Below are 50573 nucleotides of genomic sequence, written 5' to 3'. Positions count from 1 at the left end.
ACCTCCCACTCCCCCGTCCGCCGTCTTACAGAGGCGTCCTCGCATCTCAACTAAAAAAGCCCCGCAAACGGTCATTCCCCCATTTCCGAAGCTTTCTCCTGCAAATCTCTTTTACATCCCGGGGGACTTTCAGGCCCCGCCGGGATGCATCTGCATACAAAATTAGTTATTCACAATGTCTTTTACCTGATCGGTTGTTAATTCGGCAACATCGGATACCTTGATTTCGCCGGACTGGATCTTTCCAAGGATTTCTTCTACCTTGGCAACATTTTCTTCACCGATGCTCTTTGTCAGGTTGTCGTTGAATACGATACCTACGGCATCATCTTTCAGACCGTATGTTACAGTTGTTCCAAACGGAACTTTGGAAGGATCTGCCACATAGTCGGAACAGATTTTGAATAATGCATTGTCAAGAAGCTTTAAGCTGGATGTAATTACGGATGCCTGTAAGTTGGAGCCTTCCAGTGTTCTGTACTGGTCGCTGTCTACGCCGATGGCCATAACGCCGTCTTTCTCTGCCGCTGCTTCGATAACGCCGTTGCCTGCGCCGCCTGCTACCTGGAATACGATGTCTGCGCCTTCGGAAATCTGTGCATTGGCAAGATCTTTTGCTTTTGCAGTATCCATAAAGTCACCAACGTAAGCTGTTAAAATCTTTGTCTCTGGATCTACGTATTTAGCTCCCTCTGCATAGCCTACGAGGAAGTTGTTAACGGTTGTGCTCTCTGTGCCGCCTACAAAACCGATGGTCTTGTCCGTGTTGGCTGCATTCTCGCCTGTTGTGTAGTATGCTGCTACGGCTCCTGCAAGGAAACCGGACTGGTTGGAATCGAATAATACGGTTAATACGTTGCCTAAGTCACCGGAAGTATAATCTACATCCTGGTCAAAGAGGATGAATTTTGTATCCGGGTACTCCAGCGGGATTGTCTCAAAGTTTTCCTTGTTCTGGAAACCGGTTCCCACGATAATGTCTGCGCCGCTGTCTGCCGCATCGTAGAAAGCTGCCTGCCATTTTGTCGTGTCGTCACCCATCTCAACAACGTTAACTTCAAATTTGTCGCCCATCTCTTCCTGGACTCTCATAGCTCCTTCATAGGCGGACTGCTGGAAAGAAAGGTCATTTTTACGGCCGATGCAGAGTGTCATTTTTAACTTTTCTCCGCTTCCCGCTGCGTCTGCTGCTTTTGTTTCACCGTCTGCTGCCGGCTCTGCTTCACTTCCTGCAGGCGCTTTCGTCTCTTCCGCCGTTTTGCCGCCTCCGCAGGCAGTCATGGACATTGCCATTGCCGCAGTCAGGATGATCGCTGCTGCTTTTTTAATTGATTTTCTCATAATGTTCCTCCTTAGAACGTGTGAATAAGTATTTTATATCAAAGGGCGCTTTTCCCAAAGATAGCATAAAGATAACATATAAAAATAATTTTACAAAGAATCCTCGGTCTTTCTCTTTACCTTGTAATAGAAACTGAATATTACATAGAAAATGATGATGGACGCGTAAGGAATAATCGTAATAAGGTACGGATCCACATTGTTGTTCTGCAGATAGATGGAAATACCGCTGCCGAAGCCGTAAAGGATGGAACTGACCATTCCCATCAGCGCATTGCCGGCCGCCATTGCATTGGTTGCCAGCGCGATGTAGCCGCGGCCCGCAACCATACCGGAGGTAAAACGGTTTACATATCCCATGGACAGGTACATTCCTCCAAGGGAAGCTAAGAAACCGCTGATAAACATGGCCTGGTAGCGCACCTTTTTTACATTGATGCCGACGGAGCGGGCTGCCTCTTCCGATTCTCCCACGGCCCTGATATGGATGCCGAAGGACGTCTTTTTAAGCATAATGAACATCAAGATTGTAACAATAAATGCGATATAAGTCAAACTGTTATGTCCGGACAGAACGTCGCCCAGTCCCGGGATATCTTTGATCACCGGAATCTGCAGCGCCGGAAAAGCCGATGATGCCAGAGAGTTGCTGGCATTCTTATCTCCCGTAATGGAATACAGACAGAATACGGAACCGCCGCTGGCCGCCAGGTTAAGCGCCACACCGGTGATAACCTGATTGGCTTTCAGATGCTGTACAAAATAAGCAAGCAGCATGGTAAAGGCAATTCCCGCCGCAAGGCCCGCAATCGCTCCCACCAGAAGACTTCCCGTAAAGCCGCTGCCTAAAACTCCGCAGAGAGCCGCGATTGTCATCGCTCCCTCCAGTCCCAGATTAAGTACGCCCGAACGGCTGGCAATCAGGGCCGCCATCGTGGCAAAGAGAACCGGTGTCGTGGCGCGGAGAACGGTAAACCAAAAATCAAGATTTGTTATAAAGTCCATTTTTCCCCTCCTTAGATCGCGCCTTCTGCATCCACCGTCTGGTTTTGCAGCGCTTCTCTTTCTTCTTTATTCTTCTTCATCTTATACAGGAACCGCTCGGAGGCGATCAGCATGATCATGATACCCTGGATGATGGAAACGATCTCAGAGTCCACGTCGCCGCCCCTGGACATTACCAGGGCTCCGATACGGATATAAGAGATGAAAAAGGCGGAAACAGGTATCATGAGCGGTTTTGTCCCGGCCAGCAGGTTGATTAAAATACCGTCCCACACATAGGTCTGGGCCGTAATCCACTGGAATTTCTTGTACATTCCGATCATCTCGACGCCGCCGCCGAGACCGGCCAGCATACCGCCGATGAGCTGGGAACCGATCACGACTCCGCCGATTTTAATACCCGCGTATTTTGCAAAGTTCTCATTGGAACCGGTGATTTTAAGTTCACGGCCGAACTTTGACTTGTCCATCAGAATCCACATGATGATTACCGCGATAATCATGATAATCAGACCATAGTGGGTGTTTGTCCCTTTCATCATCTTGCCCAGGGTCGCCGTCGGCTGGAACCCGATGGAGAATGAGCCGTTGGAGGTGTCCAGGAAAAACTTTCTGATCAGCCAGTAGCCGAAGTTAAAAAAGATGTAGTTCATCATCAGCGAAATCACAAGCTCGTTGGCGCCGGTCTTTTTCTTGATGAGAACCGGGATGATGCCAATCACGCCGCCCACCGCCGTGGCAGCGATGAGAATTACAATCTGATGCACGATATTCGGCATCGGACAGGCAATGGCGATTGACGCCGCCATGACGCCTGCAAAATAGAAGGAGCTGTCGGCCACCATGGAAAACAGGCCACTCTTATGCATGACATTGATGGCAAGTCCGCAGAATACAAGCGGAATCATCGTCTCAATTACGTTAAAGAAGTTTCTCTTTGTTGAAAATGGCCCGAGCAGGAATTTGTAAAGAGCCGTCCACGGATCGTCCGCCACCGCAAAGATAATCACTGCCGCTATCAGAAGGGCGATCAGGATGGATGCCGTTACGCGGATCACTCCATACCATTCAAACTTTTTCTTCTTGTTCATCTTACGCCTCCTTAAGCTTCTCTTCGGAATCGGATTTAAGACCCAGCATGTAAAGGCCAAGCTCTTCTTCCGTCGTATTCGGGACATCGTCTAAGACACCCGCGATCTTTCCCTGATGGAATACAATCACGCGATCGCTTAGTGCCTTTAACTCCGCCAGGTCGGCGCTTACGAGAATCAGGGATTTATTCTCATCCCTCATCTCCAGAATCTTTTTGTGGATAAACTCCATGGCGCCCACGTCCACGCCGCGGGTCGGCTGGTTCAGGATGATGACATCCGCACCCGCCGTAAATTCTCTCGCCACAATGGCCTTCTGGATATTGCCGCCGGAAAGGCTCTTGATGCTGATATCGAGGCTGGACGTCTTAACTTTAAAGTCCGCAACACAGCTTTCGCAGTAGCTTTCTATGGCCTTCTGATCCAGAATCGAATTTTTGGAAAGTTTATCAAGGCTGGCCGCAATCAGGTTGTCGCGCACGCTCATCTCCGGCGCGCTGCCGTTCAAGTTGCGGTCCTCGGGCACATGGGCAATGCCCAGCTTCCGGTTCTCCCGGATCGTCTTTTTGCAGAGATCTTCGCCCCGGTACAGGATGGAGCCGCTCTCCGCCTTCATGTTGCCGGTCAGGATCTCCATTGCTTCCTTCTGTCCGTTGCCCTCGATGCCGGCAATGCCGAGCACCTCGCCCTGTCTTAAGGAGAAACAGAGGTCATCCAGCTTCTTCGTGCCGAATTTGTCGGTATAGCTTAAGTTCTCCACCGTCAGAATCTTCTCTCCAAAATCCTGAGGCGTCTTTTCGTATTCCAGTTTGACGTCACGTCCCACCATCAGGCGCGAGATCTCCTCCGCCGTCACATCTTCCACCCGGTAAGTGCCTATCGAGCGGCCGTCCTTTAACACGGTCAGCCGGTCGCAGAGGTATTTCACCTCATGGAGCTTGTGGGAAATAAAGATAATCGTGTATCCCTCTTTCTTGAGGTTTAAAAGCTGTTCAAAAAGCTCTTCCGTCTCCTGCGGGGCAAGTACGGCCGTAGGCTCATCCAGTATAATAATCTTTGCGCCGCGGTACATGGTTTTTAAAATCTCCAGCTTTTGCTTCATTCCGATGGAAATGTCACGCACCCTCTTTGTGGCTTCCACATGAAGGTTATACTTTTTTGAGATTTCCTCGGTCACCTGCACCGCTCTTTTCTGATCCAGGAAAAGTCCCTTCTTTTGCTCAATTCCCAGTACCAGATTCTCCGCAACGGTCAGTGACGGCACCAGCATCATATGCTGGTGGACCATACCGATCCCGTGTTCGATCGCATCCTTACTGGAATGAAAATGCACTTCCTGTCCATGAAGGAATACTTTACCGCTTGTGATCTCTTCGATACCAAACAGCATCTTCATCAGAGTAGACTTTCCGGCTCCATTCTCTCCCACCAGTGCATGGATTTCTCCCTTGTCCACACTGAAGTTGATATTGTAATTAGCCAGAACGCCGCCCGGATAAATTTTAGTCAGGTCTTCCACCCGTAAAATTTCCTCTGCCATAGTCATTCCCCTTATTATTCTTCTGTTCGTGTATTTCCGTTACTGCATACGGAGTATAAAGTAACCTGTTTATGCCAGTTCCAGAGCCACTTCCATCATATTGGTAAATGTGGTCTGGCGTTCCTCGGCCGTCGTTGCCTCCCCGGTCACTGCGGAATCGGAGATTGTCAGGATGCAAAGTGCATTAACTCCCGCATACGCTGCGTTGCTGTAGAGAGCCGCCGCCTCCATCTCCACCGCCAGGACTCCCATCTTATCCCATGTCGTCCCTGCGGGAGGAAGATCCGGATTGTAGAACATATCGGAACTTAAGACATTCCCCACATGGTAGTTAAGTCCTTTCGCCTCTGCCGCCTTTACTCCCTTTGCAAGGAGTTCATAGCTGCAGATGCAGGCGTAATCGCCCGGCAGGCGGAACTGTTTTACATAGTTGGATGTGGTGCAGGCTCCCATTCCGAATACCATATCGCGCACTTTTACTTCGGGGCGGAGCGCTCCGGCCGTTCCGACGCGGATCAGGTTCTTGCATCCGTAAAAATGAATCAGCTCATAGGAGTAGATTCCGATGGAAGGGCAGCCCATGCCGGTTCCCATGACGGACACGCGTTTTCCTTTATAGTATCCGGTATAGCCAAACATATTTCTCGTAGCGTTAAACTGTTTTACATCGGTCAGGAAATTATCTGCAATATATTTCGCCCTAAGCGGATCACCCGGTAAAAGTATTGTTTCCGCAATCTCTCCTGCCTGTGCTCCGATGTGTGGTGTTGGTGTGTTGTGTTCTGACATAGTCATTCCTCCTGATTATTATTTTAGACTGTTTATATGCTTATAAGCGCATTTTTGAAAATGCGCCTCCAAACTGCTTTTTCATCTTCTGTTATTTCATCTACATTTCTTTGTATAACCAATTTTTCAGATAAAACTCTTTGCGTTCCTTAAAATCTTCATTTTTCACCTGCAGACCGGGGCAGGTGAGGATGTCACAGACGGTCTTCATCACAATCTCCGCCGTGTGTAAATAGGCATTCTCTTCATCCACAATCGTAAAATCGCTGCTGTGGATCCGCCCTCTTATCCCTGAAAAGCCAAACTGGACCGCCGGGAGCAGATATCCCAGATCCCCGATATCGCCGGAAGCTCCGGAAACCACATTTTTAATAATTTTCTCTTCGGGGCAGATTTCCCGCATATGGCGGTAAATAATCTCATTCAGCTCTTTGGACTGTTTGAGCGGCATATATCCCGTCCTGTTTTCAATCCGGCACGACAGGCCGAGGGCTGCCGCAGAGTGCACGGCGCAGAGGTCGAATTTCTCCCCCGCTTCCAGAAGATCCGCGAGCGTGTTGGCCCTGACATAGGTTTCCAGGACCGCCTTCTCCGGGATAATATTGACGCTGCCTCCGCACTCCGTAATGACGGGATGTATCTGAAGGCCCACGTCCGCCGGGAACTGATCCTTCATATAGGCAACGGCATCCATACAGAGACTCGCTCCGTGAAGCGCATTGCGCCCCATATGCGCGGCCGCGCCCGAGTGGGATGCCTGTCCGGTAAAGACTGCCTTTTTTACCATGAAACCGGCCAGAGTGGAGTTAACGTCAAAAAGCGTTTCCGTCTCCCCATTGACATGCATGGTCAGGACACAGTCGACATCGTCGAACACTCCCTGTTCTATCATGTTCTGTTTTCCGGAAAAATAATTGATTTTTCCTTCTTCTTTTAATTTTTGCCTGTAATCGAACTCTATAAACTCTTCAGCCGGGGCGGCAATAAAACTGATACGCCCTCCCGTCTCCTCCGCTATGTTTAAATCCTTCAGCATCTTGAGGACGCCGGCCATAACGGCGGTCTGGATACTGTGGCCGCAGGAATGACAGGGATAACTCTTCTCTCCGTCGTTCACCACCAGAGCATCCATATCGGCCACCAGGGCGATGTGGTATCCGTCCCCCGAGCCAACCGTTGCCAAAATCCCCGTCAGACAGAGATCCGACCGGCAGGGAATCCCGTGTCCACGCAAAAAAGAAGTGAGAATCTGATTCGATTCCACTTCTTTAAAACCGGGCTCCGGGCAGCTAAAAAGCTCCCGTCCCAGCTTTATCAGTCCGTCTTTATTCTGCTGAATTTCCCTGTTGATTTCTATATAAAGGTCTTGTCTTTCCATCCTGTCACTTTCCGGCAGAAGCCAACGCGTAATTTTGCTATTTTATTTAATAAATTTATCATGATTGGAGAAAAAAGTCAAATGCTGTAGTTGAAAAGTGAGAACGCCGACGCAGGGTGGAGTAATGAATTATCGCTATCCGGCGCCCGGTTCCTGCAGCTAAACTGATACCTCCCATAAAGATCGAAATAGCTGCACGCCCTCTCTTCCCCGGCATGCAGCTATCCACTATTTATTCATTTTTCCACTTTTCAATCTTCAAAGCGCTGACAAAGATCTCCTGCAAAAATCCACGGGACTGTCTAAAAATCACATTTACATCTGCCTGAAAACCGGTAAAAACTTTGCTGCCGAAGAATCTGCCGGAGAACCTTATAGAGCACCCATGCTTAGAAAACCTGCTTCAGCACATAGGATTTCTCCTGCATCATCTCACGGAGCGTGCCGGCTATCCCTTCTCTCCCGATCCCGCTCTTTTTATATCCGCCGAACGGCATCTCCGAGGACCGGAAATCACTGGCCCCGTTGATGACCACGCCTCCGCACTGCATCCGGCCGGCTGCCGACATGGCTGTTTTGATATCTTTTGAGAAGACAGCTCCCATCAGGCCATAGCAGGACTGATTTGCGATCGCAATCGCCTCGTCCATCGTCTGAAACGGGATAATCGGAAATACGGGACCGAATATCTCCAGATCCCTGGCAATATCCATCTCCCTCGTGACGCCGGTCAGAACAGTCGGAGGGAAATATACCTCGTCATAGACTTTCCCGCCCAGGACGCAGGATGCCCCCTGGCTTACCGTGTAAGCCACCTGTTCTTCCACCTGTCTGGCCGCGCTTCGGCTGATCATGCAGCCCTCGTCCAGCTCCGGGTCCATCGGATCGCCGATCTTTACTTTCTTTAGGGCTTCCACCAGTTTCCGGGTGAATTCCTGCTCCACTAGGTGATGGACGATGAAACGCTTGCTGGCGCAGCAGGTCTGGCCGCAGTTTCCCATACGCCCGAAAACGGCTTCTGACACGGCCAGATTGAGATCCGCATCCTCGTTGACGATAAAAGCGTCGTTGCCCCCAAGCTCGAGAAAGACTCTCGTCAGGTTTTTAGCTGCTCTCCGATACGTCTCCACCCCCGCCTGGTTACTGCCGGTCAATGAAACCGCCGCAATCCTCGGATCTGAAACGAGTTTTTCTCCGATCAGTCCCCCCCGCCCAGTTACCACCTGAGCTGCCTTCGGCGGCACGCCCGCCTCATGAAGCAGTTCCACCAGCCTGATGATGGTGAGCGGACAGTCCGTCGGCGGCTTTATGATAACCGAGTTACCGGCGGCCAGAGCAGGCGCGGCCTTCTCCGCATACAAGTCCACCGGAAAATTGAAGGGCACCAGGCAGACCACAACTCCCAGCGGTTCCCAGCGCGTAAATACCAGGTCCCTGGAATCACTGGTCATCTGGTTACCCCCCGGCAGCGTTTCTCCATAAAGATGGGCCGCTTTCTCCGCATATCCGGTAAACAGGGCGTGGACTGCATCCAATTCCATCTCTGTATTCTTTATATTTTTTCCGTTCTCCCTGCACAAGAGCTCCTGAAGCTCTTTCCGGTGCTCCTCCACGAGCGCCGCATAGCGGTAGAGAATCCGGTTCCGTTCTAAAATCGTCTTGGAGGACCATTCTGAAAATCCTTCCGTCGCCGACTGTAATGCCAAATCGAGTTCCGCTTCCGTCGCTGCGGGAACCGTGTCAATCACTTCATTCGTCGCCGGATTCAGAATCTCGATCCGGCTGCTGCCTGCCGCCTTTTTTCCGCCAATTAACATTTCCATTGATAAAAACCCCTTCCGTTTATTGGCCAAAAGGGCAATTTTCTACTCCTCTGCAAACACAATATTCACTTTGGCAGATAACTCCTTAAATATCTCTTCCGGAAGGCCGCGATCTGTGATCAGGCCGTCAAAGCGCTCCCAGGCGGCGTATTCAACCAGCGCATTGTTCATAAATTTGCTGCTGTCTGAGACAATATAACTTCTCCCGGCGCTCTCCATCATCTTCCACTTGGCGTGCGCCTCCGGAAAGTTCTCCACACAGGGACCGCGGGACGTGCTGAGGGCGCTGGCGCCGATAAACGCGATATCCGCCTGGATTCCCGCCAGGCACAGATCCACCCACTGCCCTACGGCGGCCAGGTTGGACGGGTAAACCTCCCCTCCCAGCGCCAGTACATTTACTTTATTTTCTGCCAGACGAATCGCCGCTGTCAGGCTGTTTGTCACTACCGTTATGTTTTTCTTTGCGAGCAGTTCCTCCGCAAGCCAGTATGTTGTGCTGCCGGAGTCCAGGATCACTGTGCTGTTGTCTGATACCAGGTTCACAGCGGCCCGGGCGATTGCCCTCTTGGAGCTTATGTTTCGTTCCATTCTGCGATTGAGAAACACATTGCTTCCCGTAAAATAATTATCTACTACGACCGCGCCTCCGTGGGTCTTGCGCGCGACTCCGCGCTGTTCCAGCGCGATCAGATCTTTTCTTGCAGTTTCGGATGACACATGAAATTCATTTACTATCGTACTGATCTTGATATGACCGTCGGCCACCAGCATCTGAGTAATCTGTGCCTGCCGTTTTTCTGCTAATATTCGAGCCAAAAGTTTCATCACCCTTCGTCACAACATCATTTTTAATTGCATATTATTGTTGTTTATTTTATCATGAAGCCGTAGCGAGAGTCAATGATTCTGGGAAATTCTGGATCCACCTATGCTCTTTTGTCTCCTCCGCAGGTCCGGATCCATTCCCTCACCTCTTTTTTGATTCCCTCTTTTACCGTCCCTATCAGGTCGATGATAAAAGCATTTTCCCCGAACCGCTCCAGCTCTGCTTTCATTCCGTTCATATAGGCGCTGGCAATGCACGTTCCCACGTTTACCTTGCAGATCCCCTCCGCGATACAGCGGCGCACATCTTCTCCGGCGATTCCCGTCCCTCCGTGGAGAACCAGCGGAATGCTGATCGCCCGGTGGATCTCCTGCAGCCGCTCAAAGCTCAGATGAGGTTCCCCCTCATAATAGCCATGGGCTGTCCCGATGCCGACCGCCAGGGTATCCACCCCCGTCTCTTCCACCAGACGGACACAGTCCGCCACCCGGGCAAGATAATCGTCTCCCTCATATCCGCCCTCATATCCGACGCCCTTAATCCGCCCTATCTCCGCCTCTACGATACTACCTCTGGCATGGGCATATTCGGCCACCTCTTTCACTGCGGCAATGTTTTTTTCCAGCGGCAAAGCCGAGGCGTCCAGCATGACCGAGGGGAAGCCGTAGTCTACCGCTGCTTTACAAACCTGGACGTCCTGGCAGTGATCCAGGTGCAGAATGACCGGAACGTCCGAGCGCTCCGCCATCTCTCTCCCGAGCGCCGCATAGATCTCCAGTGGAAGCTGCGTAAAATTCTCAGGGTGGATTGCCACCATCACGGGTGCCCTAAGCTCCTGCGCCGCCGCCGTGACCGCGCTCATATCCCAGACATCCGCACAGTTAAACGCGTTCAGCGCGTAGCAGCCCTCCTTCGCTCTGCGAAACAATTCTTTTACTCCGCACTGATTCATAATTTTTCTCCCCTTTCCCGCGCATTCGGCGTCATCACCACTTTGATCGCTGACGGATCATGGACTGCAGCGGCGTATGCCTCGTCCCACTTTTCTAATGCAAATTTATGAGTTACCACACCTTCCGTCGCGATTAGTCCTCTGTCTATCCCGGCAATAACCGCCTCGAAACAGCCCGGCCCCAGATGGGAGCCCAGAACATCGATCTCCTTCCCATCCCCGATGATATTCCAGTCGGCCATGATGTCCTTTGCAAATATACCGAACTGGACGTAGCGGCCCAGGCTTCGGACAGCCTTCAACCCCTGCCTGACGCTGGCCTCGCTTCCCGCGGCCTCCAGATAGACATCGCAGCCGTAGCCGTCCGTCCGTTTCAGGATCTCCTCTGCGACATCGCACTGGGACGGATCCAGGACCAGATCCGCGCCGAATTTTTCAGCCAGGGCGCGCCGGTTTTCTCTCAAATCCAGGCCGATGATAAGCTTTGGGATAGCCAGGCGGGCCATCGTCACCATACCGAGCCCAATCGCTCCCAATCCACTCACGACTACGACGTCCTCGTGGCGGATTCTCGCCCGCTCCACGGCGTGCATACTGCATGCGTACGGCTCGATCAGAGCCGCCTGCTCCACTGTAAAATGCTTTGGGATATGGTGATTGATTCCCCGGCGGTGAATCCGCATATACTGGGCAAATCCCCCTTCCGCCTCCCTCTGGAATCCGTACATTTTTAGATTCTGGCACATCCAATACTGGCCATTCTTACAAAACCGGCACTCCTTGCAGGGGATGATCTGCTCCGAAATCATCAGTTCCCCCAGTTCATAATCCGTTACGTTCTCTCCCTTTTTGACGATTTCACCGTAGAACTCATGTCCCGCCGTGACAGGCGTCTCGATAAACCGCTCCTCGGGCGGCGCGTTCCACTCGTGGCCGCCTGCAAAATTTTTCAGATCCGAACCGCAGATGCCGCAGCCCAGGATCCGGATGACCATTTCATCTTCCCGGCAGGAGGGAACCGGCCGTTCCTCCAGCCGCATATCCATCGGCCCATACAGGCGCAGCGCTTTCATCCTATCTTCCATATGACTTTCTCCCATTTCCATACGCCTTTTTACTTCAGGCACTTTCCTATTCCTACGCGCACCTTCCTTTTTTCCTCGCGCCTCCTTATTCTCTCCCTGGATAAACAATCCCTTTCATATAGCCGTCAAAAGAGGAGGCGGCCATCGTCTTCGCCAGCCCTTTAAGCCCGCAGGAATAGGTAAAGAGCTGCTCCAGTTTTTCCTTCCGGTCACACAGAATCCGGAATGCCTTGTGGAAGGCATGGGGGGTGTTTACCGTCATCCCAATCAGCGTGGCATGTTTTGCGCAGAGATCCGCAAAGGGATCAAAGGTTACGGGGGACGGTTTCATAGCGTTTCCACACTCCACCAGCGTCCCCAGGCGCTTCATGAGGTGAATCCCGTCGCAGAAGGCCTGCCCGGTCCCCACACACTGGAAGACCACATCCGCCCCTCTGCCTCCTGTCAGTTCTCCGATTTTCTCCTTCCGCTCTTCCAGGCTCTGGGTCTTGTAATTCAGCAGTAAATCAGCCTCAGCCATTTGGCCGCACATCTCAAGCCGCTTCTTCCGGCCGCCGGCCACCACGATCCTGCCAGTCCCCAGCATCCGTAGATAAAAAGCAGTCAGAGCCCCGATCGGCCCGTCCCCGATGACCAGAGCCGTCCTGGTCTCATCCAGGCAGTTTTCCATGGTGCCGGGGCAGCGCATGGCCAGTTCCACCGTCCTGACCGCCACCGCCAGAGGATCCAAAAGAACTGCTCTCTCGGCCGGCATGGACTCCGGTACTTTCCACAGATACGTCCCCGGATAGATATACATATATTCCGAGAAACCGCCGGTCAGGGCCGTCTCCCCTTCCGGGCGCTCATAATCGCCTGCCCCCTGATAGGGTAACCAGTCGCCGTAGCCGAAGGGCTTCTCGCAGACGGAATAGGCGCCGTTTCCGTAGTCCAGGCAGTTAGCGCAATGTCCGCAGGTGACCGTCGGATAGAGGACAATCCGGTCTCCCGTTTTTAGCGGTCCTCCATAAATGTACATGGCGTCATTTGCCCGTCCTCCCATCTCCACTATCGTCCCGGTCACTTCGTGGCCCAGCACGACGGGAAACGGCGGCGTCTCCGTGCTGATGTGGAGATCCGAGCCGCAGATTCCGGCTGCCTCCACCCGGATCAGGATTCCGTCTTGCTCTACCCGGGGCATTGGAACTTCCTGGATGTCAAACTGCCGGTTTCCACGAAAAGCCGATGTCTTAAGCATGTTTTTTCACCAGCCCTTTCTGAACATTATTCACCGCCACCGCAAAGAGCAGGACGATTCCTTTAACCAGCCACTGTGTATATTCGGTCAAATCCAGCATAACCATACCGTTGGACAGAATTCCCATAATCAGAACGCCGGCCACCACATTGACGATACGGCCTTCGCCGCCCATCAGGCTGACTCCGCTTAAGACGGAAGCCGTGATTGCATCCATCTCAAAACCGACCCCCACCGACGGCTGGCCCGAATTGACGCGGGAAGCCATGATAATGCCGGCAACCGCCGCCAAGGTGCTGCATGCGATATAGCAGATCATCTGCACTCTTGTGGTGTTAATGCCGGATAAACGCGCGGCCTCCTGGTTCCCTCCGACCGCATAAATGTGACGTCCAAAATACGTTTTTTCCAGAAGCACAAAACCGAGGATAAATACGGCCACCATAATGCAGAGCGGCACCGGGATTTTACCGATATACCCCTGTCCGAATACCCGGAAACTGTCGGGCAGGCCGTAGATCGGAATCCCTCCCGTCAGAAGGTAGGCAGCGCCTTTGGCAATGGTCTGCATGGCCATCGTTCCGATCATAGCCGGGATTTTAAAATATGTACACATAAAGCCGTTGACGGCGCCGCAGCACGCGCCCACCATCAGTGTGATGATCACGGCCAGCCAGATCGGCAGCTGCCCCTGCACCACTAATTTGGTACAGACCACCCCGGTAAACGCACACATCGTTCCCACCGAAATATCGATTCCACCGACCAGGAGAAGGATGGTCATTCCCACGGCCGCTATACCGGTCATGGAAACCTGCCGCCCCACGCTCAGAAGATTGGACGAGCTGAAGAAATTATCCGCCGTCAGCGCAAAAAACAGGATCTCCGCAGCCAGGATGATAAACACGCTGATCGTTGACAATTGTATTTTTTTACCTTTCAAGATTCCACCCCCAAACTATTTTCCCTGCTTCCGCCGGAAGCAAGTTCCAATATTGCACTCTGCGTCACCTCTGAACCGCTCAGGAAGCCGCTCAACCGCCCTTCGTGCATCACCATAATTCGATCGCTCATCCCAATCAGCTCCGGAAGCTCGGAGGATATCATGATAATCGCCTTTCCTTCCCTGCGCAGATTTGCCATCAGCTGGTAAATCTCCTGCTTCGCCCCCACGTCTATGCCGCGGGTCGGTTCGTCAAATATCATGATATTGCAGTTAGCCGCCAGCCATTTGGAGAGCACCACCTTCTGCTGGTTTCCGCCGGAGAGATGGTCGGTCAACTGTGCGTCGGACGGGGTCTTAATCTCCAGAGCATGAATGTATTGATCAATCAGTTTCTGCTCCTTCCCCCTCTGCACCATCATAAACCGGCTTAAAGATTTTACCCTGGTGAGCGAGATATTGTTCCGTACACTCAGGTGCAGGTGAATTCCCTGCCCCTTTCTATCCTCCGGAATCAGGCAGATACCCGCCCGGATCGCATCGGACGGCGTCCGGATCGGGACCGGCCGGCCATGCACTGAAATCTCTCCTGAAGTCCGGACATCCGCTCCGAAAACCGCCCTGGCAATCTCGGTGCGCCCGGCTCCCACCAACCCGGCAAAGCCGAGTATTTCTCCTGCGCGGACTTCAAATGACACATCTTTTAATTTGCCGGTCGTCAGATGGGAAACCTGGAGCGCCGTCTCCCCTGTACAGCTATCCCCTTTTTCAGGGTAGCTCTCTCCCAGCTCCCGGCCCACCATCAGGCTGACTAATTCCCTGCGGGTGGTCTCGGCCGTATTCAGGGTGCGGATCACGCGGCCGTCGCACATAACTGTTACTTTCTCCGCCAGCTCAAAGAGCTCCTCGATTCTGTGCGAAATATAGATAATCGTGATTCCCTGGCGTTTCAGATCCCGGATGATCTCGAACAGGACGCCGACCTCCTGCCCTGTCAGAGGAGCCGTCGGCTCGTCCATGATCAGGATTTTTGCATTTTCATAGATGGCTTTCCCGATCTCCACCAGCTGCTGATAGGCGATGCTGAGTTCCCCCACCGGCCGCACCGGATCCAGGGAAACCTTCAGTCGGTCGAAAACTTCTTTCGTCCGCCGGATCATCTCGCTGCGCTTCAGCATGATCCCATTTCGGATTTCTTTCCCCAGAAACAGATTTTCATATACGCTCAATGCCGGAACCAGATTGAATTCCTGATAGATAATGCCGATCCCGGCCTTCTTTGCTTCCGATGGGGTGAACCCCTGATACTGCCGTCCGTCTATGTAGATCTCTCCGCTGTCCGCTCCATAGGCGCCCGACAGGATTTTACACAGAGTTGATTTCCCCGCCCCGTTCTCTCCCAGAAGAGCGTGAACCTCACCCGGATAAAACTCGATGCTGGCGTCGTTTAGTGCTTTCACCCCCGGAAATGTTTTGGTCAGATTTCTGACCGTCAAACTTGGAACCGCCACATTTTCACCTCCCTATGACGAGGTATGGACGACAGACCGCCTTCCATACCTCTCTTCCTTGCAGGTTAATTGGTCAGGTAAGTATCCACGTTGGAGCCGTCGATGGCCACACAATCGAGATAATAGATACTCTCCAGCTTTTCCCCGTTCGCCGCTTTGACCGCATAATCCATGCAGAGGCGTCCGATATCCTCATTGGGCAGCTCCAGACCAGCGGACGCCCGATATATCGTCCCTTCTTTGATCTTGGAGAGCGCTTCCGACGCGCCGTCACAGCCGCCGACAAAGAAGTGGTCGGTGTTTACTCCGGAGGCCATAACCGCCTCGTATGCTCCCAGCGCCCCGCTGTCATTTACGCCCAGAATCACCTGTACATCCGGGTGGGCCTGAAGAATGTTCTCCGCCGCGCGCATGCCGGTGTCAGTCAGGTTCGCAGCCGCCGTGGCCGCCAGTTCTGCATCCGGCGCATACTCCTCAATTCCGGCCCTGATTCCGTTCTCACGCTCGATCACCTGCGGAAGTGTCGGCTGGTTTAAAATGGCATATTCCGCCTTGCCGCCCAGCTCCTCTGAGATCCATTTGCCTGCCGCCGTGCCCAACGCATAGCCGAAATTATACTCTTCAAATGTCACGCAGCTGGTGGCCTCCTCGATGAATGTCGTCTCCGTGATCACGCGGATTCCGGCTGCCTCCGCCTCCGCAATAGCGCCTCTGCTGGACTCTGCGTCCAGAGCGCTAACGATGATGGCGTCGCAGCCTGAGCTGACGAAATTCTCAATTGCAGATACCTGTTTCTGGGTGTCTGACTGTGGATCGTTGATGACGAGATCGATCCCGTTCTCATCCGCGTACTTCTGCGCTCCGTTGGAAAACTCGGCAAAATAAGAGTTCGACAGGTCCATGACCGACAGGCCGATTTTCATCTTTTTCCCGCTGTCCGCCGAGGCGCTTTCGGCGGAACCCGCCTCATTTGCAGGGGCAGACGTGTCCGCGGGAGCCACAGCATCCGCAGCCGGAGTCTCCGGTGTTTTCGCTGCGGAACCGCTTTCTTTTGCGGAACAGCCGCTCAGGGATGTACAGACCAGACAAACAGCGAGCGCCAGGTTGAGCATTTTCTTCATATCTTTTCCTCCTTTTTGTGGCGGCATATCTGCCGCTTTTGGTTTTCCGGTATCACCCGGTGTTTTTATGATAAATTTTTCCACGGTTCACACCTATCCGCTTTCTCGAACGGCTGTGAATCGCAGCTAAATTTTCTTATGTGAAACGTGAAGCTGGCCGATTCCCGAACGGACATACCACGGATGGTTTTCTTTATACCGGTCGTATTTATCCTGGTAATAGGAAAAATGGTCCGGCTCACTGCGGATTCTCTTTTTCACCTTGACCATGACGTCCGCCGCCTCTTCCATCGTCCGGCAGCCACCGGCGGCTTTCATAGCGAGAATGGCCGCTCCCAGCGTCCCGGCTTCATTGGAGCTAAGTGTCACGATATCGCGGCCCATGAGATCCGCTTTCATCCGGAGGTATCGCTCGTTTTTAGCCAGCCCTCCCACCGCATGGATTTCCCCCAGGGTAACTCCGGCCGCCTCCAGACATTCCAGATTGAGCTGTAACTCGAACGCGATCCCTTCCAGCAGAGCCGCAAAGAGTTCCCCGCGGCCGGTCTTAAGATCCGCCCCCAATAGGATGCTTTTGGCCTCCGGGTCATTAAACGGCGTCCCGGCTCCAGAAAAATAGGGAATCCAGATCACGTTATTCTGTTCTCTCGGGACCATATCAAACATTAAGTCATAGACATCTTTTCTCTCCTGCACGGCCGCCAGAACCAGGTCCTGGCAGAAACAGTCCCGAAACCATTTCACGGCCCTTCCCGCCGTCATCGTGCAGCCATAGATGGAATATTTCCCCGGAATCACATGGGGTTCCACCGAAAGATTGTATTTCGCCAGCAGTCTCAGATCAGGCGGACGCCCCGCTACCGCACCCACGGCCTCCACGCTCCCCATCCCGTCCAGGACATCCCCGTCTCTGATTACCCCGGCCCCCAGGGATACGCACTGTTGGTCATGGCCTCCTGCGACCAGGAGAACTCCCCTCGGAAGGCCAAGCCGGCCGGCTGTCCCGTCCTGGATTGTCCCTACCACGGTTCCCGGTTCCACCGCCGGGGGAAGGAGAATTTCCGGCAGCCTCGCCGCTTTTAAAATCTCCCGATCCCACTTTTTCTCCCAGATATCGAACATCTCGGTGGTGGATGCCAGCGTATAGTCGATATGCGGTTTTGCCCCCAGCAGGAAGAGAAGCAGGGAATTCATCGGGAGAAAAAACGATGCCTGCCGATATATCTCGGGCTTATGCTTTTTCAGCCACATGATACGGCAGACGGAGGAGACCCGGGACGGATCATATCCCGTTTTCTCAAAAAAGCGCTCCCGATCCACGCGGCCGGCCAGCTCTTTTTCCACATCCTCTCCCCTGGAATCGGAGTAAATGATGGCGTCGGCCAAAATCTCTCCCGTCCGGCTCAACGGAACTACGGATTCCCCCAGCGATGAAACGCTGATTGCCTCAATCTTTTCTCCGCCGCACCGGACCGCGGTCTCCCGCAGCACCTCCATCGCATCTTTCATCACCTGCCGGCTGTCCAGTTCCTGGCCTCCGTCTGACGTCGCTTTGGGAGTGTACTCCCGGTAGGCGCCCGCCAGTATCTCCCCGTCCGCCCCGACGGCAGAAGCTTTACAGCCGGAAGTGCCGATATCCACACCTATTACTGCCATCTGCTTCCTCCCGATCACTTAAACTTTGTTATCCAAGTTCTATACTTGTTATTTTCTGTTATTTGAATTATATCGCAAGTAATCGCAAGTTTCAATTGTCAAATATCTACAGAATCTTATTTGGATTTTTGGTTTATTTTCACAATTCATTTTTTATTTGCAAAGGATTGCAATCGAATTAATATTTAGAATGAAAAGAAATTTTAAATATGAGGAAGCGTTTTTTAGCGTTGCTCTAATGCCCCCGCTCCGCGCCAATGGTAACAGACTAAGCCCAGCTCATCCCGTCTCTCATCCATAGCAAACCAGGCCTGAACCTGCGCCTCCGTATCCTCTGCCGTCATCTTCATTACAATAAGCGCTGAAGGCAGCCGGTTCCAGCTGCCAGATGATCCGGAGGTTACTTCCATCGGAGTAGATGAGGTCGCACTTATCCAATTACATCACCATTCCTGACTCTGGCTTGCGGCGGCTGAATTGTTCTGTTTTTTCAAGTGGGCGGTGGTATTGTCGCGGGCACTACGTTTTTTTGAGTGCCGGGGGAAGGCCGGGTTAGGAAGGATGTTAGGCATTTTTTATGGGGCTTGGATGAAATTTTTTCGTTTTTTCTATGATGACGGATGTTGTTTACACAAACGGTTGGAATGATGGTAAAATATTGTTAAGACAGAGATATTTTGATGGTTGATGATGGGCCGGGCTGTCCGACAGAAGAAGACAATAAGAGTCGGGCAGGCGGACGTTGTTGTTTATATAATATAGTTACAGCGGACAACGAAGGAGGACATTGTATGAATGGTTGGAATGACGGCATCACTAATGCGATTGCATATATTGAAGAGAATTTGACTGGAGATATCAGTATTAGTGAAATTGCAGATAAGGCGCATGTGTCCAGTTTTTATTTTCAGAAAATCTTCCATGTATTATGCGGCTTTACGGTCGGCGAGTATATAAGGAACCGGCGGCTGACGCTTGCTGCGCAGGAGCTTTGCTCTACCGATATCAAGGTGATTGATGCCGCACTGAAATATGGCTATGATTCGCCGGACAGCTTTGCCAGGGCATTTACGAAGTTTCATGGAATCAGTCCTTCCGCAGCAAGAGAAAAAGGAAGTAAGCTGAATTCTTTTGCACCGCTGAAAATTAAACTCACATTGGAGGGCGGTACTATGTTGGAGTACAGGATTGCCGAAAAGGCACAGTTTACAGTAATGGGAATGTTGCGCAGATTTAATATGGAGACTTCTTATAAAGAGATTCCCAGGTTTTGGACGGAACATAAGGAAAGCGGCGGATGCAAAACCGTATGCGGAATGTTCGGGGTATGTCTGGACGATGAAGGGAAGGACTTTGAGTACATGATTGCCGATAATTACATTCCATGGAATGAGGTTCCGGAGGGTTATGTAACGAAAGTCATTCCGGCATGTACATGGGCTATCTTCCCCTGCCACGGCGCCTTGCCGAATGCGCTGCAGGATGTGAATACAAGGATATGGAGCGAATGGCTGCCGTCCTGCAAGGCGTATAAGATTGCGGGTAACTATAATATCGAGATGTATACACCGCCATGTGAAAATCCGGATGACAACTATAGTGAGATATGGATTCCTGTAGAGAAGGTATAATTCACGGTTTGTTGACGGTTTCTATGTGCAGCATTTCATTGTAACGGCATGGTGTCAGGCAATTGCGGAACAAGAAACAACGCTTTTAAAGAATGATCATTTGTGAAATGGGGGTGATGGCAATCCGGCATAAAAAAATTGCAGTTTTTTTCATATTAGTTTGCAGCCTTTTAGCCATTGCCGCAGGCATATACTATCACAGGCACGCCCCCGACAGAATGGCTAAGAATATTTTATTGAGCATTACCACTGATTCAAAAATTGAATCGCTTTTCACCGACAGCCCGGATTTGGAACCGGAAACGTTTCTTGAACACTGTGAGCAGAGATACCGGCCCGATTTAACGGAGGAGGCCTTTGATATGGCCGTTCGGGATGGAACCTTCCTTACCTTTTTCAGATCGAACCCGAAAGGAGGCCGCCTGAAAAGCAGCGGTATCGAGGTGGAACGGCTGCAGACGTTGCCTGATGATATCAGTTTCTTCGGTGTTGTCAAAGCCGATTATGTCTCCGCGGACGGAAGCGCCTATACTCAGACATGGAATGCCAAAATCCGTATCGTACGGGTAAAGGGTACCTGGAAAATAAAATACCTGACTCTGACCTTTGTCAGATAGCGATTTCATTCCAGATTGAGTGGTGCTATTTTGAATTCATCATAAAAACGGCTGCGTGCTTTGTAAGCATGCAGCCGTCGGACTGTTGACCTGAACTGCCGATTTCCAGGGGCTTTAGCCCTTGGAAATCGGCAGTTCAGCCTTAAATTAGTATTAAAGTCTGACCTTGCTCCCTTTTCCGTCTCTCTTTCCTATCTTCAGCCGGTTTAAATGTACCTGCTTTTCTTTGTACATCACGGTCGGCTCGCCGTCTGCGCCCAGGAGGTAGACTTCTTCCAGTTCTTCCCCGCGTCCCAGTTTAATGCCGCGCACGCCCTTGGAGTTCTTTTTCAGGGTTGAAATTTCTTCCAGGTCAAAGCGCAGGAATACACCGTTTGTGGTCTGCAGGACAGCTTCCGTTTTGCCGTCGGTAAGCTGGATACTGATTACCATATCGCCCTCCTGCAGCTTTGTGGCCGCCACCATTCGGTTGTTTGTCTCGAATTCTTCGCCCGGAACGAGTTTTACCATCGCTCCTTTCGTTGCAAAGAGCAGGCGTCTGCCAAGCAGCGCCGACGCATTGATGATAAAAATAGGCCGTTCCTTTGTTCCATCGAATTTGCACAGGTTGTCGATTGGAGTTCCCTTGTCTCTCATCTTTCCGTACGGAATGTCGGACGCCTTTACCTGGTGCAGAAGGCCTGTGTCCGTAAAAAGACAGATCTTATCGGTATTCAGGCATGGGATGACGTATGGATTCTCCCCGTCTACCGTCTCCTGGTTTCTGTCGTAAGTGGCTTTGTCTATCAGCTTGCTGTAGCCGAACCGGTCCATGATAAAGACGACTTCCCGGATTTCCACGGCCGTCTCATCATAGACCGCCTCCTTGCCGTCCTCGAGCAGGGTTCTTCTCGGCGTTGCAAACTCTGCCTTGATTCCTTCCAGGTCTTTCTTGATCACATCATCCATTGTGATTTTGCTGGAAAGGATTTTTTCATATTCCCGGATCTTTTTAAGTGTCTCTTTGTATTCCTTCTCAAGAGCCATAATCTCAAGACCGATCAGTTTATACAGTCTCATCTCCAGGATTGCGGATGCCTGTTTCTCGGTAAAATGAAGCTGTTTTGCGTCCTCCTCAAATCCCGGCACGCGGAATTTAATGTTGGAAATATCGCCGTTCATCAGGCAGGCCTTGGCGTCCTTCAGGTTCTTTGAGCCTCTGAGGATTGCGATAATCAGATCGATCACATCGCAGGCCTTGATCAGGCCTTCCTTAATTTCCTTCTTTTCCAGCTCTTTTTCCAGGAGTACATTGTATTTTCTTGTGTTATTCTCATACTGGAAATCCAGGTAGTTTTTGAGGATTCCCTTTAAACTCAGTGTCTCAGGCCGGCCTCCGGCGATGGCCAGCATATTGACTCCGAAAGTGTCCTCCAGCTTTGTTTTCTTGTAAAGGATATTCTTGATTTTTTCTATGTCTGCGTCTTTTTTAAGCTCTAAGACGATACGGATGCCCTCTTTATTGGACTGGTTGGAAATGTCGACCACGTCGGTGAGCTTCTTGGACTCCACCAGATCGGCAATGTCTACCAGGCATTTGTTGATTCCGGCGCCGATCATCGTATACGGTATCTCGGTGATAATCAGCTTGTCCTTGTCCACGCGCCTCTTGCCCAGCTCCACATCCAGCTTTGCGCGGAGCTTAATGCGTCCGCTTCCCGTCTCATAGATATCCAGGAGCTCGCTCTTATTGGCGATGATGCCTCCCGTCGGAAAATCGGGGCCGTGAAGGATATTTAAAAGCTCTCCCGTCGTGCTGTCCGGATTGTCGATATAAGCCATGACCGTATCGACCACCTCCCCGAGATTATGGGGCGGAATGCTGGTGCTCATACCTACGGCAATTCCCTCCGCGCCGTTGATCAGGAGGTTGGGAACACGTACGGGAAGAACTTCCGGTTCCTTCTCCGTCTCGTCGTAGTTGGGCACAAAGTCTACCGTCTTATCCAGGTCCTTTAAATATACTTCTTCTGCAAATTTCTCCAGTCTCGCCTCCGTATACCGCATGGCGGCGGCTCCGTCTCCCTCGATGGAACCGAAGTTGCCGTGGCCGTTGACAAGCGGCATTCCCTTCTTAAAGACCTGGGACATGACAACCAGTGTTTCATAGATGGAGCTGTCCCCGTGGGGATGGTATTTACCCATCGTGTCGCCGACGATACGGGCCGATTTTCTGTGAGGCTTGTCATGCCCCAGACGCAGCTCGCTCATATCATAAAGCACGCGGCGCTGTACCGGTTTCAGACCGTCCCTGGCATCCGGGATGGCCCTGGCCGTAATGACACTCATGGAGTAGTTCATATAACTGCGCTGCATCTCTTCCGAGTATTCCGTTGTGATTATCTTCTCAGCCATTCTTTATTCTATCTCCTGCAATTTTCTGTTTTCACCGGGTATTATCACGGCCATGTAAAGCCTGATCCGCCGCACGCCCGGCCGAAGCGCCCCGTTTATGCGTCGATTTCCGCCTCATCGGCATGCTCATAAATAAACCGGCGTCTTGGAGGTACCTCGCTTCCCATCAGCATCTCCGTAATCTCGGACGCCATTCTGGCATCTTCTATCTCAACGCGCTTTAAGATTCTAGTCTCCGGATTTAACGTCGTTTCCCAGAGCTGCTCCGCGTCCATCTCACCGAGACCTTTGTAACGCTGCAGGGTAAAATCACCCCCGTGCTTCTTTCTGTAACGTTCCAGCGCCTTCTCATCGTAGAGGTATTCCTCCTCCCCCTTCTTCGGGATTACTTTAAACAGAGGCGGCATGGCAATATAGACATGGCCGTCGTTGATGAGATCCGGCATAAAGCGGTAAAGGAAGGTAAGAAGCAGCGTATCGATATGGCTGCCGTCCACGTCGGCATCCGTCATCAGGATAATCTTGTTATAACGGAGCTTGCTGATATCGAAATCATTGCCGTAGCCTTCCGAAAATCCGCAGCCGAAGGTGTTGATCATCGTCTTGATCTCGGCATTGGCCAGAACCTTGTCCATTGTGGCCTTCTCCACATTCAGGATCTTTCCGCGGATGGGAAGGATTGCCTGGTACTGACGGTTTCTGCCCATTTTGGCCGAGCCGCCGGCCGAATCTCCCTCGACAATGAAGATTTCACATTTCTCTGCGTCGCGGCTCTCGCAGTTTGCCAGCTTACCGTTGCTGTCAAAGGAAAATTTGGATTTTGTCAGCATGTTGGTCTTGGCCTTTTCCTCCGCTTTCCTGATCTTGGCGGACTTCTCCGCACAGGCGATGATTGCCTTCAGCACCTCCAGATTGCGGTCGAAATATAACTGCAGCTCTTCCCCCGTCACATTGAATACGGCTTTCGTACAGTCGGCGCTGGCCAGCTTTGTCTTTGTCTGTCCCTCAAAAATCGGGTCCGGATGCTTGACCGCAATGACGGCCGTCATGCCGTTTCTTGTGTCTGCGCCCGTAAAATTGGAATCCTTGTCCTTCAGAATCCCCAGTTCCCTGGCGTAACTGTTGATCATCGTGGTAAAACGTGTTTTGAATCCCACCAGATGGGTTCCGCCCTCCTGAGTGAAAATATTGTTGCAGAATCCCAGCACATTTTCCTCAAATGTATCCACAAACTGGAATGCCACCTCCACCTCAATGTTCTCCGATGTCCCTTTAAAATAAAACGGTTCGTGGACCGGTGACTTGGTGCTGTTTAGCTCCTTAACGTAAGCCAGGATGCCTTCCGGCTCACTGTAGGTGATTTTCTCCGCTTCCCCTGCTCTTTTATTCTCATAGTGAATGGATAACTTGGGATTCAGGTATGCGGTCTCGTGAAGACGGCTCTTCAGCCAGTCCGCCTTGAAACGCGTCTTTTCAAAGATTTCTCCGTCGGGCTTAAAGTTAATCCTGGTTCCCGTCTCCCGCGTCTTGCCGATAACGGGAAGCAGGCCGTCCTCCAGTTTTATAACGGGGATTCCTCTCTCATAGGCATCATGATGGATACAGCCGTTCTTGTACACTCTCACATCCATATGCTCGGAAAGGGCGTTCACCACGGAAGAACCGACTCCGTGAAGACCGCCGCTTGTTTTATACGCATTATTATCGAATTTTCCGCCCGCATGGAGGGTGGAGAGTACGATTCTTTCCGCTGAAACTCCCTTTTTGTGCATCTCCACCGGGATTCCCCTGCCGTTGTCGCGCACGGTACAGGAGCCGTCCGCCTCCAGAGTGACCCAGATATCGTTACACTCCCCGGCCAGGTGCTCGTCCACCGAGTTGTCCACGATCTCGTATATTAAATGATTCAGGCCCTTTGTTCCGACACCTCCAATATACATACCGGGGCGTTTGCGGACCGCCTCCAGGCCTTCCAGGACGGTAATACTGTCCGCATCATACTGTGTTTTTGCCATGATATTCCTCCAGATCTGGTATTAATCTGTCTTATTATTACATAAAAAAATGGGTTTTGCAAGTTTCTTAATTGAGAAATAAGGAGGCGGGGCTACCATTCGGTTACTGTTCACAGGTAATGTCCCGCGAGGCGTTTTCGCGCGTATTTTGCCGTTTCTGTGCATCGCAACGCTTTATCCACGCCCCGCCCTCACGCCGGTAAATCCCCGGACGATACCCGGAAGTCGGGACGTGGTGTATGAAAAAATGGTTCTTATTGTTTTCCGGCTGTTTTTCCCTCAAAGTATATTCTGTTCTGTTTCACTGCTTCCGAATCGGGTTTGTAGTAGGCGGCCAGATCGTTGTATCTTGCGGCTTCCACGTATTTCCCCTGGCGGTCCAGGCAGACAGCCAGTTGGATGGCGGGCACGAACTCGCGGTACTCCGGTTCCACGAAGGCTCCCGGGAGTGGTTCATAGGATGTCTGCATGGCCTGACGGTACCAGTACTCCGACTGCTTGTAACGTCCTGCATCCAGGAAGTGTTTTCCAATGTCACAGCAAATCTGGGGTCTGGGGACATCGAGGGAAAAAGTATGGAAAAGTTTTTTAAGAGCCTCCTCCCCCCTTCCCAGGCCGTAGAGGCACAGGGCACAGAACCGGCAGGCGTCCACCAGATTTTCAAGCCAGGCCTCTCCTTCCCTGTTTTCCAGAAACTGCTCGAATACTCCGACCGCGTCCTCATTTCTCCCATGGTAATACAACTCCCGTCCATAGTAGAACTGATGGCGCGGTTCCAGTTTCTCCCCTTCCGCTATCATTCTTTCATAGATTTTCAGGTTTCTTTCACTGTACTCTTTCTTTATGGAATGGTGTTCTATCATTGCATCGGAATAAATAACTTTTCCCCTGACCGTAACCGCCTCATGCACGCGGCCGCTCCAGAGATATCCGTCCTCTCTCCTGAGAAGACGTTCCCGGTCAAATAAAAACGCCGGTTTTCCCCTGTCGTCAAAAGCAGTTACATACTTCATCATGACAGCGGAATCTGCCGGCGTCAGTTGTTTCTTCAGTTCGTTTATTTTCTTTTGTTCGCTCTCCTGAATCACATCATCCGCATCCAGCCACATGCAGTAATCCATGGATGCCTTTGAAAACGCAAAATTCCTTGCGGATGCGAAGTCGTCCTTCCATTCGTAATCATAAATCTGATCGGTGTATTTTGATGCAATTTCCTTTGTACCGTCGCTTGATCCCGTATCTACGATGATAATCTCGTCTGCTATCTCCTTTGCACAATCGAGGCAGCGTCCCAGCACCTTCTCCTCGTTCTTTACTATCATACAGAGACTGACTGTTGCCATGACAGTCCTCCGGTTCTTTCTTTACTCTACTTTATGATGCGGGAGCGGATCTGATGTTACCGTTCATACAGGACGTGTTTCCCCGCATGATTTCACCTGTTTTTTACGGAAATCCCGGGGCATGTTTTATCCGAGCGCCACATCCAGAATCATCATAATCACAAAGCCTGCCGCGAATCCGATGGTTCCCATGTTGGAGTGTTCTCCCTCGGCCGATTCCGGTATCAGTTCCTCCACTACAACGTAAATCATGGCTCCTGCTGCAAACGCCAGCAGATAAGGAAGCACCGGCACAATGAAACGGTACATGGCGATTGTCAGGACCGCTCCCACCGGTTCTACAATACCCGACAGCATTCCAAGGAAAAATGCCTTTCCGCGGCTGCTGCCGCCCTCGGATTTAAGGGGCAGTGAAATGATCGCCCCCTCCGGGAAGTTCTGTATCGCAATACCGATGGACAGCGCCATGGCGCCCGCCATCGTGATACCGCTGTTCTCGGCCAGCAGTCCGGCAAATACCACGCCGACCGCCATTCCCTCCGGTATATTGTGAAGCGTCACGGCCAGCACCAGCATCGTCGTCTTTTTCAGACTGCTTTTTGTGCCCTCCGGTTCGTCACTGTTCAAATGGAGATGGGGAATCAGTTTATCCATCAGAAGCAAAAATGCGATTCCGAACAGGAAGCCGACCGCCGACGGAATAAATGCCAGTTTTCCCATCCCTTCAGACATATCCATGGCCGGTATTAAAAGCGACCACACCGAGGCGGCAACCATAACACCGGAGGCAAATCCCAGCAGTGTTTTCTGTATAACGGGTTTTATCTGATCTTTTAAAAAGAACACGCAGGCTGCCCCTGCCGTGGTACCGATAAAGGGGATCAGTATTCCAGTAAGTATATTCATCTGTTTATCCTCCTATAATTTATGTTACCGTTCTCCCACAGTGAAAAATAGAACAGTAACTAATTTATAACTATGCAGGACTCCCATAGTTATCTCTTGCAATCCAAAACATTTCTGTATTTAAAAGCATTATAGCAGATAATGATAATGTTTACTAGTATTATTTTTCTCAACAGAGAACAAAGGATCCCGCTCGCTGGATTCTTGCGCTGCCGCGCGGTTGCTTCAGCGACTATTTACCTCTGCGCGGCATGTGCATCCTCGCGGAGCGTTTTTGATTCATCGGACGTAATTTCCTATGAATTAAAAAAATGTCCCGCGGAGTATCTCTCCAGCGGGGCATTTTCCATACTTTTTATGAAATTCCAAAGGTTCCGGTCCTCTTTTATTCGGTATCGAGTCCGTCGTCCTCCTCATCCTGTTCGAAACTGATAAATTCCCTGGAGGAAACTTTCTTTCTCTGTCTCTCCTCCTCCACAAGACTTGATAACTGCTCCTTGACATCGGAACTGTTCTTCACATTGACCAGTTCAAAGTTCCCGAGGCTTGAATCACTGGAAACAATACGGATGGTTCCCAGGCCGAACATCCGCTGCAGCAGGCTTCTCTCAAGTCCCAAATCCTTGATGCGGTAGAGGCGCACCTCATCCTCCCTCAGATTAAAAATTCCTCTTTTTATAAAAAGTCTGTCCTCGGACATGCTGTACACGGTAAATGTCCAGGGTAAACCGCACCAGAGTCTCTTTCTGTCCGACCATAATATTTCTTTTTCCATTTTTCTCACCTTTCATGCTGTTTCCTGCCGCCGATTGCCCGTATCCGGCTTTGGAGGCCGCAGTTCTCTCTTCTCTATTCTATTGGTTGTAACTTTCCGTATGATTTACTTCTTCGTTATGCTCCACCGCTTTTAATTTTCTCATAAGGGCATAAATCTCTTCTTTTTCTTCGCTTCTTATAAAAGTTGCCGTTATAAGAAACAGGGACGGACCGGAAACGGCCTCACAGACCGCCTGAAATAGCGGCTGTCCGTCCTCCTCTTCCTCATTCCAGCCGATGCGGACCCGTCCGCCGGGGATATCAAACTCTTCCCTGTCACGTTCGAGGCTGCGCTCGGAAAATTCCGCATTTCCCTCTCTCCTTTTAAAGCCGCTGACGCGCCATACGGGCTCATCCGTCCCCGGATTCCACCACATGCTGCAGCCTTTCCTATCTTCATACTCCTCCCACTCATACAGGCAGTTCCCGGGCAGAGTAATACGCAGATCACCGAAGGCATGTGTCACCGTCCCTTTGCGGTATCCGATTGGGAAGTCCGTCTCCATCTCCTCTGCATCCTCCCCGATGGCAGGTTTTCTGCCGGCCAGTCCGCAGATTTCACGGTAGGAAGACAGGGGCAGGGGGAGGCTGCGATCCAGTTCGGCCGCTCTTTCAAGACAGTCGAGAATCCTTTCATTACATTCCCTGTCCTCTTCACTTCTTTCGGATGGGACGAAATAGCAGTCTTCCCACAGGAAATGAATGGCGCAGTTACGGTAATACAGGGCGTCTTTTTCCTCGGTGTCCCATATAAAAAAGCGTTCCGCCAGCCAGCCGATGCCATGCTCCTCCACCTGTTCCGTCATTTTCTTTACATCAAAACGGCCCATCGGCGTGATAACGCTGCCCTTTATCTCTTCCGGCTGATACTGATCCAAATCCCAGCAGAGGCAGAAATTGCTGTACTCACCGCCGCGCTCCGCGCAGTGTCTTTTCAGCGCATTGAGCCAGGGATAAAAATGTTCACTCTTCATGCGCTCGAAATCACGGTGTCCATAGTATTCCGTATCATCCGACACCTCCAGGTTTTTAAGCGCCTTTTTCTCCAGTTCATCCAGAAAGCGGACCGCCGCCGCATGGAATCCGGCCCCCGACGGTGTGGAATAACATTCTCCCGAGATAAGCCACCGGCCCATCATGCCGCTTTCTTTCTTCCATTCCATCGTCAGTTCTCCCATGGGACAGAATGAAACTCTCAGCCAGCCGTCATTCACGGTCAGCCCATATCCGCTGTTCGCGGCCAGTTCCTTTATCTCATTGATAAGGAATTCTTTTTTTCCCGCTCTGGCAGTGAAGGTCAGTCCGATACTCATCTTCCGTCCTCCTTCCTGCTCAGGCCCACTCCGCTCACATCCCTTCGGAATGAGTGGAATGCCGCTTCCATCTTACGTCTGCTGAATACGGCCGCCGCCGCATCCAAAACCTGCCGTAAATCCCAGGCCACAAAATCCAGGTATCCATATTCCGTACCCGTAGCCCCGCCGGTGAATGTCACGGCATCCCCCGCTTTGTCCGTAATCTCTTTCTCAATGCTGTCACGCAGATCCAGGGCTTTGCTCCGCTCGTTCCTCTCTAATGGATAGAAGAAAAATCCCGGAACCGCTCCGTCCTGATGGAAATCTTCCATAATTCTGTCGTCACCGCTTAAATAACCGCTTACCACTTCGGGGCAGGTAGTGACCCCGGCAAAGCTGTCTTCCCTCAGGAACCATTCCTCTTTCTCACTTGGCTCCATCGTGTAACACGTATACCAGCCGCACAGTTCCTCGGCCGTGACGGCATCCCGGCCTTCTATGTATTCCTTCAGATGATCCAGCCGGATCGAATCGCCCTCTTTGGGTTCCCCGATTAGATCCAGGTAGCCGATATAACGGATCGCGGGTATTTCTCCGATTGCCTGATCCACTAGAATCGCCATCATCGAATAGGCCTGGTTCTCATTTTCCTTTAAAAGAGGAATCAGCTTTTCACAGAATATGGAAAGTCCTATCTGCTTGTCGTCCAGTTCTTCGATCCATACCAGGGCATCTTCCGTGCCGATTCCCTGCCCGTACATTCTAAGTTCAAATCCTTTTGACGGCTGTCTTCCAATTCCGATATTCCAGTTCTCAAATAATTCTTCCGGCGCATGTTCTTTAAAATAGACGAATTTTATAAGGCGTGCCCTTTCTCCGTCCGGTGTCAGGAACAGATCGCATTTCTCCCCGTTAAATCCCATCTCAAAGCAGATATTCTCAAAAGCCGGGGAAAGGAGATCGGCGCATAAACCGGCCACCTTTTCTCCATGTTCCCTGCGCTTTATCATCCCGCGAAGCTCGGCTTCCCCTTCAAGAAACGAATCCCAGCCCTCCTTTACTCTCTGCCGGAAGGGTTTCATCGATACGGGAATAACAAGGTTCCGTTCACATTCCTCAATAAAATTTATCGTGTCTTCATCTCCCGGGAGCGCTTCCAACGCTTTTTCAAAGTAGTATTTCGCCTTCTTGTCCCGGTTTAGATAGTAGCATGCATAACCCATACGGAAATTCCATCTGTGATCCGCGCCGAGTTCTTCCCCAACCGATTCCAGCAGACGGACCGCTTTCTTAAAAAGTCCGCTGTCTCCCTCACCGGCCAGGTTATTGCAGGCACAGGCCAGCTCACTGATCAGGACCGGGGTCTGCTCTTTCTCGGGAAGAGCCTCTATAAAGTCTATGATTTTCTGATATTCTTCACTTTCATTCCATTCATTAAGCTGGCGTAAAAAAGTCTGATCCATGTTATGCGGCCTCCGTATCCGCTGGGTTTCGTTAGTGCGGCAATATGAGTTCATTATACTGAATCAGAGGGGATTTTTCAAGAGGGGCGCGATTTGACGGCCGGCGGAAAAGGGAAGGTGTTGGTGCGCCCGCTGTGTAAGGGAAAGCTCTTCAGGTTTGTCGAATGTTACTGAACTTTATCAAATAATGTAAAACATTCCTGACAGACTTCATGCTATACTATCGCTATAAGACAAGCGCGCGCCTTAAAAAAGATACATGAAAAAGAGGTTTGACAGTGAAAATACGGAACCAACTACAGGTAATCATGGACAAGAGAAATTTGACTTACCGACAACTTGAACGAATGACCGGCATATCGCATACGACGCTTAACAAGATTGCGATCGGGGATACTTCTCCAACTCAGAATACGATGATATCGATCGCTAAAGGGTTGCGTATGGATGTGACCGAAATATTTGATTTAAAATATTAAGGAGATATGAATGAAAACGGACTTTATGAAAGCGATCTGCCTGATGATACCGATGATGGTAAGATAGCTGTGTCAATGAATCAACAGTCCCGGCAATACTCTGTACCCTTACCCAGTCCCGCCTGATACAGTTTTCCCCCCTTTGAGCGCTAATCAGGCAGGCGGGCAAGCCCGGATACGTATGGCGTATTGCACTTTGAGGCATAGCCAGTTTTGGCTATGCCGTTTAAATTTAAGACGGTAAGCTGAGCACAATTTCTTTTCCTCTCAGGGTTTCCGTGCAAGCTCTAAATCAATTGTATCAAATAGGGTGATTTGGCCGCCCGAATGATGAATGGCCCGTTCTATTTCCGAAAAGAATTTTCTTCTTTTCTGTTCTTCAATCGCAATATGGTCGGAATACGTGCCGAGAAGGGCGGTGTATTCTTCCGCCGTAAAAACCCTTGTCCTGTGATAGAGCCGGCAGCTTATATCGGTAAATCCGTATTTTAGCGCCGTTTCCGCACGCCTCCGGGCATCTTCCTCCCGGTACTCGCCGGGGCTTGAGGAACCGGGCATGTATAGCGAGTAGATTTGTTGGAGCGTTTCCCCGAGTCCTCCCCTGCCTTTCTCTATGTATGGATGGTTGGCAAACCGGGCGAAGGCACCGCCGCTTCTCAGTATATCATAGACCTTCTCATATCCCGTCTCTTCCGGGATCCAGTGAAATGCGGATGCGCAGTATACAAGATCGCAGGAATTACTTTCACACTTAAATTCTTCAAATTTAGACGTTACCACCAAAAAATCAGGAAATTCCCTGAATTTAAGACGGCACAGCTCCGCCAAATTCCCGCCGCATTCCACGGCGGTCACTTTGCATCCTTTCATCAGCACCGGCAAGGTCGCCTGCCCTCCGCCAATTCCAATTTCCACAACACGGCTCGACCGTTCGATTGGAATGTACTGCCAGATATCCTCATACAACTCCGGAACGTATCCCGGACGCATTTTTTCATACTTTTCGGCTTCCGAATCAAATGTCCATTGAAGCCCGCCGCTTAACGCCATAGCTCTCCCCCTAGACTTTCAACATCCTGTACCCCACTCCGATATGCGTCTGAATATACTGGGGATTGGACGGATCCGCCTCAATCTTCTTTCTCAGAGTCGCCATAAAAACTCTCAGCGACGCCACATCGTTATCCCAGGCGCTTCCCCATATTTCTTTTGTAATATAGGTATGCGTCAGAACTTTGCCCACATTTTTCGCCAGCAGGCAGAGCAGCTTATATTCAATCGGAGTCAGATGAAGCTCCTCCTTTTTCAGGGTAACGGTTCCCGCCGCATAATTAATTTCCATATCTCCGTTTGTGAAGACAGAAACCGGCGCAGAGCCGTTCCCTGCGTCGTTCAGCCTGCGGAAGGTGACGCGCAGACGGGCCAGCAGCTCTTCCACGGAAAACGGTTTTGTCAGATAGTCGTCCGCTCCTGCATCCAGGGCGTCGATTTTATCCGTATCCTCGCTTCTGGCGCTGAGCACGATGATGGGCGTCTTGGCCCAGGAACGAATCTTGTGTATAATATCAATCCCATCCATATCGGGAAGTCCCAAATCCAGCAAAACCACGTCGGGATTATAGGAGACCGCCTCTGTTATGGCCGTCTCCCCCGTCGCAGCGGTCCGGAACCGGTACTTATGGGTCTCCAGCGTTGTGGTGATGAGATTTCTGACGGCAGCATCGTCTTCCACTACCAAAATTAACGGTTTATTCATGCAGGGTTACCTCCTCAAGCGGTAAAGTAAATGTAAAGACAGCTCCATGGGGCACATTGTCCGTGACCGTAATCGTCCCTCCGTGTGCCGTAATAATTGATTTGCAGAGAGCCAGGCCGAGGCCAAGGCTGCGGCGGCTGTCGGCCACCCTGGTTCCCGCGGTGTAAAACATATCAAAGATATGTTCTTTAACCTCTCCTGAGATGCCGTCTCCCGTGTCCGCTACGGTCACGACGGCGGCTTCGCCCATTTTCTTTGTTTCGACCGTGACCTGCGAACCGCGGGGCGTATATTTGATGGCATTGTCCACCAGATTGATAATCACCTGCATAATCAGCCTCGCATCCGCCCTCACAAGCAGAAGGGAATCATCCGATACGACCCGGATATTGTGTTCACTGCGCCTCCTGTCCGTATGACGCAGGGCCTCCGCAATAATCTCATCGAGAAGCTCTGCCGTCAGCCGCAGTTTCATTGTCCCGTCCTCGATTCTTGTAACCGACAGCAGATTTTCCACCAGATTAATAAGCCAGAGGGAATCGTCATAGATATCCTCGTAAAGCCTGATCCGTTTTTCCCTGTCAATGCAGTCCTCACTGGAAAGCAGAATTCCCGCATTACCTGATATCGAGGTCAGGGGCGTCCTCAGGTCATGTGAAATGGAGCGCAGCAGATTGGCCCGAAGCTGTTCGTTCTTCGCCATCAGCGCGGCGGCCTCCCTCTCCTTTGACACCTTATCATTCTTAAGCGCCAGGGCACATTCCCCCAGGATTGAAAGCATGATGCTGTTCTCAAACGCGTCGAGGGGCTCCCCGTCTATGGCGATTCCCACGACTCCGAATACCTCCTGTGACATCCGCACGGACAGATAGAGGCACTTGGCATTGCCCAGTGTCCCGGTTGTCGCGCCCGCGCGCTTATTATTATGGAAAACCCAGGCGGCCACGGCTCGCTCATTTTCATCGGTATAGGCCGACAGCGAATTTTCACTGTGAACGGCAAAGAGCTGCGGGGCGGCCAGACCGCCGTTCCGGATTCTGTAGAACAGAATATCCCGGTCCAGCAGCTTTGTCAACTGGTTACATGTCACGGAAATCATCCCGGTCAGATCTTTTTCATTGCCGAGCGCCCGGTTTGTATCAAACAGCACCTTGGTCCTGTAAGCCGTCTCAGCCGCCTGGCGCGCCTGGCGCTGAATCTTGACCGCCAGGGAACTGGTCAGGAATGCCGCTATGAACATAATCGGAAAGGTGGCAAGATACTTCGGATCATAGGCGTTAAGCGTAAACCTGGGCGCCGTGAACAGAAAGTTAAAAAGCAGGACGCTGATCACGGAGCTTATCAAACTGTACAGCCGGTGTGATGTGACAACTGCGGTCACCAGCACGCCGAGAATATAGATGGTTATAATATTGGCTTCGCTGAACTGAAGCAGATCAAACAGATAACTGACCGCCGTAGCGGCCGCCAGCACCAGAAGGCTCATTGCAAGCTCCGCCATGGAAAGCTTCTGCTTCTTTGAAAAATGGCGCCTAGCCCGGTAAGACAGGGCAATCTGATCCGGAATAATATAGATATCCAGATTAGGGGCCATCCTGGTAATCCTCTCGGTTAACGGCGGCGGCCCCAGCAAAAAGCTGCGGCGCGTGCTGCTTCTGCCGAGTACAATTTTCGATACGCCGGACAACCGGGCAAATTCGGAAATCTGAAAAGCGATGTCCTCCCCATATACGGTTTCAATCGCCGCCCCGAGCTGCTCCGCAAGGCGGGCGTTCTGCCTGAGCCTCTCCTTATTTTCATCGGAGGAGGATGCGAAATCCGGCGTTTCCACGAACACGGCCGTGAAGCTCCCCTTAAATGCCGCCGCCATCCTGGCTGCGGTGCGGATAATTTTCGCGTTGGTCGGCGAACCCGACAGACATACAAGAATGTGCTCATCGGCAAAGCTCCGGTTCACCTTCCCGCCCGACTGCTCCGACATCCGGTTGACCCGGTCCGCGCATCTGCGCAGCGCAATTTCCCTCAGGGCAACGAGATTTTCCACCGAAAAGAAATTTCCCAGCGCCTTTTCGGCCTGCTCTTTCCGGTAAACCTTGCCCTCTTTAAGGCGCTCTATCAGTTCACCCGGCTCAATATCCACAAGCTCCACCTGCTCCGCATTGTCAAATACAGAATCCGGGATTCTCTCCCTCACCGTAATGCCCGTGATGGAGGCGACAAGGTCGTTGAGGCTCTCAATATGCTGGACGTTGATTGTTGTGTAGACGTCGATGCCGTTATTGAGCAGTTCCCTCACATCCTGGTACCGTTTCCGGTGGCGGCAGCCCTCCGCATTGGTGTGCGCCAGCTCATCCACCAGAAGAAGCTGCGGTTTTCTCGCTATGGCCGCATCCAGATCGAACTCCTGCAGCGTAATGCCGCCGTGGCGGATTCCTTTGGCCGGAAGAAGCTCCAGCCCATTTAACAGCCGGGCGGTCTGAGGCCGTGCATGTGGCTCCACGTAACCGGCAGCCACATCAATGCCGCGCCGTTTCGCTTCATGGGCGGCCTGTAACATCGCATATGTTTTTCCCACCCCTGCTGCATATCCAAAAAATATTTTCAGGCTGCCCCTGCTTTTTGCCTCTTCCTCATTCTTGATTCGGCGCAAAAACTCCTCGGGGCTGCTTCTGGTCTCTTCCATAAAATCACCTCTGTCTGTGAGAGTGTACCGTAACGATTCTTTTCATTCATTTCCTTCATCCTAATCGGTTACAGTATATCAGACTATTTTTAAAAGACGTATAAGGAAATAAGCGGATGGTATTAAGATTGCATTAAGATTTTCCCCCGTGCCGCAGCTTTCCCCCGTAAAAGCGGTGTTTTGGAAAACCGCGCGGCATGTGCATCCTCGCGGAGCGTTTTTTTACACAGGACCTAATTTCCTATCAATCCAAAAATCCCTCCGGGGATCCTTATATCCGCCGGAGGGATTCATTCTCTTTCGCCGTCCCTTCCCCCGCTCTCCTTACTTCACCTGAACTTATTCGAAGGAACTTCCGTACTTTTTATATACATAAATATCAAAAATAATCATGCAGGTCCATCCCAATGTCGTTCCCACGGCAACGGATTTCAGTCCGATATCCGCAATCAGACTGTAGGTCAGTATAATCCGGATCGGCATCTGGATCAGGGTACCCATGAGCGTGAATTTCAATTTTCCTATGCCCCTGAAATATCCCTGGAAACTGTATGTGATTCCCGCCATAAAATAAAAGCAGGCCATCGGACGCAGATAGGCAAGGCCGATTGCAATGGCATTCGTCTCGCTGGGTTTCAGGAAAATCTCAAACAGCGGCCGTCCGGCAAACAGAATGGCAAATGTGACAAAAACCGTATAGGTGACGGCTATCACCATTGTAATCTTAAATGCCTTCGGAATGCGGTCGAATTTTCTTCCGCCCTTGTTCTGGGCTGAGAAAGTGGTTACCGACGAAGCAAAACTGCTCCCGGGCGCCAGCACATAGCTGTCTATGATGGATGCCGCATTAAAAGCCGCAATCGCATCCACTCCCAGGGTATTGACACCCGACTGCACCAGTAAGCGGCCGAGATAAAGCATGGTCTGCTGAAGCGCCGAAACCGAGCTGTAATTCACGGTGCTTTTCAAAAGCGGGAGGTCAATCCGTATTTCCGAAGGTTTCAGACACAGGGCAGGCACCTTCCTATAGATATAAATAAGCAGCACCACCGATGAAACCGCCTCCGAAATCACGGTGGCATAGGCCGCCCCCAGAACTCCCATCTGAAGGTTCCTGACAAAATAGACATCCAGGAAAACATTAATTGCCGTGCTGAACATCAAAACATAGAGCGAAGTTTTTGAATCCCCGGTCGCCCGCAGGGCCGCCGCCAGGATATTATAAAGAAACGTAAAGATAAGCCCTCCGGAAATCACCCTCAGATACCTTGCCGCCAAAGCGGAAATTTCCACAGGAGTCCGTGTGAGCCGTATGAAAAAATCACTTCCCGCGAAAAACAGCACCGTCAGTACAACGGTCAGAATCAGTCCGGCGCCAAGCGAGGTTGACAGTTCTTCCCTGAGCCTCTTATAATTCTTAGCGCCAAAATACTCCGCCATCAAAATAGAAGCTCCCATCGTGATTCCGGCAATCATAAAAATCAGAATATTCATAATCGGCCCGGCCGCCCCGATCGCCGCCAGCGCCTCTTTCCCCTTAAACTGCCCCACCACAACGGAATCCACCGTGTGATAAAGCTGCTGTAACAAATCACTGAATATAAGCGGCACCGAATACAGTAACAGGTGTTTCGTAATATTCCCTTCCGTCATATCCCGAGTCATCGCAAGACCTTCTTTCTCATTCGAATGCGATGACAATTATATCCCCCGCCGAACCATGTGTCAATAACATATCATCGAAAAGAAATAGGTCATAAACAGAATGGAAATTCACATCGGCCCTGCCCTTATTCTCCCATCCTCTCCGCTATTTCCAGATTACACCCCAGCACATTTACTTTCTCCTCTCCGAATATCCCCAGGACCTTTTCCTCGGTGTTGTTTTCGATAATCTGATACAGCTCTTCCTCCGAAAGGCCCGAGGCTTTCGAAACCGCTCCCACCTGCACCTTTGCGCCCTGGACCGTGATGTGGGGATCCAGACCGGACCCGGAGGCTGTCAAAAGGTCTGCGGGAATGTCCTCCTGTCCGACACCGGGATGGGACTTCATAAACGCTTCCAGATCCGCCTCCACCCGTGTTTTCAAATCGGGATTGGAATTTCCATAGTTGAACGACCCGGAGGCAACTCCGCCGTAGCTTTTGTCCTCCTTTTCCTCTGTTGTGTAACAGTTATAGCCGACGGAAGAAATACGGCCGTGAAAAAACCAGGGTTCTTCAAACTGCTGCCCCACATACTTTGAGCCGACCGTGCGCTCCTCACCGCCGACGACGGCCTTAATCAGGCTGCCGTTTGCCTGAGCCGGGAACATGGCCTGGCCTGCCAGGGTCAGGGCCGCCGGATAAACAACCGTGCAGAGCGCCCCCAGTACGATTGTACATACCACCGCTTTTCTTAAATAGGTAAAAAATAATTTCATATCTGTCTCCTCCTGGTTATAATCCCAATATGGCAAGCAGCGGAGCCACTATCATATCAATCAGCTTGATACCGATAAACGGCACCGCCACGCCTCCGATTCCATAGATACCCATGTTCTTCAGCAGCATTTTCTCCGAGCGCATCGGTTTATATTTCACGCCCCGCATCGCGATGGGAATCAGCCCCGGAATGACGACGGCATTAAAGATAAGAGCCGATAAGATGGCGCTGTAAGGCGTTGTCAGCTTCATGATGTTCAGCATATTCATCTGGGGAATCACGAGCTGGAACATGGCCGGAATGATGGCAAAATACTTGGCAATGTCGTTCGCAATTGAAAATGTAGTAAGCGAGCCCCGGGTAATCAGAAGCTGTTTTCCAATCTCCACCACCTCCAGAATCTTGGTCGGATCGGAGTCCAGGTCCACCATGTTGGCCGCCTCTTTGGCCGCCTGGGTGCCGGAGTTCATGGCAATTCCCACATCCGCCTGGGCCAGGGCCGGCGCGTCATTGGTACCGTCTCCCGTCATCGCCACAATTTTACCCTGGGCCTGTTCTTTTTTAATCTCGGTAATCTTGTCTTCCGGCTTACACTCCGCGATAAAACCGTCTACTCCGGCCTCCCTTGCGATTGTCGCCGCCGTCAGCGGATTATCACCGGTACACATAATCGTCTTGATTCCGATCTCCCTGAGTCTGGCAAACCGCTCCACCAGCCCCGGCTTCACCGTGTCTTTCAAATAAATCACTCCGTAAATCCGATTGCCCGCGCAGACCGTCAAAGGCGTACCTCCCAGTTTCGATATGCTCTCCACGATTCCGCTTAGGTCGGGCGGCACCGCGCCTCCCCTGTCTGTTACAAACTCCCTGACGGCCTCGCCCGCTCCCTTTCTCAGTTTCACGCCGTTCTTTAAATCCACGCCCGACATTTTCGTCTGGGCGGTAAATTCGATGAAGTTCATCTTTTCACCGTTATTTTTGTCCGTCTTAGCACCCATCTTCCGCCCCAGTTCCACGATGGATTTCCCCTCCGGCGTGCCGTCCTCCAGGGAGGCCAGAACGGAGAAGTCCACCAGCTCCTGTTTGGAAACGCCTGAGACCGGGTAGAAATCGGCTGCAAGCCTGTTTCCAAAGGTGATGGTTCCCGTTTTGTCAAGAATCATCGTGTCCACGTCTCCGCAGGCCTCCACCGCCTTGCCCGACATGGCAATGACGTTAAAACGCGTCACACGGTCCATACCTGCAATGCCGATGGCCGACAAAAGGCCGCCAATCGTGGTGGGAATCAGACACACCATCAGAGCAATCAGGGTAGCCACCGGAATGTGAACCCCGGAGTAAACGGCGAAAGGATAGAGGGCCACAATGACAATCAGGAAAATGATCGTAAGGCCGACTAAAAGTGTATTGAGAGCAATCTCATTCGGCGTTTTCTGCCTGGACGCCCCTTCTACCAGAGCAATCATCTTATCCAGAAAGGACTCTCCCGGCTCCGCGGCGATCCTTACTTTAAGCCAGTCCGAAACCACGGTCGTGCCGCCGGTAACGGAAGAAAAATCGCCTCCCGATTCTCGGGTGACGGGGGCCGACTCACCGGTAATCGCCGACTCATCCACCGAGGCAATTCCCTCTATTACTTCGCCGTCGTTGGGGATCAGTTCGTTCATCCTCACTATCACCACATCACCCTTTTTAAGCTCCGAGGCAGAAACATCCCTCTCGGAACCGTCCGGCAGAATGAGGTGGGCGGTGGTGTCCTTCTTTGTCTTTTTAAGCGTTTCCGCCTGGGCCTTACCGCGCCCCTCGGCCACCGATTCCGCAAAATTGGCGAATAATACGGTGATGAAAAGAATCAGCGTTACAAAGATGTTGTATATTCGGAGCGTTCCCGCGGAAAGTCCTCCGGAATGGGCCACATCTCCGAAGAGGTTGGGCATAAAACACAGTAAAAGCGTTATGAGAAATCCCGTTTCCACCACAAACATGACCGGGTTTTTCATCATATACCTGGGATCCAGCTTTTTAAATGCTCCTGTGACCGAGCTTTTTAATATCTCTTTTGTAATGAATTTTGTAGTCTGCTGTTTTACTTTCGACATCAAATCCTGCCTCCTAATCTAAGTTCCTGTGTATGACAATGCATGAAATTTACATGAGTCCCGGAAACCATATTGTCAGATGCTCCGCAATGGGGCCCAGCGCAAGCGCCGGAAAGAATGTAAGCGCCGCAAATATATACACGATAAATACGAGAATCATTGTAAAGACCGCATTATCCGTCCTGAGTGTCCCGACCGTTTCATTGACCCTGCGTTTTGCGAGGATGCTCCCGGCGATTGCAAGCTGCAGGATGATTGCCGGAAAGCGGCCGAAATACATCGCAAGCCCTGCCGTAACATTCCAGAATACGGAATTGTCCGAAAGTCCCTCAAACCCGGAACCGTTATTCGCCGCCGAGGAGCTGTACTCGTAAAGCACCTGGGACAGTCCGTGAAATCCCGGATTGGTGATCCCCGCCAGTCCTCCCGCCGTCGATACGGCCAAAGCCGAAAAACCGAGAATCAGGAGCGGATGGATAATGAGGCAGACCGCCACCAGTTTCATTTCCCTTCCTTCGATCTTCTTACCCAGATATTCCGGGGTGCGTCCTATCATCAGTCCGCAGATAAAGACCGTTAAAATCACGTACATCACCATGTTCATCAGGCCCACTCCCTTGCCTCCGAACACACAGTTTAACATCATATGTAACAGGGGCACCAGGCCGCCCAACGGTGTCAGGCTGTCGTGCATATTGTTGACCGTACCGGTGGTAAACGAGGTCGTCGTCGTGGTAAACAGGGCCGACTGGGCTATGCCGAACCGCACCTCTTTTCCCTCGTAGGAGCCGAGGCTCTGATTGAGGCCCACACTTTGAAGCACCGGATTACCGGCCAGTTCCGCCCTGTAGCAGAGCGTAAGCCCGATGACGAAGATGATTGCCATAGCGGCGAAAACCGTCCTTCCCTGGCTTCCAAAGAAAATCTTTTTCCCATCTTTTTTCCGTCTGTCCGCAATCATATTTCCAAAGGCAATGACGCAGGCTCCCGGCAGGATCATCATGGAGTAAAGCTCACAGAGATTGGTGATAATCGTCGGATTTTCGAGCGGCGTCGATGAATTGGCGCCCAGGAAACCGCCTCCGTTCGTCCCTACGTGTTTGATGGATTCAAGGGCCGCGATGGGACCGGTGGCGATATCCTGCCATTTGCCCTCCAGCGTCTGAACCGTAAAATTGGACTGGAAATTCTGCGGCGTTCCCTGCCAGATTAAGAGCATTCCCACGATAAATGAGATGGGAATTAAAATTCTCGTTGTATTTCTTACCATATCCTCATAGAAATTGCCCATCGGCCTTCCCGACATGCCCCGGCAGAAGGCCATGCATGCCGCATAACCCGTGGCCGCCGACGTGAACATCATAAAGACAATCACGGCCATCTGGCTTAAATAAGACAGACCGGATTCCCCGGAATAATGCTGCAGGTTCGTATTTGTCATAAATGATATGATCGTGTTGTAGGACAGTGTCGCCTCCATCCCGTCTATCCCGTTCGGATTCAGGAACAGGATTCCCTGGAGCCTTAAGATCAGGTAGCCGACCGCTATCATGACCGCATTTGTCATGAGCAGGTTGAGCGCATAGACCTTCCAGCTCATTTCTTCCCTGCCAAGCCCGCAGATCCTGTAAATCAGGCCGTCTACTCTGTCAAAAACGGGATCTGCAAACGTCTTCTGCTTTGTCGCAACATGGTACAGGTAAATTCCAACCGGAACCACGAGCGCCATGTATAGGAGCAGTGTCATTATTATCTGAAACATTTTCTTTTCCTCCTGTCACGCTTCCGTATTAAAGTTTTTCGGGATATACGAGCGCATAAACCAGATATGCGGCAATCCCCGCGATAATAAATCCTAAAAATACCATGTGATTTTCTCCTTTTCCAAACCCGGACTTTTATTTTCCTCCGTCCGGTTCCACCTGTGATCCGCACCAGTCAATGAGCAGTTTCATAAGGAAACAGCTTCCCAAAATGATGCCTGCCATATAAATATCCATCATATTTCTTCCTCCTTTTACTTCCGGTGCGGCAATCACGGATTCCGCACCGAATTGATAGTTCAGATTCTAGCATCTGCTTTATAAAAATAGTGTTAGTCCGGATGCGGTTCACATTAAGATTATATAAGTGTGCTTACGTCCATCCGAGCAGCAGGGCGGCCGGTATCATCACAGCCGATGTCACGGCAAAAACCGTAACCAGGATAAAAAGCGGAATCCCAATCAGCGCCCCGGCGGCAAACAGACAGGGATGCAAACGGGCGAACCTCATAAACGCGGCGTCAAATTTAAGTCCAATATTTTGAAATATGCGAATCATACATACCATAATCCATTCCTCCTTACACCTTTATCCTATCACCCGTTCTGTTAAATCTGTAAAAGCGAATCAGAGATGAAAATTAAGATATTATAAAAAAAGGATATCGCGTTTATGGTAACCGATTTCTTTACCGATGTTGTATCCGTCCTTTTTGTTTTGTATAATGGTTAATGAATGTTAACAATAAACGGTTTGCATGCCTTTGTTCTGCACGGAACAAAAAGACCTGCGGCCCCGTCAGGCGGATAAAATGGAGTGTGATTATGGAATGTGAGGAAAGACTTAATAAAATAGTAGAAGGTTTCCGAAAATGCAGAAATGCCTTTACCGCGATCGGAGACGAGACTAGGCAGTTGATTTTGCTTGTACTGCTGGAGAGTGACCTGTCGGGCATCCGGGTGGGTGAAATTGCACAAAAAACTATTATTATATGAGTGTGGATGAGACGCAATGGAAAGATATTGCCGATTTGGTCAACCTGATCTATGGCAGTGTAGAGCTCACCAGTTCACAATTATAAATTCAGATTAAGGAGGACGTCATTATGATTTTATATTTTTCAGGAACCGGCAACAGCGAATATGCGGCAAAGAGAATTGCTGAAAAAACAGAGGATGAGGTTTTAAATCTGTTTGAAAAGATTAAAAACCGGGATTTTTCAATGGAGTACCCGGAAATTAACCACCCGGACAGTCCATGGGTGATTGTAGTCCCCACCTATGCGTGGAGAATCCCCCGCATCGTTCAGGAATGGCTGGAAAAGACCAAACTGCCCGGCAGCAGAGAAATTTATTTTGTAATGACCTGTGGGGGAAATATCGGAAATGCGGGAAAATATCTCAGGGAACTGTGCCGTTCCATAAAAATGGATTACCGGGGATGCTGTCAAATCGTCATGCCGGAAAATTACATTGCAATGTTCTCCTCTCCTTCCAAAGAAGAAGCATTGGAAATCATCCGCCGGGCGGAAGGGGAAATCGCTCGGGCGGCAGCCTTTATAAAGAGCGGGAGGATGTTCCCTCAGCTTCCCCTGACGGTGAAAGATAAGATGAACAGCGGAATTGTCAATGATCTGTTTTATCCGATGTTTGTCCATGCCAAAAAGTTTTATGCCGCAGACACCTGCATCTCCTGCGGGAAATGTGCGGCTGTCTGTCCCTTGACCAACATCCGGCTTGAAAACGGCAGGCCCGTATGGGGAAATGACTGCACGCACTGCATGGCCTGTATCTGCCGCTGTCCAGCCGAAGCAATTGAGTACGGAAAACACAGCATCGGACTTACGCGGTACACCTGCCCCAAATAAGAGGAGATAACAAAACAACGCAAAGCATGCTTCGCGAACTTTTCATTGCCGCTCAATGCAAAAAAAGTCCCTCCGCACAAACGGCTAAAAAAACTGTTTGTGCGGAGAGGACTTTTTTCTTCTCCATTTATAATCTCAAAATTCCAACTGCAGCCGCCAGCACCATAACAAGTATGTTCGTGACCGTCATAATCGGAACGCCTTTCTTTACAATGCCGTCCACTTCCGTCTCCAGCAGGGGCGCGGCCACATAAATCGACGCGTTGACAGGTGTTACACCGGTCGCCAGCGCAAGGTTGCACACGTAGGGCGCGATAATTTCAATCGGCGTATATCCAAACTGGGCCCCGATAAAAATCAGGAGCGGATACATCGCGTTGTACAACTGATACGGCACAAACCGGATCACCGGAACGCTCACGGCCAAAAGGACGATAAACGCATATTTTGCCGTTCCTCCCGGGAAAATGCCTACGATTAACTGGGCAAAGGACTCAACCATTCCCGTCTGGGCGAACACCGCAATGTAGACGGAGATGGAAAGGAGCATCAGAATGATATTAAATATCATGGTTCCCGTCCTGTTCCACATATCGGCAAAGGTTTCCGGATAATTTACAAGGGCGGTAATACAGGACACAATGATAAAAACAAAGTAGGCCGGTATCTTAAAGACGGCCAGAGCCACAATGACGGCAATAAAAACTGCCAGGTTGACCCAGAACAGCTTCGGTCTGGCGTTTTCCTTTCCTTTGTTCTCCTCTTTTGCACCATTTTCAGCCATTCCCTGTCCGGGGAGCCCAAGCGTCCCCACTTCCTTCTTATGCAGCCAGGCAAAATATACCCACTGGGCGATGATAACCGGGATAAAGCACAGCGCCCACGGAATGGAGGCCGAAGCCAGCTCAAGCGTATCGCACTCCGCCATCATCGCCGACATCGCAATCCCGACGCCCCACGGAATAAAACACATGGCGGCCAGCGCCGTCTGAACCAGGATAAACGCATGGACCCGGTTGAACCTGTATTTCTTATAAAGGGGCATCATAATCGGAAAGGTGACAAGGTAGCAGGTGCTGATATTGGCCGTCAGCATCCCCACAGCCGCAATTACGGTGGTCAGAATCATGATGATGACGACATTCATCCTGGAACCGATGAGGCCGGTGATACTTCCCACAATCCGGTCAAACATGCCGGTCTCGGTCAGCATGGAAAAATACAGCAGGCCGAATATGAGCATATAACCGGAGGAGCGCATTGTCGTTGCAAACTGCTCCACCACCATCGTGCTGATCTCGGCGGGACTGTATCCGAGAATCAGGGCGGCCGCCACCGGCACGAGAAACAGGGTAAAGTTCATCGGAATGACTTTCGTCAGGATTAAAACGATAACCACGGCCATCATCGTGATGGCCATTACGTTTAATATACTCATAAAATCATGCCTCCTTCCCCTGAATCATGCCGAATTCCCTGCGGAACGAGCTGCTGATATATTCATGAACCAGATCGGTGAACGGGTGGTGCACCGTCAGAAATCCGTGCCCCATCCTGGGAGCCACGAAAATTTCACACGGTACACCTGTTCTGAAAAGTTTTCCGGCATATTCCCTGGCATCGTCCCGGAACGCGTCGTACTCTCCCGCTACGATACAGTGCGGACCCAGGCCGTGCAGGTCCGGACACTCTCCCGGGAATGCGTAGTAGGACGGCCTCTGCCCATTGTATCCTCCCAGATAGAGAGCCTCCGGGCACTCCGCCTTATTCTCCGACTGCATTACAATCTGGGGAAGCTGCTGGAAGGAGGTGTCTCCGGTCAGGCTCAGCGCCAGCTGCGGACAGACAAGAACCGTAAGCGCCGCTCTCGGCCCGCTTTTATCCCTCAGATAAAGCGCCAGGCCGCCCGCCATATTTCCGCCTGCGCTTGTCCCGTGCACTCCGATCCGCTCCGGATCTCCTCCGATTTCTTCACCGTGCTCATAAAGCCACATAAATGCCGTATGGCAGTCCATCAGAGGTTTTGGAAAATAGACCTCCTTTGTCGTCAGCCTGTATTCGACACTCACCACAATGGCCGGAGTCCTCCATGCCAGTTCAATACAGCGGCCGTTGTCAATGTCCAGGTTTCCCCCGACCCATCCGCCGCCGTGGATGTCCATAATCATGGGCGCCTTTGCAGGAAGACCGGCCGGTTTATAGATACGGAGCCTCAGGTTTGTTCCCTCCCCGGTTCCCGGTATCGTGCGGTCCTCAATGGTCATCCCCTCCGGCACCTCATAGTTCATCATGTCTTCTATCTGTGCCTTCTTTGCCCTCATTGTTTCCTCTGAGCCGTCTTTGTAATAAGATCTCAGATGATTTTCGTAACCTGGATATGGTGTCAGTTTCATATCGGTTCCTCCCTGATATAGTTTGATTGAGTTGATCTTAAATGTGAAAGTCACTCTCAGCTCAACACTTTCAGGGTGTCTGATTCATACATGTTTTGATTGGATTCATGCAGAATTTTCATCAATAGGCCGTTTTATCCCTTTTTCTCTTCCTTTTTATCCGGCTTATGTTTCCAATTTTTAAAAATACGGCCCCTATTTTGCCTAATATCCGTTCCCCTCCTAGTTCTCCCGCTGCTTCGGGCATCGAACCTAAGAGCCGCTCACAGGTTGCAAAAAAAGAGGCCCGGCAAACCGGCCTTTTATTTTAACGGCACCACAATCTTAAAATAGTGCCAGTCATTGCCGTCCCCGTCACGCGTGATTTTGATTCTGAATGCATATACGGAATCCGGAAAGCAGGGGGCATATTCATGGAATACCATTCTAATATCTTCCGCCATCGCCCCATTTGAGACAAAATGTCCCGTATACCGCCTGTAGGCGATGAACACCTTTTTAGGGGAAAGGGAAATAAATTCCGGATGCTCTTCGAACACCGGCTGTTCCTCCATAAAGCTCAGGCTCTGCCCCCATGAATACCTCTTTTCCCCGCCCTCCATATATTCTCTGTCAAGAGTCACAACCGCCGTTGTCTCCGGGGCATAGTCCATGATATTTAAGGCGTCCGTGGCCAGGTTCTCCCCCGTAAACAGCAGATTCTCCGTCTGCATCCTGCAGTAGATGACCTGACAAAACGGCTCAATATACCACTCCCCCAGCTCCTCCTCCGCGCGCCTGCATTCCTCCGCATACTCCTTAAGAAAGCGGCGGATCCCCGTCAGCTTTGAAAGCTCTTCCTCCACCACCCGGAGCCGTTCCGTAAGCATTTCATCAAGCAGGCTGCTGTCCGCCGTTTTTCTCAGGACATCCAGTTCCTTCAGCGTAAATCCCATGCTGCGGTATCGGATGCATTCGGCCAGATCCGTACAGATGCTCAGATGATATCTCCGGTAATTGGATTTTTCATCCCGTCCGGGAGCCAGAATTCCTATCTTTTCATAATATTTAATCGTATGGGGAGAGACTCCCATAAAACGCGCCAGGGTTCCAATGTTTTTTTCGTCCATAAAATCCTCCTCTGTATTGTGGAAATAACACCCTCAAAAATCCCTGTTTTTCCCTCTCGACTGTACTTTTTGACGTACAATCACTTAAAAAAACTGTATTTCCGCTTTAAAGCATTAAATTTTAGCAGTTTAAAGCAAAAAACTCTTGACAGAAGTCCGTAATGCTCTTATACTGTAACAAAACATTTTGAAAAACCTTTAATTGGTGGCGGTGAAAAGCCCGGAAGACCTGCTTTCGCCGCGTATAAGGAGAAGATGCCATGAATGCCTCAGTAAAAATCAGAAACGTTGTATTCGGAGAAGGAATCCCGAAGATCTGCATTCCGCTCACGGACACGAATTTGGATGGACTGCGTCAGTCCGTCAAAGCAATGGAAAAAGCCCCCTTCGACTTTGTAGAATGGCGCGCGGATTTTTACCAGAATATTGAAAATCCGCAGGTGCGATTTCAGGCCATGGCATATCTTCGCGAGCAGCTTAAGGAGATTCCGGTCCTGTTCACGATCCGTACCGACGTAGAGGGCGGAAAACTGAAACTCAGCACGGAGGATTACACCGCCCTGAATCTTGCCGCCATAGAAAGCGGCCTCGTGGATTTGGTCGATGTGGAGCTTTCAAGGGGGGATGATACGATGAAAACGCTCGTAGAAGCCGCCCATCGGGCCGGGGTGAAGATTATCGCCTCCCGCCACGACACCGCCTCAACGCCTTCCAAGGAAGAGATTGTAGGCCACCTCTGTGAGATGCAGCAGCTCGGGGCCGATATTGCCAAATTTGCCGTAATGCCTCGGAATGACCGCGATGTACTGACACTGCTCGACGCCACGCTCACGATGAGGGAAGAACATCGGGAGACACCCGTCATCACGATGTCCATGGGACGCCAGGGCACCATCAGCCGGATTTGCGGCAGCGTGTTTGGTTCCGCCATCACCTTCGGCACCGCAGGCAAGGCATCCGCACCGGGCCAGCTCCCCGCCGATCTGCTCTCCAACTTTATAACAAGTCTTGCATAAGAACGGTATATGCATTCAGGGGAGGCGTAAATGATTACGCCTCCCCTTTTCTTAGCTCTTTGATCGCCGCCTCCAGGCCGCGCGCCGTCAACTGGAACATGGGAAAACATTCACGTACCAGCCCGATGGTCCGGGAAGCGGCATCGTAGTCCCAGAGTTTCTCATGCAATGGATTCAGCCAGACCGACGACGGAAAACGTTTCTTCAGCGCCTTCAGCCAGTAAATCCCCTCTTTTTCATTCTCATGGTAATAATCCAGAGTGCCTCCCGGCTCCAGAAGTTCGGACGGAGCCATCAGTGCATCCCCTACAATAATCACCTTATACTCCGGTTTCAGGTTGTGGAACACCCACTCCGTGGATATCTTGTCATCCCACGAACAGCCCGGCTCGGTAAACAACTGATCGTAAAAACAGTTGTGAAAATAGTACACCTTCAAATCCTTGAACTGGGAGGCCTGGTTCACGGCCTGGAAGAGTCGGTTGCACATATCGGCATAGGCCCACATGGACCCGCCGCTGTCCATCAGAAGCAGGAGCTTCGTCTGGTTCTTTCTCGGCCGCTCCATTACCAGTTCCAGCCGCCCTCCCCGATCGCAGGTTTTTTCAATGGTCTTTGTCACATTCAGTTCCGTTTTAGCCCCGTCCTCCCTGCTGGACAAAAGCCTCAGTTTTCTGAGCGCCACCTGAAACTGTCTTAACTGCAGTACCTTATCCTCGCGGAAGTCTTTATAATTACGCTCCGCCGCCACTTTTAACGCACTTCTGTTCATCCCGGCTCCATGGACACGGATGCCCTTCGGTGCATAGCCGGAATGGCCGAACGCCGTGGTTCCTCCGGTACCGACCCACTTATTTCCCCCGTGATGCTGCTCTTTCTGCTCCGCGAGCCTCTGTTCCATCAGACGGCGTATCTCTTCAAAATTCATCTTTCCCCAGGCCGCGTCCGCTTCCTCCCTGTCGAAAGGCGTCTGCGTCATCGCCCTGGAAAGCCAGCGGGCCAGCTCCTCCGGAAGACAGTCCTGTTCCTCTACATTTTTAAAGTACTCTAAAAACGCCTGATCAAACTTGTCGTAATCAGACTCCTTTTTTACCAGGATTGAGCGCGCCATATGATAAAATTCCGTCAGGCTGGCTTCATTCAGATTCAGGTTCAGCGCGTCCATCAGGCAGGTCCATTCATTTAAACCGGTTTTCATGCCGTAGCCGCGCAGAATATATAAGAAATCAGTAAACATATCGGTTCTCCGCCTGTTTTAAGTCCTCTGTTTTCTTCAGAAGAACGCCTGCAAAGGGGATTTCCTTTTCCAGTGTGCCGATTGGAATTCCTCCGATATGAAGGGCCTGTATCCAGTCTAAAACCTCCGAAGTCCCCGGCTTTTTCTGAATTCCCTTCATATCACGTATCCTGTAAAAGGCATCCAGCACGCCTCCAATCAGTGTTTCCTCAAGATCCGGATAGTGCGCTTTAATAATCCGTTCCATCATCGGCGAATCGGGAAATGCGATATAATGGAAGATACACCGTCTCAGAAACGCATCGGGCAGCTCCTTTTCCGCGTTGGATGTGATAATGACAATCGGCCTCACCTTCGCTTTTACGGTCTCCCCCGTCTCCGGTATATAGAATTCCATCTGGTCCAGCTCCCAGAGAAGATCGTTGGGAAACTCCAGATCGGCCTTATCGATCTCGTCTATCAGAAGCACCACCTGTTTTTCTCGTTTAAAAGCCTCTCCCAGCTTGCCGAGGCGGATATATTTTGCAATGTCGCCCACACCCTCCTCGCCGAACTGGCTGTCGTAGAGACGCTGGACCGTGTCATAGACGTAAAGCCCGTCCTGCGCCTTAGTGGTGGACTTGATATTCCATATTAAAAGTTCCATGCCCATGGATTTTGCGATTGCCTCCGCCAGCATCGTCTTGCCGGTTCCCGGTTCGCCCTTTATTAACAGCGGTTTTTTAAGCGCAGCCGCTATGTTGACACTGCGGATCAGTTCATCCGACGCTATATAGTTCTCATTTCCGTGAAATTGCAGCATTGTTATTTTCCTCCTCCAAAACAGGGCACAGAGCTCACCTCCGCTCTGCACCCTGCTTTTTATGTTACTATGAAACTTATTCTTCGTCCATACCCGGTTTGAAGAAATCACCGAACAGTTCTTCGTTGGACGGCATATCTTCCGGAAGAGGACGTGCTACCC

42 protein-coding genes are annotated in these 50573 nt (G+C 51.1%); 6 read left to right on the top strand and 36 right to left on the bottom strand.

What is annotated here, in order from left to right; all coding sequences use genetic code 11:
• Nucleotides 1-162 precede the first annotated feature (162 nt).
• The 15 genes from QZT18_RS13025 to QZT18_RS12955 form a co-directional block, all read right to left on the bottom strand.
• Nucleotides 163-1341, bottom strand: a complete 1179-nt coding sequence (locus QZT18_RS13025) for a BMP family protein (protein ID WP_294148431.1) — start codon at nt 1339-1341, stop codon at nt 163-165.
• Between the two features lie 90 nt (nt 1342-1431).
• Entirely contained in the window at nt 1432-2346 is a 915-nt protein-coding gene (locus QZT18_RS13020; protein WP_125140540.1) for an ABC transporter permease, read from the bottom strand.
• Nucleotides 2347-2357: 11 nt separating this feature from the next.
• A complete protein-coding gene (locus QZT18_RS13015; protein ID WP_294148430.1) occupies nt 2358-3437 on the bottom strand; it encodes an ABC transporter permease in 1080 nt (359 codons plus the stop codon).
• A gap of 1 nt (nt 3438) precedes the next feature.
• A complete protein-coding gene (locus tag QZT18_RS13010; RefSeq protein WP_294148429.1) occupies nt 3439-4977 on the bottom strand; it encodes an ABC transporter ATP-binding protein in 1539 nt (512 codons plus the stop codon).
• Nucleotides 4978-5046: 69 nt separating this feature from the next.
• Nucleotides 5047-5772, bottom strand: a complete 726-nt coding sequence (gene deoD / locus QZT18_RS13005) for a purine-nucleoside phosphorylase (protein WP_366925878.1) — start codon at nt 5770-5772, stop codon at nt 5047-5049.
• Between the two features lie 94 nt (nt 5773-5866).
• A complete protein-coding gene (locus tag QZT18_RS13000) occupies nt 5867-7144 on the bottom strand; it encodes an amidohydrolase (RefSeq protein WP_294148427.1) in 1278 nt (425 codons plus the stop codon).
• A 389-nt stretch (nt 7145-7533) separates the two neighbouring features.
• A complete protein-coding gene (locus QZT18_RS12995; protein ID WP_294148426.1) occupies nt 7534-8967 on the bottom strand; it encodes an aldehyde dehydrogenase in 1434 nt (477 codons plus the stop codon).
• A 42-nt stretch (nt 8968-9009) separates the two neighbouring features.
• Nucleotides 9010-9786, bottom strand: coding sequence for a DeoR/GlpR family DNA-binding transcription regulator (locus tag QZT18_RS12990; protein ID WP_227029953.1), 777 nt, complete (start codon nt 9784-9786; stop codon nt 9010-9012).
• Between the two features lie 110 nt (nt 9787-9896).
• Nucleotides 9897-10748: a class II fructose-bisphosphate aldolase gene (locus QZT18_RS12985; protein ID WP_294148424.1), complete on the bottom strand. Its 852-nt coding sequence runs from the start codon at nt 10746-10748 to the stop codon at nt 9897-9899.
• Nucleotides 10745-11833, bottom strand: coding sequence for an alcohol dehydrogenase catalytic domain-containing protein (locus tag QZT18_RS12980; protein WP_294148423.1), 1089 nt, complete (start codon nt 11831-11833; stop codon nt 10745-10747). The genes QZT18_RS12985 and QZT18_RS12980 overlap by 4 nt, the downstream gene beginning before the upstream one ends.
• Before the next feature lie 85 nt (nt 11834-11918).
• Nucleotides 11919-13013, bottom strand: coding sequence for a zinc-binding dehydrogenase (locus QZT18_RS12975; protein WP_294148422.1), 1095 nt, complete (start codon nt 13011-13013; stop codon nt 11919-11921).
• Between the two features lie 49 nt (nt 13014-13062).
• Nucleotides 13063-14013: an ABC transporter permease gene (locus QZT18_RS12970; protein ID WP_227029949.1), complete on the bottom strand. Its 951-nt coding sequence runs from the start codon at nt 14011-14013 to the stop codon at nt 13063-13065.
• Complete coding sequence (locus QZT18_RS12965) at nt 14010-15524, bottom strand: sugar ABC transporter ATP-binding protein (RefSeq protein ID WP_294148421.1); 1515 nt, start codon at nt 15522-15524, stop codon at nt 14010-14012. The genes QZT18_RS12970 and QZT18_RS12965 overlap by 4 nt, the downstream gene beginning before the upstream one ends.
• A 65-nt stretch (nt 15525-15589) precedes the next feature.
• Nucleotides 15590-16645 carry a sugar ABC transporter substrate-binding protein gene (locus QZT18_RS12960; protein ID WP_227029947.1) on the bottom strand — a complete coding sequence of 352 codons (1056 nt, stop codon included), beginning with the start codon at nt 16643-16645 and terminating at the stop codon, nt 15590-15592.
• Between the two features lie 126 nt (nt 16646-16771).
• Nucleotides 16772-18301: an L-fuculokinase gene (locus tag QZT18_RS12955; protein WP_294148420.1), complete on the bottom strand. Its 1530-nt coding sequence runs from the start codon at nt 18299-18301 to the stop codon at nt 16772-16774.
• A 791-nt stretch (nt 18302-19092) separates the two neighbouring features.
• Between QZT18_RS12955 and QZT18_RS12950 the strand changes: the two genes are divergently transcribed.
• Together QZT18_RS12950 and QZT18_RS12945 are read left to right on the top strand one after the other, a co-directional pair.
• Nucleotides 19093-19932, top strand: coding sequence for an AraC family transcriptional regulator (locus QZT18_RS12950; RefSeq protein WP_294148419.1), 840 nt, complete (start codon nt 19093-19095; stop codon nt 19930-19932).
• 362 nt (nt 19933-20294) lie between these two features.
• A complete protein-coding gene (locus tag QZT18_RS12945) occupies nt 20295-20549 on the top strand; it encodes a hypothetical protein (protein ID WP_294148418.1) in 255 nt (84 codons plus the stop codon).
• Nucleotides 20550-20702: 153 nt separating this feature from the next.
• Here QZT18_RS12945 and QZT18_RS12940 read toward each other — a convergent pair whose 3' ends face one another.
• From QZT18_RS12940 to QZT18_RS12910, 7 genes are all read right to left on the bottom strand, one after another.
• Nucleotides 20703-22943 (bottom strand): DNA topoisomerase (ATP-hydrolyzing) subunit A, encoded by a 2241-nt coding sequence (locus QZT18_RS12940; RefSeq protein WP_294148417.1) that lies wholly within the window; start codon nt 22941-22943, stop codon nt 20703-20705.
• A 95-nt stretch (nt 22944-23038) separates the two neighbouring features.
• A complete protein-coding gene (locus QZT18_RS12935; RefSeq protein ID WP_294148416.1) occupies nt 23039-24958 on the bottom strand; it encodes a type IIA DNA topoisomerase subunit B in 1920 nt (639 codons plus the stop codon).
• A gap of 254 nt (nt 24959-25212) precedes the next feature.
• Nucleotides 25213-26301: a glycosyltransferase family 2 protein gene (locus QZT18_RS12930; protein ID WP_294148415.1), complete on the bottom strand. Its 1089-nt coding sequence runs from the start codon at nt 26299-26301 to the stop codon at nt 25213-25215.
• Nucleotides 26302-26427: 126 nt separating this feature from the next.
• A complete protein-coding gene (locus QZT18_RS12925) occupies nt 26428-27207 on the bottom strand; it encodes a ZIP family metal transporter (RefSeq protein WP_294148414.1) in 780 nt (259 codons plus the stop codon).
• Between the two features lie 385 nt (nt 27208-27592).
• Nucleotides 27593-27982 carry a PH domain-containing protein gene (locus QZT18_RS12920; RefSeq protein ID WP_125140551.1) on the bottom strand — a complete coding sequence of 130 codons (390 nt, stop codon included), beginning with the start codon at nt 27980-27982 and terminating at the stop codon, nt 27593-27595.
• Between the two features lie 79 nt (nt 27983-28061).
• Complete coding sequence (locus QZT18_RS12915) at nt 28062-29336, bottom strand: hypothetical protein (RefSeq protein ID WP_294148413.1); 1275 nt, start codon at nt 29334-29336, stop codon at nt 28062-28064.
• Nucleotides 29333-30781: a hypothetical protein gene (locus QZT18_RS12910; protein ID WP_294148412.1), complete on the bottom strand. Its 1449-nt coding sequence runs from the start codon at nt 30779-30781 to the stop codon at nt 29333-29335. Before QZT18_RS12910 ends, QZT18_RS12915 begins: the two co-directional genes overlap by 4 nt.
• A gap of 308 nt (nt 30782-31089) precedes the next feature.
• Between QZT18_RS12910 and QZT18_RS12905 the strand changes: the two genes are divergently transcribed.
• Nucleotides 31090-31260 (top strand): helix-turn-helix transcriptional regulator, encoded by a 171-nt coding sequence (locus QZT18_RS12905; RefSeq protein WP_125140996.1) that lies wholly within the window; start codon nt 31090-31092, stop codon nt 31258-31260.
• 267 nt (nt 31261-31527) lie between these two features.
• On the opposite strand, the gene QZT18_RS12900 is transcribed toward QZT18_RS12905, so the two are convergent.
• From QZT18_RS12900 to QZT18_RS12865, 9 genes are all read right to left on the bottom strand, one after another.
• On the bottom strand, nt 31528-32310 hold the full coding sequence (locus QZT18_RS12900) for a class I SAM-dependent methyltransferase (RefSeq protein WP_294148411.1): 783 nt from the start codon (nt 32308-32310) through the stop codon (nt 31528-31530).
• A gap of 10 nt (nt 32311-32320) precedes the next feature.
• Nucleotides 32321-33016, bottom strand: coding sequence for a response regulator (locus QZT18_RS12895; RefSeq protein ID WP_294148409.1), 696 nt, complete (start codon nt 33014-33016; stop codon nt 32321-32323).
• Entirely contained in the window at nt 33009-35699 is a 2691-nt protein-coding gene (locus QZT18_RS12890; RefSeq protein WP_294148408.1) for a sensor histidine kinase KdpD, read from the bottom strand. The genes QZT18_RS12895 and QZT18_RS12890 overlap by 8 nt, the downstream gene beginning before the upstream one ends.
• A 339-nt stretch (nt 35700-36038) precedes the next feature.
• Entirely contained in the window at nt 36039-37364 is a 1326-nt protein-coding gene (locus QZT18_RS12885; protein ID WP_294148407.1) for an MATE family efflux transporter, read from the bottom strand.
• A gap of 125 nt (nt 37365-37489) precedes the next feature.
• Nucleotides 37490-38122 (bottom strand): potassium-transporting ATPase subunit KdpC, encoded by a 633-nt coding sequence (gene kdpC, locus QZT18_RS12880; RefSeq protein ID WP_294148406.1) that lies wholly within the window; start codon nt 38120-38122, stop codon nt 37490-37492.
• Between the two features lie 16 nt (nt 38123-38138).
• A complete protein-coding gene (gene kdpB / locus QZT18_RS12875) occupies nt 38139-40223 on the bottom strand; it encodes a potassium-transporting ATPase subunit KdpB (RefSeq protein ID WP_294148405.1) in 2085 nt (694 codons plus the stop codon).
• 49 nt (nt 40224-40272) lie between these two features.
• Nucleotides 40273-41985 (bottom strand): potassium-transporting ATPase subunit KdpA, encoded by a 1713-nt coding sequence (gene kdpA / locus QZT18_RS12870; RefSeq protein ID WP_294148404.1) that lies wholly within the window; start codon nt 41983-41985, stop codon nt 40273-40275.
• 28 nt (nt 41986-42013) lie between these two features.
• On the bottom strand, nt 42014-42091 hold the full coding sequence (locus QZT18_RS23555; RefSeq protein ID WP_125140998.1) for a potassium-transporting ATPase subunit F: 78 nt from the start codon (nt 42089-42091) through the stop codon (nt 42014-42016).
• A 268-nt stretch (nt 42092-42359) separates the two neighbouring features.
• Nucleotides 42360-42554 (bottom strand): hypothetical protein, encoded by a 195-nt coding sequence (locus QZT18_RS12865; RefSeq protein WP_294148403.1) that lies wholly within the window; start codon nt 42552-42554, stop codon nt 42360-42362.
• 257 nt (nt 42555-42811) lie between these two features.
• Between QZT18_RS12865 and QZT18_RS12860 the strand changes: the two genes are divergently transcribed.
• Complete coding sequence (locus tag QZT18_RS12860; protein WP_366925877.1) at nt 42812-42982, top strand: hypothetical protein; 171 nt, start codon at nt 42812-42814, stop codon at nt 42980-42982.
• A 110-nt stretch (nt 42983-43092) separates the two neighbouring features.
• The gene (locus tag QZT18_RS12855) at nt 43093-43854 is read left to right on the top strand and encodes an EFR1 family ferrodoxin (RefSeq protein ID WP_294148402.1); all 762 of its coding nucleotides are present in this window, start codon (nt 43093-43095) and stop codon (nt 43852-43854) included.
• Nucleotides 43855-43981: 127 nt separating this feature from the next.
• On the opposite strand, the gene QZT18_RS12850 is transcribed toward QZT18_RS12855, so the two are convergent.
• The 3 genes from QZT18_RS12850 to QZT18_RS12840 form a co-directional block, all read right to left on the bottom strand.
• Nucleotides 43982-45292, bottom strand: coding sequence for an SLC13 family permease (locus QZT18_RS12850; RefSeq protein ID WP_294148401.1), 1311 nt, complete (start codon nt 45290-45292; stop codon nt 43982-43984).
• 4 nt (nt 45293-45296) lie between these two features.
• Nucleotides 45297-46247, bottom strand: a complete 951-nt coding sequence (locus tag QZT18_RS12845) for an alpha/beta hydrolase (RefSeq protein ID WP_294148400.1) — start codon at nt 46245-46247, stop codon at nt 45297-45299.
• Nucleotides 46248-46549: 302 nt separating this feature from the next.
• Nucleotides 46550-47356, bottom strand: a complete 807-nt coding sequence (locus tag QZT18_RS12840) for a MerR family transcriptional regulator (RefSeq protein ID WP_294148399.1) — start codon at nt 47354-47356, stop codon at nt 46550-46552.
• Between the two features lie 260 nt (nt 47357-47616).
• On the opposite strand from QZT18_RS12840, the gene aroD reads away from it, so the two are divergent.
• A complete protein-coding gene (gene aroD / locus QZT18_RS12835; protein WP_294148398.1) occupies nt 47617-48372 on the top strand; it encodes a type I 3-dehydroquinate dehydratase in 756 nt (251 codons plus the stop codon).
• Between the two features lie 34 nt (nt 48373-48406).
• Here aroD and QZT18_RS12830 read toward each other — a convergent pair whose 3' ends face one another.
• Entirely contained in the window at nt 48407-49609 is a 1203-nt protein-coding gene (locus QZT18_RS12830) for a VWA domain-containing protein (protein ID WP_294148397.1), read from the bottom strand.
• On the bottom strand, nt 49599-50411 hold the full coding sequence (locus QZT18_RS12825) for a MoxR family ATPase (RefSeq protein WP_294148396.1): 813 nt from the start codon (nt 50409-50411) through the stop codon (nt 49599-49601). The genes QZT18_RS12830 and QZT18_RS12825 overlap by 11 nt, the downstream gene beginning before the upstream one ends.
• Between the last annotated feature and the right edge of the window lie 162 nt (nt 50412-50573).

Origin of the sequence: uncultured Clostridium sp., assembly GCF_900547735.1 — a bacterium.
In the GTDB taxonomy this organism is placed as follows: Bacteria; Bacillota; Clostridia; order Lachnospirales; family Lachnospiraceae; genus Otoolea.
This window is presented reverse-complemented; position numbering and strand designations above follow the sequence as displayed.

What these genes read in the sequence shown, in the direction of transcription:
- QZT18_RS12950 (WP_294148419.1), top strand. Translation starts at nt 19,093, where the DNA reads ATGAATGGTTGGAATGACGGCATCACTAATGCGATTGCATATATTGAA.
- QZT18_RS12845 (WP_294148400.1), bottom strand. Translation starts at nt 46,247, where the DNA reads ATGAAACTGACACCATATCCAGGTTACGAAAATCATCTGAGATCTTAT.
- QZT18_RS13015 (WP_294148430.1), bottom strand. Translation starts at nt 3,437, where the DNA reads ATGAACAAGAAGAAAAAGTTTGAATGGTATGGAGTGATCCGCGTAACG.
- deoD (WP_366925878.1), bottom strand. Translation starts at nt 5,772, where the DNA reads ATGACTATGTCAGAACACAACACACCAACACCACACATCGGAGCACAG.
- QZT18_RS12865 (WP_294148403.1), bottom strand. Translation starts at nt 42,554, where the DNA reads ATGGTATGTATGATTCGCATATTTCAAAATATTGGACTTAAATTTGAC.
- QZT18_RS12925 (WP_294148414.1), bottom strand. Translation starts at nt 27,207, where the DNA reads ATGAATATACTTACTGGAATACTGATCCCCTTTATCGGTACCACGGCA.
- QZT18_RS12850 (WP_294148401.1), bottom strand. Translation starts at nt 45,292, where the DNA reads ATGAGTATATTAAACGTAATGGCCATCACGATGATGGCCGTGGTTATC.
- QZT18_RS12890 (WP_294148408.1), bottom strand. Translation starts at nt 35,699, where the DNA reads ATGGAAGAGACCAGAAGCAGCCCCGAGGAGTTTTTGCGCCGAATCAAG.
- QZT18_RS12895 (WP_294148409.1), bottom strand. Translation starts at nt 33,016, where the DNA reads ATGAATAAACCGTTAATTTTGGTAGTGGAAGACGATGCTGCCGTCAGA.
- QZT18_RS12940 (WP_294148417.1), bottom strand. Translation starts at nt 22,943, where the DNA reads ATGGCTGAGAAGATAATCACAACGGAATACTCGGAAGAGATGCAGCGC.
- kdpB (WP_294148405.1), bottom strand. Translation starts at nt 40,223, where the DNA reads ATGTCGAAAGTAAAACAGCAGACTACAAAATTCATTACAAAAGAGATA.
- QZT18_RS12860 (WP_366925877.1), top strand. Translation starts at nt 42,812, where the DNA reads ATGGAATGTGAGGAAAGACTTAATAAAATAGTAGAAGGTTTCCGAAAA.
- QZT18_RS12910 (WP_294148412.1), bottom strand. Translation starts at nt 30,781, where the DNA reads ATGGATCAGACTTTTTTACGCCAGCTTAATGAATGGAATGAAAGTGAA.
- QZT18_RS12985 (WP_294148424.1), bottom strand. Translation starts at nt 10,748, where the DNA reads ATGAATCAGTGCGGAGTAAAAGAATTGTTTCGCAGAGCGAAGGAGGGC.
- QZT18_RS12935 (WP_294148416.1), bottom strand. Translation starts at nt 24,958, where the DNA reads ATGGCAAAAACACAGTATGATGCGGACAGTATTACCGTCCTGGAAGGC.
- QZT18_RS23555 (WP_125140998.1), bottom strand. Translation starts at nt 42,091, where the DNA reads ATGGTATTTTTAGGATTTATTATCGCGGGGATTGCCGCATATCTGGTT.
- QZT18_RS12840 (WP_294148399.1), bottom strand. Translation starts at nt 47,356, where the DNA reads ATGGACGAAAAAAACATTGGAACCCTGGCGCGTTTTATGGGAGTCTCT.
- QZT18_RS12905 (WP_125140996.1), top strand. Translation starts at nt 31,090, where the DNA reads ATGGACAAGAGAAATTTGACTTACCGACAACTTGAACGAATGACCGGC.
- aroD (WP_294148398.1), top strand. Translation starts at nt 47,617, where the DNA reads ATGAATGCCTCAGTAAAAATCAGAAACGTTGTATTCGGAGAAGGAATC.
- QZT18_RS12885 (WP_294148407.1), bottom strand. Translation starts at nt 37,364, where the DNA reads ATGACTCGGGATATGACGGAAGGGAATATTACGAAACACCTGTTACTG.
- QZT18_RS12960 (WP_227029947.1), bottom strand. Translation starts at nt 16,645, where the DNA reads ATGAAGAAAATGCTCAACCTGGCGCTCGCTGTTTGTCTGGTCTGTACA.
- QZT18_RS13020 (WP_125140540.1), bottom strand. Translation starts at nt 2,346, where the DNA reads ATGGACTTTATAACAAATCTTGATTTTTGGTTTACCGTTCTCCGCGCC.
- QZT18_RS13010 (WP_294148429.1), bottom strand. Translation starts at nt 4,977, where the DNA reads ATGGCAGAGGAAATTTTACGGGTGGAAGACCTGACTAAAATTTATCCG.
- kdpA (WP_294148404.1), bottom strand. Translation starts at nt 41,985, where the DNA reads ATGTTTCAGATAATAATGACACTGCTCCTATACATGGCGCTCGTGGTT.
- kdpC (WP_294148406.1), bottom strand. Translation starts at nt 38,122, where the DNA reads ATGAAATTATTTTTTACCTATTTAAGAAAAGCGGTGGTATGTACAATC.
- QZT18_RS12955 (WP_294148420.1), bottom strand. Translation starts at nt 18,301, where the DNA reads ATGGCAGTAATAGGTGTGGATATCGGCACTTCCGGCTGTAAAGCTTCT.
- QZT18_RS12900 (WP_294148411.1), bottom strand. Translation starts at nt 32,310, where the DNA reads ATGGCGTTAAGCGGCGGGCTTCAATGGACATTTGATTCGGAAGCCGAA.
- QZT18_RS13000 (WP_294148427.1), bottom strand. Translation starts at nt 7,144, where the DNA reads ATGGAAAGACAAGACCTTTATATAGAAATCAACAGGGAAATTCAGCAG.
- QZT18_RS12945 (WP_294148418.1), top strand. Translation starts at nt 20,295, where the DNA reads ATGGCCGTTCGGGATGGAACCTTCCTTACCTTTTTCAGATCGAACCCG.
- QZT18_RS12920 (WP_125140551.1), bottom strand. Translation starts at nt 27,982, where the DNA reads ATGGAAAAAGAAATATTATGGTCGGACAGAAAGAGACTCTGGTGCGGT.
- QZT18_RS12975 (WP_294148422.1), bottom strand. Translation starts at nt 13,013, where the DNA reads ATGCCCCGGGTAGAGCAAGACGGAATCCTGATCCGGGTGGAGGCAGCC.
- QZT18_RS12930 (WP_294148415.1), bottom strand. Translation starts at nt 26,301, where the DNA reads ATGGCAACAGTCAGTCTCTGTATGATAGTAAAGAACGAGGAGAAGGTG.
- QZT18_RS13025 (WP_294148431.1), bottom strand. Translation starts at nt 1,341, where the DNA reads ATGAGAAAATCAATTAAAAAAGCAGCAGCGATCATCCTGACTGCGGCA.
- QZT18_RS12915 (WP_294148413.1), bottom strand. Translation starts at nt 29,336, where the DNA reads ATGAGTATCGGACTGACCTTCACTGCCAGAGCGGGAAAAAAAGAATTC.
- QZT18_RS12995 (WP_294148426.1), bottom strand. Translation starts at nt 8,967, where the DNA reads ATGGAAATGTTAATTGGCGGAAAAAAGGCGGCAGGCAGCAGCCGGATC.
- QZT18_RS12855 (WP_294148402.1), top strand. Translation starts at nt 43,093, where the DNA reads ATGATTTTATATTTTTCAGGAACCGGCAACAGCGAATATGCGGCAAAG.
- QZT18_RS12830 (WP_294148397.1), bottom strand. Translation starts at nt 49,609, where the DNA reads ATGTTTACTGATTTCTTATATATTCTGCGCGGCTACGGCATGAAAACC.
- QZT18_RS12825 (WP_294148396.1), bottom strand. Translation starts at nt 50,411, where the DNA reads ATGCTGCAATTTCACGGAAATGAGAACTATATAGCGTCGGATGAACTG.
- QZT18_RS12980 (WP_294148423.1), bottom strand. Translation starts at nt 11,833, where the DNA reads ATGGAAGATAGGATGAAAGCGCTGCGCCTGTATGGGCCGATGGATATG.